The following is a 56,162-nucleotide window of genomic DNA, read 5'->3' on the forward strand; positions in this document are numbered from 1 at the left end:
ACATAGATGATCTCCTTGGAGAGCGAGGCGCCGTCCATGCGCGCGGCCTCCAGGATCTCGCCGGGGATCTCCTTGAAGTAGGTGTAGAGCATCCAGATGATGATCGGCAGGTTGATCAGCGTCAGCACAATCACGAGGCCGGTGCGCGTATCGAGCAGGCCGGTGTTGCGGAACATCAGGTACATCGGCACCAGCACGCCGACCGACGGCATCATCTTGGTGGAGAGCATCCACATCAGCACGTCCTTGGTGCGCTTGGTCGGGGAGAACGCCATCGCCCAGGCGGACGGAATGGCAATGATGAGACCAATCAGCGTCGAGCCGAAGGAGATGACGACCGAGTTCATGAAGTGCAGGAAGTAATTCGAGCGGCTTTGCACCTCGTGATAGTTCTCCGTCGTCCAGTCGAAGAAGAACAGCGACGGCGGCGAAGCGATCGCTTCTGCCTCGGTCTTGAAGCTCGTCAGGAACGTCCAGAGGATCGGGAAGAAGATCAGGATGCCGATCGTCCAGGCGACGACGGTGACGACGATCTTTCTTTGGGTGGAGACGTTGCGTGCCATGGTTCTCAAGCCTCCAGCGTCTTGCCGATCATGCGCATCAGGAAGAATGCGACGATGTTGGCGAGGATGACCGCGATGATGCCGCCGGCCGAAGCACCGCCCACGTCGAACTGCAGCAGGGCCTGCGCGTAGACGAGGAAGGTCAGGTTGGTGCTCTGCGTGCCCGGGCCGCCATTGGTGGTGACCAGGATCTCGGCGAAGACCGAGAGCAGAAAGATCGTCTGGATCAGGATGACGACGGTGATCGCGCGTGAAAGATGCGGCAGCACCAGGTAGATGAAGCGGCTCCAGGCGCCGGCGCCGTCCATCTGCGCTGCTTCCTTCTGCTCCTCGTCGAGCGACTGCAGCGCCGTCAAGAGGATCAGCGTCGCAAAGGGCAACCATTGCCAGGCGACGATCAGGATCACCGACATCAACGGCGCATTGGCGAGGAAGTCGAAGGGCTGCAGCCCGAAAAGCTTGGCGATCCAGGCAAAGAGCCCGTTGACCGGGTTCATGAACATGTTCTTCCAGACGAGTGCCGCCACCGTCGGCATGATCAGGAAGGGTGCGATCACGAGGATGCGCACGATCCCCTGCCCGAACATCGGCTGGTCGAGCAAGAGCGCAAGCGCGATGCCGCCGACGACGGTGATGAACAACACGCCGAGCACGATTGCCAGCGTGTTGAAGATAGCCTGGAAGAAGGCGGGATCGGTCAGGAAGTACTTGTAGTTCGTGAAGCCGGCGAACTCTTCCATTCCCGGCATCAGGAGATTGTAGCGCAGGAACGAGAAGTAGATCGTCATGGCCAGGGGAACGATCATCCAGGCCAGAAGCAGAAGCACCGAAGGCGCGATCATCAGCCGCGCGGCGGAGCGTGTGTGCAAGGTCGCCATGGCGTCCCCCAAATGATGGAATTCAACGCTTGTTCGAGAGCTCGGACCGGGCGCGCGTGGGCTCGCCGCGCGCGCCGCGGAAATTCCTCCAGGAGAGCCGCCCGAAGGAGAATTACCGGGGCGCCGGCCATTTGCGGCCAGCACCCCGGGCCCTTGGGAGCCTCACTTGATGTAGCCGGCCTTGGTCATCTCACGCTCGGTGAGCTGCTGGGCGCTGGCAAGTGCCTGGTCGACGCTCATCTGGCCTGCAAGCGCTGCCGAGAACTGCTGGCCCACCGCCGTGCCGAGACCCTGGAATTCCGGGATCGCCACGAACTGCACACCGACATAGGGAACCGGCTTCACCGCCGGGTTCTTCGGGTCGGCCGCGTTGATCGAGTCGAGCGTCATCTTCGCGAACGGCGCCGCCTTCTGGTACTCGGGGTTGGCGTAGAGCGAGGTGCGCGTGCCCGGAGGTACGTTGGCCCAGCCTTCCTTGTCGGCGACGAGCTTCAGATAGTCCTTGCCGGTTGCCCAGGAGATGAACTTCTCGGCCGCGGCCACCTTCTGCGAACCCGCGGGGATCGCGAGGTTCCAGGCCCAGAGCCAGTTGCCGCGCTTGCCAAGCCCGGTGTCGGGAGCAAGCGCAAAACCGACCTTGTCGGCAACCGTCGATTCCTTCGGGTTGGTGACAAAGGACGCAGCCACGGTCGCATCGATCCACATGCCGCACTTGCCGGTCTGGAACAGCGACAGGTTCTCGTTGAAGCCGTTGGAGGAGGCGCCGGGCGGTCCGGCGTCGTTCATCAGCTTGACGTAGAAGTCGAGCGCGTTCTTCCACTCCGGCTGGTCGAACTGCGGCTTCCAGTTCTCGTCGAACCAGCGGGCGCCAAAGGCGTTCGCGGTCGCCGTCAGGAAGGCCATGTTCTCGCCCCAGCCGGCCTTGCCGCGCAGGCAGATGCCGTAGATTTCGGCGTTCTTGTCGGTGATCTTGCGCGCCGCGTCGGCAATGAAGTCCCAGGTCGGTGCGTCGGGCATCGTCAGCCCCGCCTTCTCGAACAGGTCCTTGCGGTACATCACCATCGAGCTTTCGCCGTAGAAGGGTGCTGCATAGAGCTTGCCGTCGATAGTGAGGCCCGAGCGGATCGCCGGCAGCAGGTCGTCGACATCGTAGTCGGCGCCAAGATTGTCGAGCGGCAGCAGCCAGCCCTGCTTCGCCCAGATCGGCACTTCATAGGTGCCGATCGTCATGATGTCGTACTGGCCGCCCTTGGTGGCGATATCGGTCGTCACGCGCTGGCGCAGCACGTTTTCCTCAAGCGTTACCCACTCGAGCTGAATGTCCGGATTCTTGGACGTGAAATCTTCCGTCAGCTTCTGCATCCGGATCATGTCGCCGTTGTTCACGGTCGCGATCGTCAGGGTTTCTGCTTGGGCCAGACCCGACAGTGCGACTGCCGAGCACGTGCCCAGCAGGAAAGTTCTCAAGTTCATCGACTTCCTCCCAGAAGAAATGAGCATTTGCTTCGCTCATGGGCAATTACTCACTTCCCGTGACAAAATGTCAATGTGCAATCGTTGCTGCGCTGCACACAGCAACATTAGAAGACTGTTTTGATTGCCGATTTTTTCGTTGCGCAAACGCGAAGGGCCGGCACGTCGGCCGGCCCTTTCAATCGTTTCGTATTGCGATCATGCGTTGAGCAGATAGCTCGCCGTCGCCTCATCGGTGATGAGACCGTTGATGATTCCGCCCTTCACGGCCGCCCTCAGGGCTTCATATTTGCGCCGGCCCTTGGCAAGGCCGATCACCGACGCCTTGTCCCGCGAGGGAAGCGGCACCGACGCGACGCGTTCGTTGAAGCTGCCGGATAACAGCGCGCCATCATGGTCGAACATCCAGCCGCAGATCTCGCCCGCCGCTCCGGCCCTGGTGAGGTCGGCCATCTCCTCCTGCGCCAGAAACCCGTCCTGGCAGAGTGGCGCATCGGGCCCGAGTTCGCCGACGCCAACGAAGGCGACATTGGCTTCGGCCCCGAGCTTCAGTGCCACCTGCACTAGGCTCTGGCTGTGCAGCACCTCCCGCTCCTCGGCCGAAGCGGCAAGCACCGGCAGCGGCATCGGAAAATGCCGGGCCTTGACCGCATCGGCCATGCTGAAGATGACGTTGTAGTAGGCCGCCGAGCCGTCGAGGCCGATATTGCCGGTGAGCGACACGATGCGGTGCTGCGGACATTCCATCGGCGGCAACTGGTCGACGGCTGCCTTCAATGTGCGGCCCGTGCCGATTGCCAGCACCTGCGGCTCCGGCGACTTCAGCCAGCGTTCGATCTCTGCCGCCCCTGCCTCGGCGATGCCGACGGTCGTCGAAGTCGAACCGGGATCGCTCGGCACCACCTCTACATGTTTCAGCCCGTATCTGTCGCGAAGACCGGCGGCCGCCTCCAGGCATGCGGCAATCGGATGGTCGAGCCGGACCTTGATCAGCCGCTCGGACATGGCGAGCGAAACCAGCCGCTGCGCCGACTGGCGCGAGATTCCCATGACCGTGGCAATTTCGTCCTGGGTGCGGCCGGCGACATAGTATAGCCAGCCAGCCCGGGCAGCATCGTCAAGCCTGTTGTTCGCCTCGCCCCTGCGCACCATCGCGGTTCTCCGTTCCCCCCGATCACGATACTTTTGGATCCTGTCGATCCAAAAGTATCGTGATCGATCCTCATAAGCAGAGCGGAGTGCGGGCGGAAAACCGCGCACACTTTTCCTCACCCCGCTCTGATTTGCTGCCACTATTTGCCCCACCCTGTCAAACAGCGACCAAGAACAAGGGCTTGGCATGTCTGGCGCAAAACCCCGGATCGCAAGGCTTTCCGGTCAATTCCACCTCAAACTTTTACCGTTTGATAAAAAAATAAAGCGTGTTACCGTTCCATCATCCTGAGAAAACATTGGGAGCCAAAAATGGGAACGACACAATCTGGGATCCTCGGCGGCCGCCTGCCGCTCGGGGAGTACGAGAGCAATTTTTCCGACCTCCATCCGCCGCTCGACAAGCACGAGGCCCTCGTCGCTTCCGATCGCTGTTATTTCTGTCATGACGCGCCGTGCATGACGGCCTGTCCCACCTCCATCGATATCCCGCTGTTCATTCGGCAGATATCGACGGGCAACCCGATCGGATCGGCCAAGACGATCTTCGATCAGAACATTCTCGGCGGCATGTGCGCCCGCGTCTGTCCCACCGAAACGCTCTGCGAACAGGCCTGCGTTCGCAACACCGCCGAGGAGCGCCCGGTCGAAATCGGCCGCCTGCAGCGCTATGCGACGGACGTGGCGATGAAGGAGAACAAGCAGTTCTACACCCGCGCCGCTTCCTCCGGCCGCAAGGTCGCCGTCGTCGGCGCCGGCCCGGCGGGACTCGCTGCGGCCCATCGGCTGGCCGTCAAGGGCCACGACGTCGTGATCTACGACGCCCGTCCGAAGTCGGGCGGCCTCAACGAATACGGCATCGCCGCCTACAAGTCGGTCGATGACTTCGCGCAGAAAGAAGTCGACTACGTGCTGGCGATCGGCGGCATCGAGGTGCGCAACGGCCAGGCACTCGGCCGCGATTTCAGCCTCTCCGACCTCTCGGAACAGTATGACGCCGTCTTCCTCGGCCTCGGCCTTGCCGGCGTCAACGCACTGCGCCTCGAAGGTGAAAATGCCGAAGGCGTTGACGACGCCGTCGACTTCATCGCTGCACTCCGCCAGTCCAAGACCAAGGCCGACATCCCGGTTGGTCGCCGCGTCGTCGTTCTCGGCGGCGGCATGACCGCCATCGACGCGGCCGTACAGGCGAAGCTCCTCGGCGCCGAAGAGGTAACGATCTGCTACCGCCGCGGCAAGGAGAACATGAACGCCTCCGAGTTCGAGCAGGATCTGGCAGCGTCCAAGGGCGTCACCATCCGCCACTGGCTGCAGCCGAAGCGCATTGCCGAGAAGGATGGCAAGGTCGCCGGCATCGAGCTGGAATACACGACGCTCGAAGACGGAAAGCTGACGGCGACGGGCGAAACGGGTATCATTGCCGCTGACCAGATCTTCAAGGCAATCGGCCAGAGCTTCCTCGGAAGCGGCCTCGGTGCCCTGAAACTCGAAGGCGGCCGTATCGTCGCCGACGCCGAAGGGCGAACCTCGATCGACAGCGTCTGGGCTGGCGGCGACTGCGTGCTTGGCGGCGAAGACCTCACGGTCTCGGCTGTCGCCATGGGTCGCGATGCGGCTGAATCGATCAACCGGGCCTTCGCTGCGGCAGCACCGCACGCGAGCGCAGTCGCCTAAAGGATCGGGAGGAGGAACCAATGGCTGATCTTCGCAATGACTTCGTCGGCATCAAATCCCCGAACCCGTTCTGGCTGGCATCCGCCCCGCCGACGGACAAGGCCTATAACGTCGAGCGCGCCTTCAAGGCGGGCTGGGGCGGCGTCGTCTGGAAGACGCTCGGTGAGGAAGGACCGCCGATCGTCAACGTCAACGGACCGCGCTATGGCGCGATCTGGGGCGCCGATCGCCGCCTGCTCGGGCTCAACAACATCGAGCTCATCACCGACCGCGACCTCTATGTGAACCTGCGCGAAATGAAGCAGGTGAAGATGAACTGGCCGGATCGCGCCCTGATCGCATCGATCATGGTGCCCTGCGAGGAAGAGGCATGGAAAGCGATCCTGCCGCTGGTAGAGGAAACCGGCGCCGACGGCATCGAGCTCAACTTCGGCTGTCCGCATGGCATGTCCGAGCGTGGCATGGGTGCTGCGGTCGGCCAGGTGCCGGAATACATCGAGATGGTCGTACGCTGGTGCAAGCAGTACACGCGCATGCCCGTCATCACCAAGCTGACGCCGAATATCACCGACATCCGCAAGCCAGCCCGCGCCGCCAAGGCCGGCGGCACCGACGCCGTGTCGCTGATCAACACGATCAACTCGATCGTTTCCGTCGATCTCGACAACTTCGCGCCGAACCCGACGGTCGGCGGCAAGGGCACACACGGCGGCTATTGCGGCCCGGCGGTCAAGCCGATCGCGCTCAACATGGTCGCCGAGATCGCTCGCGATCCGGAAACCTACGGCCTGCCGATCTCCGGCATCGGCGGCATCACCACCTGGCGCGATGCGGCCGAATTCCTGGCGCTCGGCGCCGGCAACGTTCAGGTCTGCACCGCGGCCATGACCTACGGCTTCAAGATCGTCCAGGAAATGATCACGGGCCTTTCCGACTGGATGGACGCCAAGGGCCACCGCAACCTCGACGACATCACCGGACGCGCGGTTCCGAACGTCACCGACTGGCAGTATCTGAACCTCAACTACATCGCCAAGGCGAAGATCGACCAGGATGCCTGCATCAAGTGCGGCCGCTGCCATATCGCCTGCGAGGACACCTCGCACCAGGCGATCACACAGTTCGTCAATGGCGTACGCCATTTCGAGGTGATGGAAGACGAATGCGTCGGCTGCAATCTCTGCGTCAACGTCTGTCCCGTCGAGAACTGCATCACCATGGAAGAACTGCCGGCCGGTACCATCGACCAGCGCACCGGCAAGCCGGTTGATCCGAACTATGCCAACTGGACGACGCATCCGAACAACCCGATGGCTCGCCAGGCCGCCGAATAAGGGCATCGAGCGGGTTCGCCCGCAACGCATCGAACGAAGCCGCCGGACCTCCAGCCGGCGGCTTCGTCGTTCATCTCAGAACTCGACGACCACCTTGCCGAACGGACCGCGGTCGAGATGCGCGAGCGCTTCCGGCAATTCGGAGAACCGGTAGCGGGCGTCGATCACCGGCTTGATCCCGGTCCTATCGATGGCGCCGACAAGATCTTCCAGCGCCCGGCGATGGGCGACACCGATGCCCTGGATGACAGGCGATTTTAGAAGAACCGGTGTCACCGGCGCAGAGATCTCGGCGCCCTCGAATACCCCGATGACCGAAATCCTCCCTTGCACGGCCACTGCCTGCAGCGACTTGCCGAGATTGGCGCCGCCGGCGAGTTCCAGGATGTGGTCGGCGCCGTGATCGCCGGTAATCTCGAGGACACGCTCCGCCCAATCTTCCGACACGCGGTTGATGCCGTGATCGGCGCCGAGCGCCCGCGCGCGCTCGAGCTTGTCCTGGCTGCTTGATGTCACGATGACTTCGGCGCCATGCGCCTTGGCGATCTGCAGGCCGAACAGCGAAACGCCGCCGGTGCCCTGCACCACGACACGGTCGCCGGCCTTCGGGTGCCCCCTCTCGACCAGCGCGAACCAGGCCGTTACCCCGGCACAGGGCAAGGTGCTCGCCTCGCCGTCGTCGAGGCTTTCAGGCGCCTTCACGAACCAGCCTTCGGGAAAGGCGACATATTGCGAAGCGACACCCGGATTGAGACCGCCGAGCGCCAATGAGGTGAGGTGCCGGGCCGTTCCAGGCTTCTGGCCGTCGATCCAGGTGGGATCGAAGACGGAAATCACCCGATCGCCCGGCTGAAAGCGGGTCACGCCGCGGCCGACCGCTTCGACCACGCCGGCCATGTCGGAGCCCGGCACGAACGGAAAGGAGAGCGGCATGCCCATGCCGTTTTCCAAGACCAGCTTGTCGCGGAAATTCAGCGACAGGGCGGTCGTGCGAACGAGCACCTCCCCCGGACCGGCCTCGGGAACGCGCCGCTCGGTGAGCTTCAGGTTGGAGGCACCGAACCTGTCGATGGTCCATTCCTTCATCAGTCTTGCCATGGTCATTCCTTTCATCGGTTTGATCTGATGAAGAAACCATAGCGTTGAAATTATCTCTCCAGTTGCGATATGATTTCGCCATATTGGTTCTCTGAAGGATACAAAATGAGCTACCTCAACGGTGTCTCTGTGTTCGTGGAAGCGGCCGATGCCGGCGGCTTTTCCGCCGCCGCCGAAAGGCTCAACCTGTCGCGCTCTGCGGTCGGCAAGACGGTTGCAAAGCTCGAACAGCGGCTGGGCGTTCGCCTTTTCCATCGCACCACCCGCACCCAGAGCCTGACTGACGAGGGCCAGCTCTTCTACGAAAACTGCCTGCGGGCGCTCGGCGAAATCCGGGCCGGCGAGGCCCTGCTGGAATCCGGCAAGCAGGAGATCCAGGGCCGCCTGCGCCTGTCGATGCCGGTGCATTTCGGTCGCAAGTGCATCATGCCGCTGCTGTCGGAACTGCTACGCACACACCCGCGCCTGGAGTTCGACCTCAATTTCAGTGACCGCAACGTCGATCTCGTCGAGGACGGCTTTGACCTTGCCATCCGCACCGGTCCGCTGCGCAGCGATCCGGAGCTGATGACGCGAAAGATCATCGATCAGCGCATGACCGTCTGCGCCTCCCCGGCCTATCTCGAAGAGAACGGCACGCCGGAAACGATCGATGACCTGATGTTCCATAGGGCGATCCTCTATCGGCGCAGCGGTCAGCCGCATGCGTGGTCCTTCCCGGGAAAGGGGGCACAGGTGCGAACCGTCACGCCTCCGTCGCGGCTGCGGCTCGACGACCTGACGTCGATCGCGGATGCCGCAGCCGACGGCTTCGGCATCGCCTGGCTGCCCTGCTGGCTCGTCCGCAACTGCATCGCCTCTGGCTCGTTGGTTCGGATTCTCGTCGATACGCCGGCGCTCTCCTACGGCACCTATGTCGTCTGGCCGAAAACCCAGTACATGCCGTCAAAGCTGCGTCTGCTCATCGACACACTTGCCGCACGCCTGCCACCGATGATGGAATGACACGGCCTTGCGTTGGATCGGCGGGCAAGAAGGCCGAAGCTGGTGGCCGAATCCCGCTGAATAACCTTCCCGGTCGATAACGAACAGGACACGAAAACGAAACAGATTGTGTAAAAATGGTAAGTTGTCGGCCCGCGCGATCTGGATGATAAGGGAGAACTCACACGGAGGTGCGTGACGTTCGATCAACGATCAGCGACGCATCTTCCGACGGTTTTGACACTGCGGCCGGACGAAGCTCCGGCAGAGCCGGACTTGTTGCTTGACGATCATTTCGGCCAACCGACGCAAGCGAATACACCTCGTCTCCGGGGCCATCCTCGGTTCGTTCGTGGTGGCCCATTTCTTCAACCATTCGCTCGGCCTCATCTCCATCGACGCGATGGAGACCGCCCGCAAGGGTTTCAATCTGATCTGGCACAGCGTCCCCGGCACGGTGCTGCTCTATGGCGCCCTGCTCCTGCATTTCACCATGGCGCTCGAAAGCATCTATCGTCGGCAGACGCTCAGAATGCCCGCGCGCGAAGCTCTAAAGATCATCTTCGGTCTCAGCCTGCCTTTCCTGCTGATCGGCCACGTCACCGCTGCCCGCGTCGAACCGCTGTTCACAGGCATCGATACCAATTATCCGGACATGCTGCGAATACTCTGGTCGAATTCGTTCAATGCGACCAGGCAATCGCTTGCCCTCTTGCTCGTCTGGGGTCACGGCTGCCTGGGCGCCTGGTTCTGGATGCGCGGCCGCCCCTGGTTCCCCCGCTACGAGATCCTGCTTTACACGGTTGCGATCCTCGTCCCGATTTTCGCACTGCTCGGCTTTGTTAACGGTGCCCGCTCGATGGAGGACGGCTACGCCGAACATGGCGGCTACGGCGACACGGCCTATCGGAAGCCGGCGGTCGATCTGACGCTCCTCGAAGATATCCGTCTCGGTCTCTATTTTGGTTTCGGCGGCCTGATCGCCGGCACCTTCCTGTTGCGAGCCATGCCGAAGGGCGGTCGCATTCGCGTCCGCTATCCCGATGGCCGCGTCGCGACCGTCAATCTCGGCTTCAGCGTGCTGGAAGCAAGCCGTGCGGCCGGTATCCCGCATGTCTCGGTCTGCGGCGGCCGTGGACGTTGCTCGACCTGTCGCGTGCGCGTCATCCAGGGACTGGAGGACCAACCTGCCCCCGAGGATGCGGAGCTTGCGACGCTTACCCGTATCGGAGCGCCCGACAATGTCCGCCTTGCCTGCCAGTTCCGTCCGGTCCACAACGTCACGGTCGTGCCGATCCTCGACAGCGACAGCCTCGGCATCAAGAAGCAGCTCGGGCGCGAGGGCGGCGAAGGCCGCGAACGGCGGATCGCCGTGCTCTTCTGCGATCTGCGCGGTTTCACCAGCATTGCCGAACACAAGCTGCCTTTCGACACCGTGTTCCTGCTCAACCGCTACTTCGAGATGGTCGGCGAAGCGGTCGAGGATTCCGGCGGCGTCATCGACAAGTTTATCGGCGATGGCGCACTTGCGATCTTCGGGCTCAAGAGCTCCTATACCGAGGCCTGCCGGCAGTCGCTGGCAGCCTCTGTGCGGATATCCAAGGGCATCGAGACGCTCAACCAGACCTTTCGCGGCGAGCTTGACGAGCCGTTGCGCATCGCCATGGGGCTGCACGCCGGCCCGGCCATCATCGGCGAGATCGGCTATGGTCAGGCGACGTCGCTGACGGCGGTCGGTGATACCATCAATACCGCAAGCCGCTTGGAAGGCCTCGCCAAGGAGCACGACGTGCAGCTCGCCGTTTCTACCGAACTCGTCAACCGGGCAGGCCTGGTGATCGAGGGGCACGAGCGGCTGGACATCAGCCTGCGCGGCCGGCAGGCGACGCTTGAAACCTGGATCGTCGAGGATGCCGCGCGCATCTCCGAGGCCTTGCAACCAATGCCGTCAAGCGCTTAGTTGTAGTTCCCTTCGCCCTCATACTTCCCGGAATCGTGAATGAAGCAGGACGTATCCCCGAAAACGGCCCATCAGGTTCACGCGAAAGGCATCGAGAAGCTGAGGGCGCATCTGGCGATGATGAGCTTTGCCGTCCTGATCGCTGGCTCCTTCTCCTTCGGCGGGCTTGCGACTCAGCACATGGGCGCAGGGCCTTTGACGCTTTGGCGCTACCTGCTGACCGTCGTCGTGCTCGGTCTCATGACCTTCGGCTATGCGCGGGTGCCCTTCCATTTTCCCAGGCAATGGTGGCGTTTCCTCATCCTTGGCGGCCTGATCGCAGTCTACATGCTGACGATGTTCAAGGCGCTGGAGTTCACCAATCCGGTCTCGACCGGCGCCGTTTTCACGCTGATGCCGCTGCTGAGCGCCGGCTTCGCCTATCTGCTGCTCGGCCAGCGCACACGCCCGGGCGTTCTTGCGGGTCTCATCATCGCCGCACTCGGCGCCGTCTGGGTGATCTTCCGCGCAAATATCCAGGCGATTCTTGCCTTCGATGTCGGTCAGGGCGAGCTGATCTTTTTCGTCGGCGTCATCTGTCACGCCGTCTATGTGCCGCTGATCCGCAAGTTCGGCCGCGACGAAAGCCCGTTCGCCTTCGGCTTCTGGGTTGCGGTCTTCACCGTGCCCTGGCTGCTGGTGCCCGGTGGCGTCGGCCTCGTCACCACCAACTTTGCAGCATTGCCGGCAATCGTGTGGATCGCCGTTCTCTATCTCGCCGTGGTCACCACGGCGATCACCTTCCTGCTGTTGCAATACGCCTCGATGCGCCTGCCGGCTTCGAAAGTGCTCGGCTACGGCTATCTGACGCCGACCTTCATCATCCTGCTGGAAGGCTTGCTCGGCCATGGCTGGACCAGCCTGCCGGTGCTTGCCGGCGCGCTCACCACTGCCTGCGGCCTGCTGTTGATGGCGCTGTTGCCAGATTGAAAATCAGAAGAGCGGCTCAGGCCGCCGGCTGCTCGCTCACCTGCAGCCCGTCGACGAAGAGCCGTTCGAGAAAGCGTGCCGCGTCTTCGAAGCGCCCGTCCCCGGCGTTGCCCTGGCCGAGCACGGCGCGCACCTGCACGTCGAAGTCGGCATAATGCTGGGTGGTCGACCAGATCGCGAAGATCAGGTGATAGGGGTCGCATTTGGCGATCTTGCCGGCCTTGGCCCAGCTGCGGATCACCTCGGCCTTCTCGTCGACCAGCGACTTCAAGGGTCCCTTGAGTTCGTCTTCGATATGCGGCGCGCCCTGCAGCACTTCGTTGGCGAAAAGCCGGCTTTCGCGTGGGTAGTCGCGGGCCATTTCCAGCTTGCGCCGGATATAGCTGCGTATCTCGGCAACCGGATTTCCCTCGGCATTGAATTCACGCAAGGGATCGAGCCAGGTATCGAGCACCCGGTCGATCAGCGCCCGGTGCATCGCTTCCTTGGTGCGGAAGTAATAGAGCAGATTGGGCTTCGACATGCCCGCCACTTCGGCGATCTGGTCGACGGTCGCGCCGCGAAAACCGTTGGCGGAAAAGACTTCGAGCGCGGCTTCCAGGATGCGCTCTTCCTTCTCCTCCTGGATGCGTGTCCGCCTCTGGGTCCTGGCCGCTCTCGGTAATACCATCTGTCCCCCTGGCGATGCCCGCGCGCTCGTCGCGCAGGAACCGGTCTGCCCAATTTCTGGCCTCGCCATCTTCTTGGGCAACAACTTCGTTTTTTTGTTTTTCCGGCTTGAGTGCCGCAACGGAAGTTGTAATGTTTACCAACCGGTCAAATTATCAGCCAGTTCACCGCCAAAGGCAACGGCTGATCGAAGGGCACCAGAAAAAACCAAGCCTGGATTTGACCACGGGAACATAAGGGCGCGCCGATCAAGGCAAAGCCCTGAAAAGATGAGGAGACCGCCGTGGCTGCACCTGGCGAGAACATGCGCGTCAATGCCGACCGCCTGTGGGATTCACTTATGGAGATGGCCAAGATCGGCCCTGGTGTCGCGGGTGGCAACAACCGCCAGACCCTGACCGACGAGGATGCCGAAGGGCGCCGGCTGTTCAAGTCCTGGTGCGATGAGGCCGGGCTTACCATGGGCGTCGACACCATGGGCAATATGTTCTTCACCCGGCCCGGCACCGATCCGGATGCGCTGCCCGTCTATATCGGTTCGCACCTCGATACCCAGCCGACCGGCGGCAAATATGACGGCGTGCTCGGCGTGCTCTCCGGCCTTGAGGTCGTGCGTTCGATGAACGACCTCGGCATCAAGACCAAGCACCCCATTGTCGTGACCAATTGGACCAATGAGGAAGGCGCGCGGTTCGCGCCGGCCATGCTCGCGTCGGGCGTCTTTGCCGGCGTGCACACCCAGGATTTCGCCTATGGCCGCAAGGACCCGGAAGGCAAGACCTTCGGCGACGAGTTGAAGCGCATCGGCTGGGTTGGCGACGAAGAGGTCGGCTCCCGCAAGATGCACGCCTATTTCGAATATCACATTGAGCAGGGCCCGATCCTCGAAGCCGAGGGCAAGGACATCGGCGTCGTTACGCACTGTCAGGGCCTGTGGTGGCTGGAGTTCACGCTGACCGGCCGCGAAGCCCATACGGGTTCGACCCCGATGAACATGCGCGTCAATGCCGGGCTTGCCATGGCCCGCATCCTGGAAATGGTCCAGGGCGTGGCGATGGAAAACCAACCAGGCGCCGTCGGCGGCGTCGGCCAGGTGTTCTTCTCGCCCAATTCCCGCAACGTGCTGCCGGGCAAGGTGGTCTTCACCGTCGACATCCGCTCGCCCGACAAGGCCAAGCTCGACCGCATGCGGGCGAAGATCGAGGCCGAGGCACCGAAGATCACCGAGGCGCTCGGCGTCGGCTGTTCCATCGAGGCGATCGGCCACTTCGAGCCGGTGACCTTCGACCCGAAGCTGGTGAGCTCCGTGCGCAATGCCGCCGAGCATCTCGGCTATAGCCACATGAACATTATTTCCGGCGCCGGCCATGATGCCTGCTGGGCCGCCAAGGTGGCGCCGACGACAATGATCATGTGCCCCTGCGTTGGTGGTCTCAGCCACAACGAGGCGGAGGACATCTCCAGGGAGTGGGCCAGCGCTGGCGCCGACGTCCTCTTCCACGCCGTCGTAGAAACGGCAGAAATCGTCGAATGAGTTTGCGGGCGGGACGAAAGTTCCGCCCTTTTTCGTGGCGGTTGCCTGGCCGCCGGAAGCGCAATCGCGAGGATCAAGAACCATGAGCACTGTCATCAAGGGTGGAACCATTGTCACGGCCGACCTGACCTATAAGGCGGACGTGAAGATCGAGGGCGGCAAGATCGTCGAAATTGGCCCTAATCTTGCGGCCGACGAGACGTTGGATGCGAGCGGCTGTTACATCATGCCGGGCGGCATTGACCCGCATACGCATCTCGAAATGCCCTTCATGGGCACCTATTCCTCCGACGATTTCGAAAGCGGCACGCGAGCGGCCCTTGCCGGCGGCACGACCATGGTGGTCGATTTCGCGCTTCCCTCCCCCAACCAGTCGCTGCTCGAAGCGCTGACCATGTGGGACAACAAGTCGACCCGCGCCAATTGCGACTATTCCTTCCACATGGCGATCACCTGGTGGAGCGAGCAGGTCTTCAACGAGATGGATACCATCGTTCGGGACAAGGGCATCAACACATTCAAGCACTTCATGGCCTATAAGGGCGCGCTGATGGTGGATGACGACGAGATGTTCTCGTCCTTCCAGCGTTGCGCCGCCCTTGGCGCGTTACCGCTGGTGCATGCCGAAAACGGCGACGTCGTCGCCCAGCTGCAGGCAAAGCTGCTCGCCGAAGGCAACAACGGTCCGGAAGCACATGCCTATTCGCGTCCGGCCGAAGTCGAGGGCGAGGCGACCAACCGCGCGATCATGATCGCGGACATGGCGGGCTGCCCGGTCTACATCGTTCACACCTCCTGCGAACAGGCGCATGAAGCGATCCGCCGCGCCCGCTCCAAGGGCATGCGCGTCTTCGGCGAACCGCTGATCCAGCACCTGACGCTCGACGAAACCGAATATTTCAACAAGGACTGGGACCATGCGGCCCGCCGCGTGATGTCGCCCCCCTTCCGCAACAAGCTGCATCAGGATTCACTCTGGGCCGGCCTTGCCTCCGGCTCGCTGCAGGTGGTGGCGACCGACCATTGCGCCTTCACGAGCGAACAGAAACGCTTCGGCGTCGGCGACTTCACCAAGATCCCGAACGGCACAGGCGGCCTCGAAGACCGCATGCCGATGCTGTGGACCCACGGCGTCAACACTGGCCGCATCACCATGAACGAGTTCGTGGCGGTGACCTCGACCAACATCGCCAAGATCCTCAACATCTACCCGAAGAAGGGCGCGATCCTCGTCGGCGCCGATGCCGACCTCGTCGTCTGGGATCCCAAGCGCACGAAGACGATTTCCGCCAAGAGCCAACAGTCGGCGATCGACTACAACGTCTTCGAGGGCAAGGAGGTCAAGGGCCTGCCGCGCTACACGTTGAGCCGCGGCGTTGTCGCGATCGAGGAAAGCACGATCAAGACCCGCGAGGGCCACGGCGAATTCGTCCGCCGCGATCCCTTCCCCGCCGTCAGTTCCGCTCTTTCGACCTGGAAGGAAGTGACAGCACCCCGCGCCGTCCAGCGCACCGGCATTCCGGCCACGGGCGTCTGAGGGCTCATGTTTCGCGGCTTGCATTTCTTCGCGCCGCTCTGTCCCACCGGACATGTCCCGCCACATTGGCGGGACGCTTCGGCCTGGGATCCGTCAGGCGGGCACGAGTGCGTCGAGCTCGGGCAGGAGCACGAGGCTTTCGCGTTGGTTCGGATCGGTCCGCGCGATGACCGCCGAACAGGGCTCGCTCGACCGGTTCTCCGGAAGGTGCGGCATGCCCGCGGGGATGTAGACCATCTCGCCGGCCTTAGCGATGACGTGATCCTCAAGTCGCGCGCCGAACCAGGTCCAGGCCTCGCCCGAAAGCACGTAGATCGCCGTCTCGTGGCTCTCGTGCAGGTGCGCCTTGGCACGTGCGCCCGGCGGGATCGTGACGATATGCATGCAGAGCCCCGTCGCCCCGACGGTCTCCGCCGCGATGCCTTCGAAATAGTTGAGCCCCTGCTGGCCGGCCGTCACGCCATCAGGACGAACCACGCGACAGCCCGGATTGGATGATCGAGACATGAGCGTTCTCCAGAATTCCCTGAAAAACCAGCAACAAACGGCTCCGCACCCAAATCCGCGATTGCATGTTGCCGGTCCGGATAGCAGTCTGACACAGACCAGCCAGAATGAGTATTCGCCGATGACGTCCAATACCGCATCCGTGGTTTCGGCCCGGGACCTCTGCCTGACCTTCGAAACTGCCGATGGACCGGTTCACGCGTTGACCGGCGTCAATCTCGACGTCGCCAAGGGCGATTTCGTTTCCTTCATCGGTCCGTCCGGCTGCGGCAAGACGACCTTCTTGCGCGTGATCGCCGATCTCGAAAGGGCGACCTCCGGCAAGATCAACGTCAACGGCATGACGCCTGAGGAAGCACGCAAGCAACGGGCGTACGGCTACGTGTTCCAGGCGGCCGCGCTCTATCCCTGGCGCACCATTGAAAACAACATCGCCCTGCCGCTGGAGATCATGGGCTATTCGAAGGAAGAGAAGAAGGCGCGGATCGAGCGCACGCTCGACCTCGTCAACCTCACCGGCTTCGGCAAGAAGTACCCCTGGCAGCTCTCAGGCGGCATGCAGCAGCGCGCCTCGATCGCCCGTGCACTCGCCTTCGACGCCGATCTGCTTTTGATGGACGAGCCCTTCGGTGCGCTTGACGAGATCGTCCGCGACCACCTGAACGAACAGCTCCTGAAGCTCTGGGCCCGCACCAACAAAACGATCTGTTTCGTCACCCATTCGATCCCCGAGGCGGTCTATCTCTCCACCAAGATCGTGGTGATGAGTCCGCGCCCCGGCCGCGTCACCGACGTGATCGAATCGCCGCTGCCGCGCGAACGCCCGCTTGGCATTCGCGAAACGCCGGAGTTCCTGGAAATCGCCCATCGCGTCCGCGAAGGCCTGCGTGCAGGACACAGCTATGACGAATAGCATCGGCATCCGCCGGGCCGAACGGGACGACATGGCCGCCTGCGCCGGCATCCTCAATCGCTGGATCGACGCGACGCCCTGGATGCCACGCGTCCACGACCATGCCGATGTGGAGCGCCACTACGCCGAAACCGTCTTTGCCGAACGCACCGTATTCTTGGCGGAGGAGGATGGCGAGATCGCCGGCTTCCTGTCCCTCTCCGACGACCACCACGTCACTGCGCTCTATATCGACAAGCGGCACCGCGGCGCCGGCATTGGCGCCCGTCTGATCGCCACCGCCAAGGCGATATCACCGAACGAATTGAGCCTGTGGACCTTCGAACACAACCGTGATGCCCAGCGCTTTTACGAGCATCAGGGCTTCGAAGCGGTACGACGGACCGACGGCGACAACGAGGAGCAACTGCCGGATATCCTCTATCGCTGGCGCGGCGAGGAGGTCCGGGTATGAACCTTGCCTTTGGCCTCTGGATGCTTTTGGCGACGACGATTTTCCTTGGCGGCGCCACTGCCTCGCGCGCCTATGTCTCCAACAATCACCTCGGCATGCTCTTCCTGGCACTCGGGCTCTACGTGATCGGCAACATCATCATGGTGAAGCTCATGCGCGAAGGCGGCCTCGGCCTTGCCATCTCGCTTTCGGCGATCGTGCAGCTCGTGATGGTCAATGTCATTGCCTTCACGGTGTTCGGCGAACGATTGAGCCTCACACAGGCCGCCGGCGTGCTTCTCGGCATCGTCGCCATGGGCCTGATGTTGTTCCCCGCAAGCGGAAAGGCGTGACGATGCAGGAACCAAGTTTCATCAGGGACAAATTGGTGCCGGTCGGCACCGTCGTCCTGCTGCTGATCGCCATCTGGTATGTCGCGGTCGTCTTCCTCAACGCGCCCTTCGAGCGCGATACGGCGGCGCGCGCCGGCACCGAGATCAGCTTCTCCGACATAATGCGGAACACCATGGCGCAGGAGCGCCCGGTGCTGCCGGCGCCGCATCAGGTGATCGCCGAGATCTGGGATACTACCTTCAACAAGGCGATCACCTCAAAACGCAGCCTTGTCTATCACGCCTGGGTCACGCTTTCGGCGACCTTGCTCGGCTTCGGCATCGGCGCGGCACTCGGTATCCTGCTTGCGGTCGGCATCGTGCACAACCGCGCCATGGACCGCTCGCTGATGCCCTGGGTGATCGCCAGCCAGACGATCCCGATCCTCGCGGTCGCACCGATGATCATCGTCGTCCTCAATGCAGTAGGCATCTCCGGTCTGCTGCCGAAGGCGCTGATCTCCACCTACCTGTCGTTCTTCCCCGTGGTCGTCGGCATGGTAAAGGGGCTGCGCAGTCCCGAGACGATCCAGCTCGATCTGATGCACACCTATAACGCTTCGTCGGCACAGACCTTTTGGAAACTCCGCTGGCCTTCGTCGATGCCCTATCTCTTCACCTCGCTGAAGGTCGCCGTCGCCATCTCGCTGGTCGGCGCAATCGTTGGCGAACTGCCGACCGGCGCCGTCGCGGGCCTCGGTGCCCGCCTGCTCGCCGGCTCCTACTACGGTCAGACGGTGCAGATCTGGGCGGCACTGTTCATGGCGGCGGCCCTCGCTGCAATCCTCGTCATGATCGTCGGCTTCGCCCACACGGCCGTCCTGAAGCGCATGGGAGCCAAGCCATGAACCTTCCCATCCTCGCGGCCGCGATCGTCTTCTGGCTCGCCGCCTGGGCCCTCAACGAATGGCTGGTGCGCCAGAACTTTGAGAGCCCCGCCGCCCGAAGCGCCGCGCATTTTGTCGTGCCGCTGATCTTCGGCATCACCATCCTGGTCCTCTGGGAAGGCATCGTGCGGGGTTTCTCCGTGCCATCCGTGCTGCTGCCGGCCCCCTCGATGATCTGGCACAAGCTGATCAACTCTCTGCCGACGCTCGGCGCCGATTTCCGCCAGACCTTCCTGAAGGCGGTCCTGATCGGTTATGCCCTCGGTTGCGGTCTCGGCTTCGCCGTCGCGATCCTCATCGACCGGTCGCCCTTCCTGCAGAAAGGCCTGCTGCCGCTCGGCAACTTCGTCTCCGCCCTCCCCGTCATCGGCGTCGCTCCGATCATGGTGATGTGGTTCGGCTTCGACTGGCAGTCGAAGGTCGCCGTCGTCGTCATCATGACCTTCTTCCCGATGCTGGTGAATACGGTCGCCGGCCTTGCTGCCGCCAGCCACATGGAGCGCGACCTAATGCGCACCTATGCCGCATCCTGGTGGCAGACCCTCGTCAAGCTGCGCCTACCGGCCGCCTGGCCGTTCATCTTCAACGCACTCAAGATCAATTCGACGCTGGCGTTGATCGGTGCCATCGTCGCCGAGTTCTTCGGGACCCCCATCGTCGGCATGGGGTTCCGGATTTCCACGGAAGTGGGACGCATGAATGTCGACATGGTCTGGGCCGAGATCGCCGTTGCGGCGGTCGCCGGTTCTGCCTTCTACGGGGTGGTCGCACTCGTCGAGCGTGCTGTCACCTTCTGGCATCCTTCCATCCGCGGAGGGCGCGCCTGAGCCTGCTTAAAGAACTTAAATAAAATGAAGTAAAAACAAGAGGGAACTGACATGAACAAAAGACTCGCATCGCTTCTCGCCGCAGGCGTCTTTTCGCTCGCAGCGTTCCAGGCCGAGGCCGCCGACAAGGTGACGCTGCAGCTGAAATGGGTAACCCAGGCACAGTTCGCAGGCTATTACGTCGCCAAGGACAAGGGCTTCTACGAAGAGGAAGGCCTTGACGTCGACATCAAGCCCGGCGGTCCGGATATCGCCCCCGCACAGGTGATCGCCGGCGGCGGCGCAGATGTGATCGTCGACTGGATGCCTTCAGCGCTTGCCACCCGCGAGAAGGGCGTACCGCTCGTCAACATCGCCCAGCCCTTCAAGAAATCCGGCATGATGCTGACCTGCCTCAAGGAAACCGGCGTTACCAGCCCCGACAAGTTCAAGGGCCAGACCCTCGGCGTCTGGTTCTTCGGCAACGAGTATCCGTTCCTCTCCTGGATGTCGCACCTGAAAATCCCGACCGATGGCGGCCCGAACGGTGTCACCGTCCTGAAGCAGGGCTTCAACGTCGACCCGCTGATCCAGAAGCAGGCCGCCTGCATCTCGACCATGACCTATAACGAGTACTGGCAGGTGATCGACGCCGGCATCAAGCCGGACGACCTCGTCACCTTCAAGTATGAAGATCAAGGCGTCGCGACCCTCGAAGACGGCCTCTACGTGCTCCAAGACAAGCTCAAGGACGCCGCCTTCAAGGAGAAGATGGTCAAGTTCGTGCGCGCCTCGATGAAGGGCTGGAAGTACGCCGAGCAGAACCCGGATGAAGCCGCGGATATCGTTCTTGAAAACGACTCCACCGGTGCACAGACGGAAAAGCACCAGAAGCGCATGATGGGCGAAGTGGCGAAGTTGACCTCCGGCTCGAATGGCGCGCTGGACGAAGCCGACTACAAGCGCACGGTACAGTCCCTGCTTGCAGGCGGTTCCGATCCCGTGATCTCCAAGGAGCCGGAAGGCGCCTGGACCCACGAAATCACGGACGCCGCGCTGAAGTAGACGGTAGCCAAAACGTCAAAAGAGGGCCGCATGATCGTGCGGCCCTCTTCCGTTTTCTTAGCGGCCGTTCGCATCCGCCAAGTTGCCGCCGGGTACCGGGCGTGGGGGTGGTAACGCAGCTGGCAACGGCGCTACCTTTGCTCGCCATTGTCAAGATCGTGTCAAGATCGCAACCATAACCGCAGAACAGGCTGAATATTGAGGCACCATTGCTTCGTGCACTCTTGTAAGCGTCCAAAGCCGAGATTACATAGGCCCGGATGTTTGTTGGAGGCAGGCATGGCGGAGGACACCCTTTTCCCGATGCATTGCCTGCGGTAACCGGTCCCAGTTCCGCCCGCGTCTACGGTCTGATACCGTGCACGCGGAGCGCGAAATGCGGAGAAGCGCAGTCTCCTGTCCCTGTGCAATCCGCCGGGGCGCGATGTCGGCGTGATAAAATCGCCTGATTGCCCGTGGATCCTGCCTCGAGCGGTGATCCGCTCGATATTGTTTCCATTGCCGGGACTGTAAAGCCGATGGCTCAAAAAGTATTGCCTGTTCTCAGCGTGTGCGCTGCGATGACCTTTGGTTCGCTTTCACCGGCCAGGGCCGAGGACGCGGCGCAACCGAAGCCGGCGCTCCCCTCCATCGTCGTGACCACGGCGGTCGACCAATCGATCAGCGACCGCGTTGTTGCGACCGGAACCATACAGGCGGTGGAACAGGTCTATGTCGCCCCGATGGTCGACGGTCTTTCGATCCGCACACTCAATGTCGATGTCGGCGACAGGGTCGAAGCCGGCAGCGTGCTCGTGGTCCTCAACGACGACGCGCTTCGCCTGCAGAAGAGCGAACTCGAAGCGTCGCTTGCCAAGGCAGAAGCCGGGCTTGCGCAGTTGAACGCACAGCTCAGCGAAACCAAGGCCAACAACGATGAAGCCAAGCGCGTCAGCGAACGTGCCGCCGAACTCTCCAAGAACGGCACCGTTTCGACGGCCGAAGCCGACCGGGTCCGCGCGCTCGCCATCGCGACGCAGGCGCGCGTCCTGTCTGCCGAGCAGGCCGTCGCCGTTGCCAATGCCGACATCAAGGTAGCCGAAGCGCAGATCGACGACATCGATCTTCGCCTCGCCCGCACCTCGGTCAAGGCCCCTGTCAGCGGTGTCATCTCGGCCAAGAACGCCAAGGTCGGCGCAATCGCCACCGGCAATAGCGAGCCGCTCTTCGCCATGATCCGCGATGGCGCGATCGAGATGAAGGCAGACGTCGCGGAAGCCGATATCATCAAGCTCGCGGTCGGCCAGCCGGCTATCGTGACGCTCGCTGGCGGCAACACCAAGGTCGAGGGCACGATCCGTCTGATCGCCCCGACGGTCGATCCCATCAGCCGCCTCGGCACCGTCTTCATCAGCCTGGCGGATACCGAGAAGGCACGCGCCGGCATGTATGCAAGCGCGCTGATCACCGCCGAACAGAAGCAGACGGTGGTTCTGCCGCAAACGGCCGTTACCAATGAGAACGGCCGCACCATTGTTCGCAAGGTCGAAAACGGCGTCATCCGCATCCTGCCGGTCAAGACAGGGATTTCCGACGGCAAGTTCATCGAGGTTCTCGATGGCTTGAAGGCCGGAGAGGAGGTCGTGGCCCGGGCCGGCGCCTATGTACGCGACGGCGACCACATCAACCCCGTCAAATCAGCGCAACCCGCGACCAACTGACAGGAAGCGTGACCATGAACTTCTCAGCCTGGTCCATCCGAAATCCGATCGCTCCGATCCTCGCCTTCGTTGTGCTGCTCGTACTCGGCTATCAGTCGTTCGTGCGTCTGCCGATCACACGCTTCCCCAACATCGACGTGCCGATCGTATCGATCAGCGTGGCGCAGAGCGGCGCATCGCCGGCCGAACTCGAAACCCAGGTCACCAAGGAAATCGAGGACGCGGTCGCCAGCGTCACCGGCGTCGACCATATCCAGTCGACCATCAACGACGGAACGTCGACCACGGCCGTCATCTTCCGCATGGAAGTACCGACGACGCAGGCAGTGCAGGACGTCAAGGACGCCATCGACCGTATCCGCGGCGACCTGCCCACCTCGATCGAAGAACCGATCGTCTCGAAGGTCGACGTCGAGGGTCAAGCGATCCAGACCTTCTCGGTTTCCGCACCCGGCATGTCGCTGGAAGAACTCTCCTGGTTCGTCGATGACGTCATCAAGCGCGAAATCCAGGGTAAAAGCGGCATCGGGCGCGTCGACCGCTACGGCGGCGCCGACCGCGAAGTTCGCGTCGAGCTCAATGAAGACAAGCTGAATTCGCTCGGCATCACCGCCGCCGACGTCAACGGCCAGCTCCGCCGCATGAACATGGACCTGGGGTCCGGACGCGGTCAGGTGGGCGGCAGCGAACAGGCGATCCGCACACTCGGTGACGCCCGCAACGTCGACCAGCTCGCCAACACGATGATCTCGGTGCCGAGCGGCCGCTTCGTTCGGCTCTCCGAACTCGGCACCGTTACCGATACCTATGAGGAGCCCCGCTCCTTCTCGCGCTTTAACGGCAATCCCGGCGTGACCTTTGCGGTCTTCCGCGCCAAGGGCGCCAGCGAGGTGAGCGTCGCCGAAACCGTTGCCAAGTCGCTCGAAAAGATCCGTGCGGCGAACCCTGACGTCACCATCGAGATGGTCGACGATTCCGTCTACTTCACCTACGGCAACTATGAAGCGGCGCTGGACACGCTGATGGAGGGCGCGCTGCTCGCCGTCATCGTCGTCATGCTCTTCCTGCGCAACTGGCGGGCCACGCTGATTTGCGCCATCGCCTTGCCGTTGTCTGCCGTCCCGACCTTCTGGGTCATGGAACTGCTCGGCTTCTCGCTCAATCTCGTCAGCTTCCTCGCACTGACACTTGCAACCGGCATCCTTGTGGACGACGCCATCGTCGAGATCGAGAATATCGAGCGGCATATCCATATGGGCAAGTCGCCCTACCGGGCTGCGATCGAAGCGGCGGATGAAATCGGCCTCGCGGTGATCGCAACCACGTTCACGATCATCGCGGTTTTCATCCCGGTGTCGTTCATGCCGGGGATTGTTGGCCAGTACTTCATCCAGTTTGGCCTGACCGTGGCCGTTTCGGTCTTCTTCTCGCTGCTCGTCGCACGCCTGATAACGCCCGTCATGGCCGCCTATATGATGCGTCCTTCCAAACTTGACGGGCATCATGCCGAAGACGGCACTCTGATGCGCAACTACACGCGTCTGGTTCATGCGACGACGAAGCGCTGGTACATGCGCTACCTGACGGTGCTCATCGCGATCGGCGTGACCGTGGCCTCCATGGTCGCTCTGTTCATGTTCGTGCCCGGCGGGTTCCTGCCTCCGGACGACACGTCGCGTGTCAGCCTGTCCGTCGAACTGGCGCCTGACGCCATGCTGGAAGACACCGACCGCACGACCGCGCAGATCTACGAAAGGGTCAAGGACCTGGACGGCGTCGAAAGCGTGTTCGTGCTTGGCGGTGCCTCGCCTAAGGGCGACCTGGAACTGCGCCGGGCCACCGTGACGGTGCTGCTCGAAAAGCGCGACCACTCGCTCTTGAATAAGGTCGTCAACGACGTCTTCGGCAAGCTGCCGGTCGTCGGCCCGTATTTGCCGAAGTTGCCGCCGTCGGGGCGCATCATACCGCAGTCGCAGATCGAGAAGGAGATCTTTGCCCGCGTGCGCGATTTGCCGGATGTCCGGGTGATCAAGCTCAACGACCGCGGCGAGCGGGAACTGTCGTTCAATCTGCTTTCCAACAACGAAGCCGATCTCGACAAGGCCGTCGGCATTCTGGAAGGGAAGCTGCGCAGCGATCCGTTGCTCGCCAATGTCAGCCCGGACGGCGCACTCCCCCGTCCCGAGTTGCAGATCCGTCCGCGTGACGAGCAGATGTCGCGCCTCGGCATCACCACCGCGCAGATCTCGGAAGTCATCCGTGTCGCCACCATTGGCGACATCGACGCCGCCCTGACGAAAATTGCGCTCGATGGTCGGCTGATCCCGATCCGCGTTCAGGTCAACCGGGATTTCCGCACGGACATCGCCGCGATCCGCAACCTGAAGATCCAGACCGCCTCGGGCTTGACGGTGCCGCTGTCGAGCGTCGCCGACATCAACTATTCCGAGGGGCCGAGCTCGATCAAGCGCTACGACCGCAACCGCGTCGTCGCGCTCGGCGCGGATCTACCGATCGGCGTGGCACTCAACACCGCCTCCGCACGCTTCCTGCAGATTGCGGACGAAGCCAAGATGCCGTCCACTGTTCAACTTCTGAAAAGCGGCGACGCAGAGGTCGAGGAGGAAATGCAGCAAAGCTTCGTCAACGCCATGCTGCTTGGTCTGATGCTGGTGCTGGTGGTGCTGATCCTCCTGTTCAAGGATGTGATCCAGCCGTTCACCATCCTGTTCTCGCTGCCGCTTGCGATGGGCGGTGTCGCAGCCGGACTGATCCTGACGCAGAACTCACTGTCGATGCCGGTCTTGATCGGCATCTTGATGCTGATGGGCATCGTCACCAAGAACGCCATCCTGCTCGTCGACTTCGGTATCGAGATGATGCATCACGGCATGGACCGGACGCAGGCGATGATCGAAGCGGGCCGCAAGCGCGCCCGCCCGATCATCATGACGTCGATCGCCATGTCGGCGGGCATGCTGCCCTCCGCGCTCGGCGTCGGCGAAGGCGGCTCGTTCCGTGCGCCAATGGCAATCGCGGTAATCGGCGGCATCATCGTCTCGACGATCCTAAGCCTCGTCGTCGTGCCGTCCTTCTTCCTGATCATGGATGACCTGTCGCGCCTGCTCGCCTGGATCTTCGGTCGCTTCGTCGGCAAGAAGGACGACGAGAGCCTGCCTCTCGATCGCGAGGCCCTGACGGGTCTCGTGCAAGAACAGAGCAAGACGATCGAAGGCCTGGAAGATCGGCTGAAAACACTGGAATCGGAACAGACCAAGGGACGATCCGGCGGCAAGGTCATCAATCATCCTGCACTCGCCGCCGAATAGATCGTTGGCCTTAGGGCTCGTCGTTCGCAGCCGTCACAATTCAAGAACAAGCCCGCGCCCTGCTAGCGCGGGCTTTTTGTTATTTTTATTTGATCGAGGTCAAACCACGTTCCGCCGGGCTTCATTACCTTGCACCTGGATCTTACTCAGGACGGACGTGATGAAGACGTTGCGATTGAACTCGAACGATAGGTCGGTGCTGCTCGGCTCTGGTTTCTTCGAGAAGCTGCCGATGGCGGCCACGAACGCAATTCTCGATGATGTGGTGGTATCCACTCACGAGGAGCACGATATCCTCTTTGGCTATGGCGAGCCGCTCGATCACGTCTTCTTCGTCCTCTCCGGATTGGTGCGCCTCTACCGGCTGGGCAAGGACGGGCGCGAAGCCGATATCGCCGTTTTTCCGAGAGGCGAGCTTTTCGGTGAAAGCGCCATGTTCCTTGGCAACCGCGCAACGGTCAACGCGCAGGCGATCGAAACGACGATGCTTGCCCGGATCGACAGCCGCAAGCTGCGCAAGCTTGCCGAGCAGACACCTGAAATCGCTGACGCGCTGATGCAGCTCCTGTGCCGGCACGCGCAGATGGCCGAGGATTGCCTGGCGGAAGACCGGCTGCTCACGGCGCCGCAGCGGGTTGCCAGCTACATCCTCGGAAACTGCCCCGATGGGATTACGAACTTCTCCTTCCGCCTGCCCTTCCAGAAGAATGTACTGGCCGGAAAACTGGGCCTGGCGCCGGAAGCACTCTCGCGCGCCTTCTCGGCACTCCGCCGCTCAGGCGTCACGGTCAAGGGTCGCGTCATCGAGATCCATGACCGGCAGGCATTGGAGCGCTTCTGACAGCCGACAGAGGTTCAGCTGTCATGCGTTGGCAGCGTCAAAGGCCGCCGTGTAGCGTCAGGAAATCGACGATCCGGTTGATGCCGTCGCCGCGCTTCATGTCGGTGAAAACGAAGGGCTTTTCTTCCCGCATCCGCGTCGCATCCCGCTGCATCACGTCGAGATCGGCCCCGACATAGGGAGCTAGGTCCTTCTTGTTGATGACAAGCAGATCCGACTTGGTGATGCCCGGCCCGCCCTTGCGCGGGATCTCCTCACCCTGGCAGACCGAGATGACATAGATAGTCAGGTCAGCAAGATCAGGCGAAAAGGTTGCCGCGAGATTGTCGCCGCCGGATTCGATGAAGACGACGTCGAGATCGGGAATGCGCCGGTTGAGATCGGCGATGGCCTGCAGATTGATCGTGGCGTCCTCGCGGATCGCCGTATGCGGGCAGCCGCCGGTCTCGACGCCGACGATGCGATCGGACGGCAGCGCCTGCATGCGCACCAGGGCTTCTGCGTCTTCCTTGGTGTAGATGTCGTTGGTGACGACGGCGACGGAGTATTTCTCCCGCATTGCCTTGCAGAGCTTGTCGGTGAGCGCCGTCTTGCCTGAGCCCACCGGCCCGCCGATACCGACGCGAAGGGGACCGTTCTTCGATGCCATCTGGATGTCCTTTCAGGTGAAGCATTCCGGAGAAAGTGGGATGGGCTTTCCGTCCGGAATTGCGCAGTTCTACGGTGTCACGAGCGGAAGAGCCGCGAATGCAGGGTTTCGTGTCTCAAGGCCGAAATATCCGCGATGATCGTGGCCGAGCCGAGATCTTCGAGCGAAGCGCCGGCGGCCTTGCTCGCCGTCGCCGCGATAACCGGCTCAAGCGCCGCGATGACGCCGACTCCATCGCGCTGGCCCGTGACGCCGCAGCGGATCGCCACCGAAACGGCGTTCGAAACGGCGGCGTTCAGATAGGCGGCAAGCGCAGGCTCAAGACCCGTTTCATGGGCCCCGGCCACGGCACCGACCGCCACCGGATAGGCGATAGTCTCCGGGAGCGCATCAAGAAGCGGGTGCGGCCATGAGCGTGCGGCGGCCAGAAACGCCTGACCCTGCAGCATGATTTCCGTATGTCGCTCACGGCTCCCAGCCAGGGCTTCGGCAAGCTCTGCCGCCGCAGCCAACCGGACATGATCGTTCACGGCGCGATAGCTCTCGGCAAGAAGCAGCGCATCGTTCCAGCCGGAGCCGAGGCAGATGACCGTCTCAAGCCAGTTGCGAAGCTCGGCCGCGTCCGTGACCTGGCAGTCATGAACCGCCTGTTCAAGCCCGCTGGAATAGGAGAAGGCTCCGACCGGAAAGGCCGGCGACATCCATGTGACGAGGCGAAGCAGTGCCTGCGTATCGACCCGTTCAGCCATGGTGGTGATTGCCGTGGCCATGGTTGTGACCGCCGGCATGGTATGCGCCGCGCAGCGGCTGGAAGGGTTCAGAAACCTCGGTCACCGCCGCACCCAGTCCTTCGAGCATCTGACGGATCACCGGATCGCGGGTAATCAGAATGCGGTTCTGCTCGATCTGCGCCGTCAGGTGGCGATTGCCGAGATGCCAGGCGAGTTCGATGAGATGCAGCGGGTCACGCGGGCGAATCTCGTAGAGTGCCTCAGGTGCCGCAACGATCCGGATGTAGCCGCCACCGTCGAGTACCAGGAGATCGCCATCGGCGAGCATGACCGGTTCCCTCAGATCCAGCATCACCACATCGTCGTTTTCGAGATGCAGCAGCTTGCGGCGCAGATGTCGCGCGTCGTGCGTCAGCGTCACGCTATGGAGCGGCGACTTGTCGGCAGGCCCAGGCGAAAGCACCTCTGTCGAACGATACGGCATTTCAGAGCACCTCGACCTTTTCCGGCGTCACGAGCTCGATACGTGCCTCAATGAGCAGGTCCGCCATTGCCGCCTGGAAGGCTTTGAGGTGCGGCTCTTCGAAATGCGCGTCGACCGCCGCCTTGTTCTGCCAGGTCTCGACAAACACCAGCGCATCGGGATCAGCGGGCTTCCGATAAAGGTCATAGGTGATGCAGCCGGCTTCGCGCCGCGTGGCCTCGATCAGCGGTGCGGCCAGCGACACCACTTCATCCCCTTTACCCGGATGTGCGGTCAGGTAGGCGATAATGTAAACCATTGAACCCTCGATATCTTTTCTATCCGCCAGTCTAGCAAGAAAAAGCTCCTGCGCCAGTCACAGAGCCGTTTTCCAAGGGGACCGCATTGTACACGCCGAACAAGAAAAAGCCCGAAGATCGGAACCGATCTTCGGGCTTTCTCAAATCAGGAACGATATGTCCTTGCCATCACGCAGCAAGCTTCTGAGACTTCAGCGTCTCCAGAATGTTCTGCGGCGAGGAAACGCCATAGGGGTCGCTGTCGCAGTTGTCGGAATAGCCTTCTTCTTCGAACCACTGCTCGACGACACCGTTGTTGACGACGGCAGCATAGCGCCAGGAGCGCATGCCGAAGCCGAGATTGTCCTTGGCGACCAGCATGCCCATCTTGCGGGTGAATTCGCCCGAACCGTCCGGGATCAGCTTGACGTTTTCAAGGCTCTGGGACTTGCCCCAGGCGTTCATGACAAACGCATCGTTGACCGAGATGCAGTAGATCTCGTCGATGCCTTCGGCGCGGAAATCGGCCGTCAGCTTTTCGAAGTCCGGCAGCTGAAAGGTCGAGCAGGTCGGCGTGAACGCGCCCGGCAGCGAAAACAGCACGACGCGCTTACCGGCGAAGTAATCGTCGGAGGACACGTCCTCCCAGCGGAACGGGTTCGAGCCGCCAATGGCCTCGTCGCGAACGCGGGTGCGGAACGTTACAGCGGGTACTTTTCTGCCAAGCATCGTCATCTCCTTGAGATCACCATGATTTTGGTCGGCTCGACCAAGATCATAAACGTGATCGTCTCTCATAAGTTAGAGCGAGTACCAGCGGATGACCGCATCCCGCTCTCGTGCGATTCCCGGTCGGCAGGTCCTGGGAGGAGCGCCTGGCGGACCGAGAAAGATCAGCCGCTTTCCTACCGGAAATTCCGCTACGGCGCAGCATGAAAGGCCCCGATTCACATGCGGGCATGGCAGCCATGCGATGACCGCATGGCTCTTTTTTCACGGTGAGCGCCTCAGTTATGGATGCGCAACGACAACCCAAGACTTGGGGGCAACGGGTTCCACAGACCCGTGCGCAAACCTGCTTCACGCAACGCCCTCGCCGTCCAGGTGTTGCAGCCGAAGAGCGCGTTGAAACTGCCCTCGGCCTCGAAGAAGCGGTCGTTGCCATTGTAGGAAAAACCGTCGATCGGAACGACGGTCCCGGCGTCTCGCGTAAAACTCTCGGCGATAAAGTCGAGCAGCCGATCGTATCCCGCTTCGTCGAGCTCGAAGCCGGCGACGGAGGCCTGCGGCTCGACGATCCGGCCAGCGATATCGACATGCATTACCGACCGGTCGAGTGTCAGCGCCCTGAAGACCGGCACCGCCTTCAGCTCCGACCAGGTCGGCGTTTCCAGATAGAAGGAACGCCCGCCCCAACCGAAGATCAGCCATTGTGCCTGCGGATGCGCAAGTGGCACGCCTGCCGGCTCGATGAAGCCGAACCGCTCTCTCGTTTCGTCCGTCAAGGGCACGGCGATATCGGTGTGGATCGGCCCCGAAAGCACCAGGATGCGCGTGGCCCCGGCTCCCGCCGCAGAGGCGGAAATGGGCAAAAGCGGCCGCGGCAGGAGCGTTCCGAGAACGACCGCAAGCACCGCCGCCAGTAGGCCGAGAGAGGCCCATTTCAGGCTACGCTTCATGCTCCGTCCCTGCGGGCTCAGAACAGGAAGTAGCGCTGTGCCATCGGGACGATCGTCGCCGGTTCGCAGGTCAGCAACTCGCCGTCGGCGCGCACCTCATAGGTCTCCGGGTCCACCTCGATGTGCGGCAGCAGGCTGTTGTGGATCATCGACCCTTTGCCGATGCCGCCGCGGGTGTTCCTGACGGCCACGAGCTGCTTGGCAACGCCGAGCTTGCCGGCAAGGCCGGCATCCAGCGAAGCCTGCGAGACGAAGGTGACGGAGGAACTCGTGCGGCTTTTGCCAAGGGTGGCGAACATCGGGCGGTAGTGCACCGGCTGCGGCGTCGGGATCGAGGCGTTCGGATCCCCCATCGGGGCCATCGCAATCGAGCCGCCGAGGAGCACGAAATCGGGCTTCACGCCGAAGAAAGCCGGGTTCCAGATGACGAGATCGGCGCGCTTTCCGACTTCGATCGAGCCGATCTCATGGCTGAGGCCGTGGGCGATCGCCGGGTTGATCGTGTATTTGGCGATGTAGCGCTTCACCCGGAAATTGTCGTTGTCGCCGGTTTCCTGCGGCAGTGGCCCACGCTGGCGTTTCATCTTGTCGGCGGTCTGCCAGGTACGGATCGCCACCTCGCCGACGCGGCCCATGGCCTGGCTGTCGGAAGAGATGATCGAGAAGGCGCCGATATCATGCAGGATGTCTTCGGCCGCGATCGTTTCCTTGCGGATGCGGCTTTCGGCAAAAGCGATGTCTTCAGGGATCGATGGCGACAGGTGATGGCAGACCATCAGCATGTCCAGATGCTCGGCGAGCGTATTCTTGGTGTAGGGCCGCGTCGGGTTGGTCGAGGACGGAATGACGTTCGGCTGGCCGCAGATTTTGATGATGTCGGGCGCGTGGCCACCGCCGGCACCTTCCGTGTGGAAGGCATGTATGGTGCGGCCCTTGATCGCCGCGATCGTATCCTCGACGAAGCCGCTCTCGTTCAGCGTGTCCGTGTGGATCATCACCTGCACGTCGTATTCGTCGGCGACGCTGAGGCAGCAGTCGATCGCCGCCGGCGTCGAGCCCCAATCCTCATGCAGTTTCAACGAGGTGGCGCCGGCGAGCACCATTTCCACCAGGGCGCCCGGCTGCGAGGCATTGCCCTTGCCGGCAAAAGCGATGTTCATCGGCAGGCCGTCGGCCGCCTCGATCATGCGGGCGAGATGCCAGGGTCCGGACGTGCAGGTGGTTGCGAGCGTACCATGCCCAGGCCCGGCGCCGCCGCCGAGCATGCAGGTGAGCCCGCTCACCAGCGCTTCCTCAATCTGCTGCGGGCAGATGTAGTGGATGTGGCTGTCCATGCCGCCCGCAGTGATGATCTTGCCTTCGCCGGCGATCACCTCGGTGCCGGGGCCGACGATGACGGTCACGCCCGGCTGCGTATCCGGGTTACCGGCCTTGCCGATGCCTGCGATCCGCCCGTCCTTGAGGCCGATATCCGCCTTGACGATGCCCCAGTGGTCGACGATCAGCGCATTGGTAATGACGGTATCGACTGCGCCCTCGGCGCGCGTCAGCTGGCTCTGCCCCATGCCATCGCGAATAACCTTGCCGCCGCCGAACTTCACCTCCTCCCCATAGGTGGTGAAATCCTTCTCCACCTCGATGAAAAGCTCGGTATCGGCGAGCCGCACCTTGTCGCCAACCGTCGGGCCGAACATGTTGGCATAGGCCGCAGGCGACATCTTGTAGGGCATGGTTCAGGCTCCTTGGGACGAAGAAGAAATGGAATGGAGGCGGCGAAGACGACCACCCGCGGCCAGCGCATCGACATAACGGCGCTCGGCGGGAAAGGGATGCCACTGCCAGCCTATGTGGCCGAAGCCTGCAAGGACGACATCGTCATCTCCAGTCGCGATGTTGGACAGGATGTCGGCAATGACGATCAGGCCGCTGGACGGAACGACATAGGGATCCGGTGAAAAGCCGGCGAGGTGATGATCTACTTGATCATGCACCGCCGCGGGGACGACGCGGAAGCCGCGCTTGGTCGAGCGGCTGAAGCTCTCGAAGCCGACTGTATAGTCGTCGCAGAAATCGTCGAGGTCCGGATGTGTTTCGGCGAGCCCGGCACGCATGGCGGCAAACTTCGCTCCCGATCGAACGCACCAGAATTCACGCGCCTGGCGCACCGGCGCGCTCGTCTTCCAACGGCCGCCGCCGAGCATGGCGAGACCGGGGCGGCCGGTGTTGCAGACGGCGACGATATCGGTCCTGTGGCCGCCGGAGCCGACGGAGCGGCAATCGTTGAAGCGCACGACGAGATCGGCGGCGTCGATCACAGTGGAAGCGCCGTCAGGCACGTCGCCATTGCCCACGATCATGATGGTGCGGCCGCGGCTCACGTTCTAGTTTCCCTCAGGCTCGGCAATGGCCTGGAGTTCCTTCGTCCGGGCCCTCGTCAGTTCGGTCAGGCAACCGGAGACGAGCATTGGCTCCATCGAGCCACCGCGGGCTTCGAAACCCGAAAGTTCGCATTGGCCGTCACGGTAACCGATCCAGGCACGCTGAGCCTTCTTCAGTGCCTCCTCCGCACCAACGTAGTTCGCGTCGATCTCGGCAAGCTCCTTGTCCTGCGCCTGCGTCGCAGCCAAGGCCTGCTTGTAGACCTTGTTCAATTCCACATCGGCCGCCTCGTAGTCCTTGTTGGCACAGATGTTCATGTCCATCTGCGTCACCGCGTTCTGGCAGTCGACCTCGTCTTCCTGCGCCAGAGCGGATGCCAGCGGCAGAACGAGAGCAATGGCAAATATCGCGAGGCATCTCATAGCTTGCCCATCACCTGCTGGCGGAAGCCATAGACCTCGCGCTTGCCGGACAGCGGGATCAGCGTCACCTGGCGCGTCTGGCCCGGCTCGAAACGCACAGCTGTGCCGGCCGGAATATCCAGCCGCTGGCCGTAGGCCGCCTTCCGATCGAACTGCAGTCCGGCATTGGTTTCGGCAAAATGGTAGTGGCTGCCGACCTGGATCGGCCGGTCACCGGTATTGGCAACCTCGATGGTTGTCGTGTCGAGGCCGGCATTCAGCTCGATCTCTCCGGCAGCCGCGATGATTTCTCCTGGGATCATGGTTCTCTCCTCAAGCTGCCTTCACACCGGCGCAGCCCTGTGGCTTCAGCACGCGCTCGGTCGAGGCCGGATACTTTTCAAGCAGGGCCACCGGGCGCACCGGGCGGCGCGTGAATTCGCCGCCGCAATTCGGGCAAGCGCCAGCAAGCATTCCCTCGGCGCAATCGATGCAGAAAGTACATCCGAACGTGCATATCATCGCCACCCGGCTATCGGGCGGCAAATCCTTGTCGCAGCACTCGCAGTTGGGCCGCAAAGCCAGCATGCCTGCCTCCTGGTATCCTGGGTTGGACGGGTACGGTCGAAAAACCGCCTGTACTGCCCTCGTTCAGCGGATCGGTTCGTGAACCGTGACGAGCTTGGTACCGTCGGGGAACGTCGCCTCGACCTGGATGTCGTGGATCATCTCGGGGATGCCCTCCATCACCTGATCGCGCGTCAGCACCTGGGCGCCCGCCTCCATCAACTCGGCAACCGAACGCCCGTCGCGGGCACCCTCGACGACGAAGTCCGTGATCAACGCGATCGCCTCGGGATGGTTGAGTTTCACGCCGCGCTCCAGGCGCCGGCGTGCGACCATGGCCGCCATGGAAATCAGCAATTTGTCCTTTTCGCGCGGGGTAAGATTCATGCGTCGCCACCGGTTGTTCGTGAAGCAATTCCCAGCAAGGCTGCGAAGCGGTTTTCCGCCAGGAATTACAGAGTTTCAACGAGTTAGATCATTTCACTGTTTCAATAAAAATACGAAATGACCCTAGAGAACCCAGACTTTCGGCACTGTCTTCTGCTTGCGCAAGTGCGAAATAATGGGGATGAGGATTTTTCGGAGCGCGAACCCATCCGGCGCCGCAAAGCGGGCCACCAGCTTGTCGCGGCCATCGACTTGAAAATGGCTGATACCGATGCCGGCCTCTCCGTCAACGAGCGATCGAAGACGTGGCAGCAAGGGTTCGCAATCGGGCCCGACATAGAGGAGCGTCGCAAAGGCGGCCGCGCCATCGAGCACCGCCCGACGCTGACCGAGACCAGCGATCTCTCCGGCAAGCGCAAGATTGTCCGCATGCAGCAACTTGCCCGCTGTACGGACACGCCAGCGATCACGAAAGAGCCCGGTTTGCACCACCTCGCCCATCGCCTTGCGGCCGAGCAGAACCGCCTCCACCGCAAGGAACTCCGCGTCCTCGGCAAGTTCCACGTCCAGCGAACGCGACAACGAGGCGCGGTCAAAGAGGATCGTCTCCTGCGGCAGCCAGTCGACGCGTGCGCCGGCGGCAACCGCGATACGCGTGGTCACGTCGACCGTATCGGCGCTCGCCTTGTAGATCTTCTCGCAGGCCTGCGTCGTGACCGTGACTTCGGTTCCGGCCCCGGCCGCAACCTCCCAGATCATGCGATCGCCGCCGGTGAGGCCGCCGGATGAATTGATGAGCACCGCCTCCATGGAGGCATCGAAGGTCTTCGGCAGGCGGATCTTGGCGCAGCCTTCCTGATAGAGTTCGGCAATGCGGCTGTGGCCGAGCGCCATCTTGGCGACCAGCCGCCCCCTACCCCAGGCCCGTTGCGGGGCGATGCTTGCTGCCTTGTTCATGTTCGACCGCCGAGCGGTGTCCTTCAATCACTGGCGCGCCACCCGTCGGGCCGATCGCCTTGCTTTTGCGCTATCGTCCGCATCGCGGCACGACAAGTCAAGTTATTGTTTTGCAAAGAAAATCGTCAAAATGACGCATTTCCTTGCAGGTGCTGCGCAGAAAACAGGCAACCCCATCACGCCACGCGATCCGGAGGTTCACGCCCGGCAAAGAATGCGGTTATATTATCGACCACCTTCATGCCCATGGCGACACGCGTTTCCTCCGTGGCGCTACCGAGATGCGGGAGCAGCACGACGCTCTCGAGTTTGCGCAGACGCTCGGGCACATTCGGCTCCGCCTCGAAGACATCGAGACCCGCGCCGCGAATGACGCCGGTCTCGAGAGCGGCAACCAAGGCCGGTTCATCGATGACGTCACCCCGCGCCGTGTTGACGAGATAGGCGCCTTTTTTCATCAGCGCCAGCCGCTCGGCATTGATCAGATGCCGGTTTTCGCCGCCCCCCGGGCAGTGCAGCGACACGAAGTCCGCAACCTTCAAAACGTCCTCGACGGTATCCAGCTGATGGGCGCCGTAGCGGCTTGCCTCGTCAGGGTCGATGCGCGAGCGGTTGTAGAAGACGACGTCCATGTCGAAACCGAAGTGGCAGCGTTTGGCCATGGCCTTGCCGATACGGCCGAAGCCAATGATGCCGAGCGTCTTGCCGGTAACCTTGCTGCCGATCATGTGGGTTGGACGCCACCCGGTCCATTCGCCGGCACGCACCTGGCGCTCGCCCTCACCTGCCCGGCGCGCGACCGCAAGCAGCAGCGTCATGGCAATGTCTGCGGTGCAGTCCGTCAGAACACCTGGCGTATTGGTAACGGCGATGGCGGCAGCCTTGGCGGCCGCAACATCGATGTGATTGTAGCCGACGCCGTAGTTTCCGAGAATCTTCGCCCTGAGGCCACCGCCGGCAAAGAGTTCGGCCGGAAGCCGATCGGAAACCGTAGGGAGAACGGCATCGTAGGTCCTGAGCGCACCGGCCAGCTCTGCGGCCGTCATCGGCACGTCCCGCTCGTTCACGGTCGTGTCGAAGCGGTCGGCGAGCACCTGTTCCACCGCCGCCGGCCAGCGACGGGTGACGAGAATGCGGGGTTTCGAGCTCATGCCTGCCTCCGGATCAGAATCATCAGGGGATAGTGCACGAAACGGTGCGGCGCGACAGCCATCACGACAAGCGAAACACCTATCACGAAAAGCAAAAAAGAGGCGCCGAACGGGCGCCTCTTCTCATCGCTTTGTAACCATCAGGCCTTGGCGAAGGCGAGCAGGTCGGCGTTGAGCCGGTCCTTGTGCGTGTCGGTGATGCCGTGCGGTGCGCCGGCATAGACCTTGAGCTCCGCATGCGGCACCAGCGTCTTCGAGGCCCGTGCCGCCGCATCGATCGGCACGATCTGGTCGTCGTCGCCGTGGATGATCAAGGTCGGCACGTCGAACTTCTTCAGATCCTCGGTGAAGTCGGTCTGCGAGAAGGCGACGATCGAGTCATAGGTGTTCTTGTGACCGGCCGTCATGCCCTGCAGCCAGAAGCTGTCGATCATGCCTTGCGAGGCGACCGCACCCGGGCGGTTGAAGCCGAAGAACGGACCGGACGCGATATCGCGGTAGAGCTTGGAGCGATCCTTGAGGCTTGCCGCCTGCAGGCCGTCGAATACCTCCTTCGGCAATCCGCCGGGGTTCTTGTCGGTCTTGACCATCAGCGGCGGCACCGCCGAGATCAACCCGGCCTTGGCGATGCGGCCGGTGCCATGGCGGCCGATGTAGCGGCTGATCTCGCCGCCGCCGGTGGAAAAGCCGGCGAGGAAGATGTCCTTCAGGTCGAGCGCATTGATCAGATCCGCGAGATCATCGGCATAGTGATCCATGTCGTTGCCGTCCCAGGGCTGCGACGAGCGGCCGTGGCCGCGGCGGTCATGGGTGACGACGCGGAAGCCGTTGGCGGCGAGATGGAAGGCCTGCGCTTCCCAGCTGTCCGACGACAGCGGCCAGCCATGGCTGAGCACGACGACCGGGCCATCCTTCGGCCCCCAGTCCTTGTAGTAGATCTCGACGCCATCGCGGGTGATGATGCGGCTGCCCGAGACTTCACCACCTTGCGAACCGGCACCCACCTGCTTGCCGCTTGCCGCCGTCGCATCCGCCGCCTTGGCGGGGCTATTGACCGCCGACACGGCGGCCGCGGTCGCCGCCGCGACAAAGGCGACCGAAAGGACATCACGACGGGAGATGCTGGTGGCTTCTGCCTTGCTGACTGCCTTGCTCATGGAGACGCTCCTTCTTCCTTGCGGTCTTGCCGCGTTGGCGATAATTCCTGAGCGATTAAATCGTGCGCGATTTATTTAGATTTAAATCGTCATCGATTAGATCGTGTACAAATATTTATATCGCGATCGCACGCCGGTCAATGCCTTGCGATTATATCGCGAACGATTTATTTTAAGGTATGACAGGAGAAAGTGATGACTGGCACCGAACCTAAAGATGACAATGCAATGCTGACACTGGACAGTTTCCTGTGCTTCGCGGTCTATTCCGCAAACCACGCCTTCACGCGCATCTATAAGCCGCTGCTGGAAGAACTCGACCTCACCTACCCGCAATATCTGGTGATGGTGCTTTTGTGGGAGAAGAACGACCAGACAGTCGGCAGCCTCGGCGAACGGCTCTTTCTGGAATCGAGCACGCTTACCCCAATGCTGAAACGTCTGGAGGCGGCCGGCTATATCGACCGCGTGCGCGACAAGGCGGACGAACGGCAGGTCCGGGTGCAATTGACCGACATGGGCAAGGCACTGCGGCAGAAGGCAGTCGATGTGCCGCATGGCCTCACTGAGGCAACAAAGCTCGGCGCCGACGATCTCGAGCGGCTGCGCGCAGAGGTCTCGTCGCTCAGGGACACCCTGCTGAAATAGAAAATCACTGCGCCAGGGACTCACCTGAACGCGGAAGGATGCTCCTGGCCCTTTGAGTAAGGAGCATCCTTCCGCATCCAGCGATTCCGTTTGAAGGCGGGACGCTCTCGCAATCTTCAAAAAAGAAAAGCCCGGCGATCGCTCGCCGGGCCAAACCAGTCGGACACGCAGTCCGAAGTCAGAACTACTCGTTCTGGAAGTAGCTGTACTTGCCGTCTTCACCCTTCTTCCAGGTGTACATGACGTAGTCCGGACGCGTGATGTCGCCCTTTTCGTCATAGCCGAGGTCGCCGATTGCGGTCTTGAACGGACCCTTTGCCTTGATGGCTTCAGCAACGGCCTGCGGGTCGTTGCCGCCGGACGCCTTTGCGGCTTCAGCGATGACCTGGAGGGCGGCGTAAGCGTAGAGCGTGTAGGCTTCCGGTTCGAAGCCGGCAGTGCGGAACTTCTCGACGAGTTCCTTGGCAGCCGGGTTCTTGCGCGGATCCGGAGCGAACGTCATCAGCGTGCCATCGACGGCGTCGCCGGCGATCGAGGCCAGTTCGTTCGAAACGATACCGTCGCCCGACATCAGGGTTGCCTTGAGGCCCTGATCCTTCATCTGACGCATGATCAGGCCAGCTTCGGTGTGCAGACCGCCGTAGTAGACGATCGAAACGCCGGCTTCCTTCATCTTGGCGATCAGCGCCGAGAAGTCCTTGTCACCGGTGTTGATGCCTTCATAGAGGGCTTCGGTGAGGCCGGCTTCGTTCATCGACTTCTTGGTTTCGTCGGCAAGACCCTGACCATAGGGGGTCTTGTCGTGAATGACGGCGATCTTCGCGTCCTTGAAGTTGGCGGCGAGGTAGGCACCGGCAACTGCACCCTGCTGGTCGTCACGGCCGCAGGTACGGAACGTGTTCCAGAGACCGCGCTCGGTGAACTGCGGGTTGGTGGAGGCCGGCGTTACCTGCAGGATGCCGTTCTCAGCGTAGACTTCCGAAGCCGGGATGGACACGCCCGAGTTGAAGTGACCGACAACGAACTTCACACCGTCAGCAACGAACTTGTTGGCGACCGAAACGCCCTGCTTGGCGTCGGAAACGTCGTCGCCGAGCACAACCTTGATCTGTTCGCCATTGATACCGCCAGCAGCGTTGATATCTGCAGCAGCCTGTTCAGCACCTTTCTGGAGCTGTGCGCCGAAAGCGGCATTCGGGCCAGTCAGCGGGCCTGCGACACCAACGAGAACATCAGCCCAGGCGCTGCCGCTGAAGGCAACCATAGCCGTCAGCGCGACCGCCGACAGAAGAGACTTTTTCATCTTGTTACTCCCAATTATTCGAGCGGGTCTCGTTACCAACCTGCGCAATGCCCACCATAGTTGCGCCGGTGTTTCTTTCGCACCGGCCGCGGCGGCCGGCGCGCGCTGTTCCCTTTATTTGGCTTTCCAGGAGAAAGGCGAAGCCTTCTCATAGAGCCAATAGTAGTTATTGGTCATTTGCTTGGTCCGGTAGTACCGGAAACCTGCGGTAGCAAACAACAAAAGCACGACCGTGTCCACGATATAGTATTGCAGGCTGAACATCGTGCCCGCGAAGAGCGCGTGGTGCACGAAACGGATACCCAGCCCCAGCAACGCCACGTAGAGCAGCAGGCGTCGCATGTCTTCCCAGCTTTCGGCCACGCTCTTGCCCGTGCGCCAGGCGGTCCAGCCGCCAAGCACGCAGCTTATGAAAAGAAACTGCCAGATCGACGCTTCTTCGTAGAGAATTCCCTGCATGTCACTTGCTCCAGATGCAGCCGATCAATGACGGCCGCCTTCGAGATAGGCCGCGCGCACTTCCGGATTGGCGAGCAGTTCCTTGCCGGAACCGCTCATCGTCACCCGGCCGTTGACCATGACGTAGCCGCGGTCCGAAAGCTTGAGCGCACCGAAGGCGTTCTGCTCGACGAGGAAGACGGTCAGGCCCTCCTCCTTGTTGAGTTTCTTGATCGCTTCGAAGATGCCCTTGACGATCAGCGGCGCGAGACCGAGCGACGGTTCGTCGAGAAGCAGGAGCTTCGGACGGGCCATCAGCGCGCGGCCGATCGACAGCATCTGCTGCTCACCGCCCGAAAGCGTGCCGCCGCGCTGCGCCTGGCGCTCCTTGAGGCGCGGGAAGAGTGCGAACACCTTTTCCACGTCCTGGTCGAAGTGCTTCAGGTTGTCGAGGCTCGCGCCCATCTGCAGGTTCTCGAACACCGTCATGCGCGGGAAAATACGCCGCCCCTCGGGGGACTGGGCGATGCGCAACCGGGCGATTTCGTGCGTCGGCATGCGGGTGATGTCCTGGCCCTCGAAGTGGACCGAACCGGTGCGCGCCTGCGGACTACCGCAGATGGTCATCATCAAGGTCGACTTGCCGGCTCCGTTCGCGCCGATCAGGCAGACGATCTCACCACGGTGAACTTCGACATCCACCCCGCTCAAGGCGCGGATGTTGCCGTAGTAGGTCTCGACGGCTTTGACTTGGAGAAGAGGCGCCGTCATCAGTTGGTGCCCCCCTGTCCGCCTTCGATTTCCTCGATTTGTTCGATCACCTCTTCAACCTCTTCATCCTCGACACCCAGATAGGCCGCGATGACCTTCGGATCGGTCTTCACGAAATCCGGTGTGCCGTCGGAAATCTTCTGTCCGTATTCCAGGACCACCACGTGGTCGGAGATCTCCATGACCACGGACATGTCGTGTTCGATCAGCAGGATCGACGTGCCGGTATCGGCACGAATGCCCTGCAGCAATTCGTTGAGCGCCAGCGATTCACGCGGATTGAGGCCGGCGGCCGGCTCGTCCAGGCAGAGCAGTTCGGGCCCCGTGCACATGGCACGTGCGATCTCGAGACGACGTTGAGCGCCGTAGGAAAGATCGCCGGCCGGATCATCCGCACGGTCGATCAGCGATGCCTTTTCGAGCCAATGCTTGGCAAGGTCGATCGCCTCTCTCGACGCCTGGCGGTAGGCCGGGAAGCCGAGTAGACCGAGGAAGGTGTAGCCTGATGCCTGCATCAGCTTGTTGTGCTGCGCGACGAGCAGGTTTTCGAGCACCGTCAGACCGGAGAACATCCGGATGTTCTGGAAGGTGCGCGCCACCTTGGCGTGCTTGGTGATCTCGAAATCGGGCAGCCGCTCCAGCAGGTATTCCTTGCCGGCCTTCTGCTTCATCGTGATCATGCCCATCGTCGGCTTGTAGAAGCCGGTGATGCAGTTGAACACCGTCGTCTTGCCTGCGCCGTTCGGACCGATCAGCGCGGTGATGTCACCGCGATAGGCTTCGAAGGAGAAGTCGTTGATGGCCATCAGACCGCCGAAGCGCATCGACAGGTGCTCAACCTTGAGAATGGGGTCTTTTGTCATTGTCGTTGTCTCGCGGGCCATCAGCCGTGCCCTTCCTTGGTGAAGCTGCCGGAGACTGCCTTGCGTTCGTGCAGGAAGGCTGTCGGTTCGCGCGATCCGACGAAGCCGCGCGGCTTCCAGACCATGACGACCACCATGGCCAGGCCAAAGATCAGCATGCGGTAGAGTTCAGGCGTGAAGTCCTGCCCGAAGATGGCCTTCAGGAAGGAAAGCTCACGCAGGATTTCCGTGCCGCCGATCATCACCACCGCGGCAACTGCGATGCCGGTGAGCGAGCCCATGCCGCCGAGAACCACAATCGCCAGGATAACGGCGGACTCCAGGAACACGAAGGATTCGGGCGAAACGAAGCCCTGGCGCACTGCAAAGAACGACCCGGCAATGCCGCCGAACATCGCGCCCGTGGCAAACGCGGTGAGCTTGGTCGTCACCGTGTTGATGCCGAGGGAGCGGCAGGCGATCTCGTCCTCGCGCAGCGCTTCCCAGGCGCGACCGATCGGCATGCGGCGCAGCCGCATCGTCACGTAGGCCGTCAACAGCGCAAGCGCCAAGATCAGGTAAAACAGGAAGATCTTGTAGTAGGCCGAAGACATCGGCAGGCCCATCATCGCGGCAAAGCCGTCCTTCGAGGCATCGAACTTGATGCCGAACAGCGTTGCCTTGGCGATACCGGAAACGCCGAACGTACCCTTCGTCACCTCTGTCCAGTTGATCAGGACGAGGCGGATGATTTCACCGAACGCAAGCGTCACGATCGCCAGATAGTCGCCCCGCAGACGCAGGACCGGAAAGCCGAGGATCATGCCCCAGAAGCCGGCAAGGATGCCGGCAACCGGCAGAAGAACCCAGAACGACAGGCCGAAATAGGTCGACAGCAGCGCGTAGGAGTAGGCGCCGACAGCGTAGAAGGCGACATAACCCAGATCCAGAAGGCCGGCCAGACCGACGACGATATTCAGACCCCAGGCCAGCATCACGTAGATGAGGATCTGGATGCCGAAATTGTCGACCCATTTGAGCGAGCCCTGGACGCCGAAGAGCGCGACGATGATCGGCGGGTAGACGAGCAGGAACGCGATGGCGATCTTCGAGAAGTTGCGGCTGAAGAAGGTCTCCTCCTTCGCCACGTCCTCGGCTGCAGCCTTCGCCGCCTTGCGGCGGGCGAGTGCCGGCTGGACATAGGCAACCATCGCGAAACGGCCGACGGCAGCCACGATCACGAAGATCGCAAGCAGGCCCCACCGTTGATTGAGGATCAGCTCGTTGCGAATGTTCTGATCGGACTTGAGACCGACGAACAGCACGAAAAGGCCGAGGGAAATCAGGCCCGCGAAGACAGCCTCGCGCAGGGCCCGCGCCGTCACGTCAGTGCCGGCGCTTGCAGTCGTAGAAGCAATGTTTGCCATGGAATTATACCTTCTCGACTTCCGGTCGTCCGAGAATACCAGACGGCTTGAAGATCAGGACGATTGCGAGAATGGAGAAGGTCGCGACGTCCTTGTAGTCGATGGTGAAATAGGCCGACCAGAGAGACTCGATGAGCCCGATCAACAGTCCGCCGAGAACGGCGCCCGGCAGCGAACCGATGCCGCCAAGAACGGCCGCAGTGAACGCCTTGACGCCAGGGACGAAACCGTCGGTGAAGACGACGACGCCGTAATACATCAGGTACATCGTACCGGCGACGGCCGCGAGTGCTGCACCCATGATGAAGGTAACAGAGATCGTGCGATCGACGTCGACGCCAAGCAGGGCCGCCATCTTGCGGTCCTGTTCGGTCGCACGCTGTGCACGACCAAGCGGCGTCTTGTTGACGATGTACCAGAAGATGGAGAGCAGGATCGCCGTAATGATGATGATGATGATCTGCTTCAGCGAGATGGTAATACCGAAGACGTTGTAGACCGAGGAAACGAGCGGCGGGATCGGTTTGTTGCGCGGCCCCTGCGTTACCTGGATGAAGTTCGACAGCGCAATCGACATGCCGATTGCCGTGATCAGCGGCGCAAGACGGAACGAACCGCGCAGCGGCCGGTAAGCCACCTTCTCGATCGTCCAGTTCCAGAGCCCTGCGGTCAACATGCCGACGATCATCATCAGCAGCAGCGCAAGTACAACCGGGACGCCCCCGATGAATGTTGTGAGAATAAGAAAGACAATCAAAGCGGCAAAACCGCCGAGCATGAAGATATCGCCGTGGGCGAAGTTGATCATGCCAATGATGCCGTAGACCATGGTATAACCGATTGCGATCATACCATAAATAGACCCAAGAGTCAGCCCGTTGACGAGCTGCTGGACGAAATACTCCATCAATCTTCCCCTGGACCAGATCCTTGTAGGTCCGGTCTCTTGTTTTTTGAGCTCATTTTGAGCGCTGTATTTGCTCGATTCCATACCTTTTTCAAACGAAAAGGAAAGCTAAAAAACGCGACTTCGATAAAATCTTCCTCGATAAAATCGATTTGACGCTTTTAGAGCCAGAAAAATCAAAATTTCCGCAGCTTTCGCCCGCGAAATCATCAACTTTAGTCGTAAATGCCTTGGGGCTTGGTCAGCGGTCCGGCCGCCGAACGGCCAGACCAGTGCTGCTTCGCGGCTCAGCCGCGCATCCTTTGCCCGCTTGCATCGAACAGGGGATTCGGCTGGAGGCGCGCCGGCAGTATCTCGCCCAGGAGTTCGATCGCCCAGCCATCGCTGCGGTCGGCGATCTCCTTCGGCACGTAACCCATGGCCACCGAAACGTCGCTCGTGTGCGCATAACCGCCGGATGTCACCCAGCCGCGCACGACGCCATCGAGATAGATCGGCTCATCACCGATGACATCGGCATCCCCGGCTTCGAGGAGGAAGGTTCTAAGACGCAGCGCGCCGCCTTCGACCTTCTCCTGCACGACTGCCGCCTTGCCGATGAAATCCGCGTCCTTTCCGGCCGCCACGAAGCGACCAAGGCCGGCTTCGACTGGGCCATAAAGCGGACGATACTCGCGCGCCCAGCTGCCGAAGGATTTTTCGACGCGCAGGGCATTCAGCGCCCTCAAGCCGAACAGACGGATCCCGGACGCCTGTCCCTTGTCCATTAGAAGTTCGAAGAGATAGCGCTGATATTCCGGCTTCATCCAGATCTCGTATCCGAGATCGCCGGTGTAGCTCACGCGGCCGACGATCGCGGGCGCCATGCCAAGATCCATCCGGCGAACATCCATGAACGGAAAGGCCGTATCGGAGACGTCGAGATGGGTGAGGCCGGCGAGCACGTCACGCGCCTTCGGCCCGGCGATCGATAGGCCGACCAGTTCCAGCTTCAGCGCCTTCAGCGAAACCGAACCATCCCCGGGCAGATGCGCCTCGAACCAGCGCATGTGGTAGTCCTCGGCGATGCCGGATCCGACAAGTAGGAAATCCCCCTCCCCGAGCTTGGCAAGCGTGAAGTCGCCGATCAGCTTGCCATCGTCCTTCAGCATCGGCGCCAGCGTCATGCGCCCCACCTCAGGGATGCGGCAGGCAAGCAGCCGGTCGAGCCAAGCCTCAGCACCCTTGCCGGTGATCGCATATTTGGCAAAGCCCGATGTCTCCATCAGGCCGACGCCCTCGCGCACGGCGCGCGCTTCCGCGCCCACGGTCTCGAAATCGGTCGAGCGCCGCCAGGAAAAGGCATCCTTTACGCCTTCGGGTGCGAACCACAGCGGCGTTTCGAGCCCGTAGGACGCGCCGAAGACGGCGCCCGCAGCCTTCAGCCGGTCGTAGATCGGCGTCGTCAGGAGCGGCCGTGCACCCGGCAGTTCCTCATTCGGATAGCGGATCGAGAAGCGGCGCGAATAGTTTTCGCGCACCTTGGCATTGGTATAGGCAAGGGTCGCGAAATCGCCATAGCGGGAAACGTCCATGGCGAAGACGTCGAAGCCGGGATCGCCATGGATCATCCAGTTGGCGAGTGCCAGGCCGACACCACCGCCCTGGCTGAAACCGGCCATGACCGCGCAGGCCGACCAGAAATTCCTCAAGCCCCGCACCGGGCCGACGAGCGGGTTACCATCCGGCGAGAAGGTGAAGGGCCCGTTGATGATCTTCTTGATACCGGCCCTGTTGAAGGCGGGAAAGTGCCGGAAGCCCACTTCGAGCTCCGGCGAAATGCGGTCGATATCCTCCGCCAGCAGCTCATGGCCGAAATCCCAGGGCGTGGAGATCGGCGACCACGGGCGGCACGCCTTCTCATAGGTGCCCATCAGCATGCCGTTGCGCTCCTGGCGGAGATAAATCTCGCCGTCGAAATCGACACAGTGCATCAGCTCCTTGCCGCGCGTCTGGTTGAACTCGATGACCTCGGGCATGTCCTCGGTGATGAGATACATATGCTCCATGGCGAGCACCGGCAGTTCGAGACCGACCATGCGGCCCACCTCGCGCGCCCAGAGCCCGGCAGCGTTGACGACGTGTTCGGCGACGATCTCGCCCTGGTTGGTGATCACCCGCCAGGAACCATCCTCGCATTGCACCAGATCTTCGACCTTCGTGTGCAGGTAGATCTCGGCGCCGTTCTTCTTCGCCGACTTGGCATAGGCGTGCGTCGTGCCATAGGGATCAAGGTGCCCCTCGACCGGATCGAAGACCGCGCCGACGAACTGGTCGGGATCAAGCAGCGGCATCAGGTCATGCGCTTCCTTGGGCGTCAGCAGTTCGGCTTCGAGCCCCATGTAGCGCCCCTTGGCGAGGATCGATTTCATCCAGTCGAAACGCTCCTTGGTGGCCGCGAGCATCATGCCGGAGGTCATGTGCAGGCCGACATCCTGGCCGGAATATTCTTCGATCTCCTTGTAGAGCTCGACCGTATATTTCTGCAGCTTGGCGACGTTCGGGTCGCCGTTGATCGTGTGCATGCCGCCGGCCGCATGCCAGGTGGAGCCGGAGGTCAGTTCCGATCGTTCGAGCAGCACGGCATCGGTCCAGCCGAACTTCGTCAGGTGATAGAGCACCGAACAACCGACGACACCGCCTCCGATAACGACGACCTTGGCATGGCTTTTCATGCGTACACTCCGTCTTCCCACGCTCCTGCCGGAGGCGCGGCCAAATTGTCAGGGAAAATCAAGCACGGCGACCGCTTGCCTTCCGCCACGGAAGCGCAGGCGACTGATGATCAAAGCCTAGTCAGAAAGACGGCGCCGATAAAGACACGGCTGCGAAGGACGCTTGTCCATTTCCGTCGTTTGCTGGCGGATGGGCGACCCGTTTGCGGCATTTCATGCCGCATTTGTTTTCAGCCTTTAGATAGGGCTGGTTCAGTCTGAAAAAGCAGCGGTGAGATCGAACGCCCGCCCCATCCGCACGAGGTCGTCGAAGAGCGATTCGGCGTAACTCCGCGGCACGATCAGTTCAAACGTGTCTTCGTCAGTCCGGGCGAGATTGACCGGGATGTGACCGCAAAGAACGTTGGCGCTGCCCCCAAGCGTAAAGGTCGCGGGATGAAGGTCGAGGCCGATGCCTTTGGCAAGGATGCTGCGTGCGTTCGGTCCGGCAAGACGGAAGACGACACGTCCGTCGCTCTGGTCGACGACGTAAGCAGCACCGGCGCAGAGCTCCTCGAGGCGGCGCACGAGTCCGCTCGGCGCCTCCGTCTCTGAGACCACCAGCCATTCCCCGGGGCCTGAAAAGCGGAGCGAGAACTCGGGCGCCGAAGCGATCGCCTGCCGCACCGCGTCTTCCTGACCGGCACGAGCAAGAACCGTCGCGACCGTGCGCCAATGGCCGACCATCAAGTGATCGTCCGCTGCAGGCGCCGGTGCCGCGCGCAGTTTCTGTTCCAGCGCATGGCGGTTGTTGTAGTCGCGAACCATCACCGCCTCCTCAGGCCTTCAGTTTCATGTTTTGCGGATCGACGAAGACCGGGTCGCAGACCTCGGCGACAATCTCCTGATCACGCAGCTTGTCGAAAACGATGACCTTCTCGCCATATCGCTCACGCCCGGATTTCAGGAAGGCAAGCGCGATAGCGTGCCCCAGCACCGGCGAGAAGCCGGCCGAACTCACCCAACCCTGATCGTTCAATGTCGAGGGCTTCGTGCCTTCCTTCAGGAGATGAGCGCCGGCGCGCATGTCCTTGTCGGCATCGACAGGCTTCAGGCCAACAAGTTGCATGCGGTCGGCCGCCGTCAGGCCATAGCGCGTCGACAGGCGCTTGCCGATGAAATCGGCCTTCTGCATCGAGAGCATGCGACCGAGACCGGCATCGTCGGGCGTCACGCGACCGTCGAATTCGGCATGCGTCAGCAAACCCTTTTCGAGCCGCAGCACATTCAACGCCTCGACCCCATAGGCGCAAATTTCATGCGGCCGGCCGGCCTCCATGATCTGATCCGCCACCGCCTCACCGTAGCCTGCAGGCACCGCCAGCTCGAAGGCCAGTTCGCCAGAGAAGGAAATGCGGAAGAGCCGCGCCGACACGCCGCTTTTCAGGACAATCTTGCGGGCGGACAGGAACGGAAATGCGCCGTCGGAAATGTCGCCGTCGACGATCTGCTGCAGCACTGCGCGCGCCTTCGGACCGGCAATCGCCATCTGCGCCCATTGGTCGGTCGACGACGTGAAACGGACTTCGAGCTCCGGCCAGAGCGCCTGGGCACAATATTCCATGTGCGCCATGACCGGGCCGGCCATCGCCGTCGTCGTGGTCACGAAGAAATGCTCGTCATCGAACCGGCTGACCGTGCCGTCGTCGAAGACAAAGCCATCTTCGCGCAGCATCAGGCCATAGCGCGCCTTTCCAACCGGCAGCTTCAGGACCGGGTTGCAATAAAGCCGGTTCAGGAACTCCGCGGCATCGGGGCCGAACACTTCGATCTTGCCAAGGGTCGAGACGTCGCAGAGGCCGACATTGGCCCGCACATTCAGCACTTCGCGATCGACGCTGTCACGCCAGGTCTTCTCGCCGGCGCGCGGGAACCAGGCGGAGCGATGCCAGAGCCCCGCCTCGACAAAGGTCGCGCCGTTTTTCTTCGCCCAGCCATGCAGCGGCGACTTGCGCGCGGGTGCTGCATGTTCGTCGCGGGCCGCACCGGCAAGCGCGCCGAAGGAGACCGGCGTGTAGAACGGCCGGAAGGTGGTGGTGCCGACCTCCGCCGGGCTGACGCCGCGCATGCCCGCGAGAATGCCGACGGCATTGATATTGGAAAGCTTGCCCTGATCGGTCGCCATACCGTTGGTCGTGTAGCGCTTGGCGTGCTCCACGTGACCGAAGCCTTCGCGCAACGCCAGACCGAGATCCTTCGCATGCACGTCGTTCTGGAAATCGACAAAGGCCTTCGACTTGGCGCCCGGCACATACCAGAGCGCCGAGAAGAAGGAGGCCTCCTCGCCATCGACGACAGGTGCTGCGGCCGGGCTGGCGCTGAAGCCGAGATCGGTCGCAATCGCTGCGGCTTTCTCCGCACCATCGGAAAGGCAACCCGAGAGCGTATAGACGCCGTTGGCCGCACCCACGGGACGCAGGCCGCCACCGACATCGGGCGCAGCGAATGCCTTCAGCTCCTCCGACCAGACCGGCTTCGCACCGCGCTGGCAGGCAAGATGCACGATGGGGCTCCAGCCGCTGGACATGCCGAGCGCATCGCAGGCGATAAGTTCCTCGAAGCCGGAGCGTTCGACGACGATGCCCTTGAGGCGTTGCCTGCCCTTGGTGTCGACGATCGAAGCGGAACGAATGACCCTGATGCCATCGGGTGCCTGATCGGCGGCATCAGCCCTGGCATCGACGATCGCCGCGATGGCGACGCCCTTGGCCGCAAGCGCCCGTGCGGTGCGGTACCCGCCGCTTCCGCTCGTGAAGATAGCAACTTGCTTGCCGGCGGCCACGCCGTAACGCTCGGCATAGGTGGTCATGGCACCGGCCATCATCACGCCCGGGCGATCGTTGCCGCCGAACACCAGTGGCCGTTCCTCCGCACCGGTTGCGAGCAAGGCCCGCTTGGCAGCGATGCGCCAGACGCGTTCGCTTACAAGCTTCGAAGACGGTTCGGCGACGTGCTTCTGCACGCGTTCGACCGCACCGAAGACGTTATCGTCATACCAGCCGAAAACGGTGGTGCGCGAAAGCAGCGTGACGTTGGGCAGCGATTGCAGTTCCGCGACCGTACGGTCGGCAAAGACGGAGGCCGGGGCGCCGTCGATCGTCTCACCGCTCGAAAGCAGGGAACCGCCAAGGCGGAAATCCTCATCGGCCACGATAACCCTGAGACCAGCACGGCCGGCGATCAACGCCGCCATCAGGCCAGCTGGACCGGCGCCGACGACGAGCAGGTCACAGAAGGCCCAGGATTTCTCGTAGGCCTCAGGATCGCGCTCGAGCACCGCTCGGCCGAGGCCGGCGGCACGGCGAATGAACGGCTCGTAGACCCGTTCCCAGGCCTGCTTTGGCCACATGAAGGTCTTGTAGTAGAAGCCGGCGCCGAGGAACGGCGAGAGGACACCGTTGACGGCCCCGACATCGAAGCCGAGCGACGGCCAGCGGTTCTGGCTTTTGGCGGTCAGCCCCCCATAGAGCTCGGCGACGGTCGCCTTGGTGTTGGCGTCGGTGCGCGCACCGGAACCGAGGGTGACGAGCGCGTTCGGCTCGGAAGGCCCGGCGCTGACGATGCCGCGCGGCCGATGATACTTGAAGCTGCGCCCGACGAGCAGCTGGTCGTTGGCAAGTAGCGCAGAAGCAAGCGTGTCGCCGACAAAGCCGCGCAACGGTCGCCCATCGAAGGTGAAGCTCAGCGACTGGCTGCGATCGACGAGACCGCCGGAGGAAAAACGGTATCCGGTCATCGCGCCGGCCTCCGCGCAAACTCGGCGGCATCGACGACGGAATAGACCTCGTGGGTCGCCGTATCGCGCTCGACCACGAGGAAGCGGCGACAGCCGGCGATGTGATGCCAATGCTCCAACGTGCGGCCGCGGGGGTTGGTGCGCACGTAAACATAGTCGTGCCAGGCTTCGTCCGAATCCATCGGCTCCGGCCGACCACGCGAGGCATCGCCGCGGATCGCGAATTCTTCCTTCGGTCGGACCCCGCAATGCGGGCAGGTAATCAGGCTTGCCATCGTCTTCCGTGTCCTGAAGCCGCGCTCCGGCTTCCTGTTCATATCAAGCAGGCCGGTTGCCGGCCGCGTGCTTTCAGTGAAGGTTGGGCTGTGGCCCGGCCCCGGCCTCGTCGACGGCATAGCCGCGGGCGAAGCGATCGAGCCTGAGGGCGCGCGCCACCGGATGGGTGTCGTTCTTGGCGATCAGGTGGGCGAAGCAGTAGCCGGAAGCCGGCGTCGCCTTGAAGCCGCCGTAGCACCAGCCGCAATTGAGGTAGAGATTGTCGATAGACGTGCGATCGATGATCGGCGAGCCGTCCATGCTCATGTCCATGACACCACCCCAGGCGCGCAGCACCCGCACCCGCGACAGGCCGGGGATCATCGTCACCCCCTCCTCCATCACGTGTTCCGCCGTCGCAAGGTTGCCGCGCTGAGCATAGGAGGAATAGCCGTCAATCTCGGCGCCGAAAACGAGCCCGCCCTTGTCCGACTGCGAGATGTAGAAATGCCCGCCGCCGTAGACGATCACGTGGTCGATGCAGGGCTTCAGCCCCTCGGTCACGAAGGCCTGCAGCACATGGCTTTCCAGCGGCAGCTTCAGATCCGCCATCTCGCCGACGCGCGAGGAATTGCCGGCCGCGGCCAGCGCCAGCTTGCCGCAGCCGATGAAGCCCTTGGTCGTTTCGACGCCGGTGACGACACCGTTTTCGCGGCGGATGCCGGTCACTTCGCAATGTTCGATGATGTCGACGCCGTGCCGGTCGGCACCGCGGGCATAGCCCCAGGCAACGGCATCATGCCGCGCCGTACCGGCGCGGCGTTGCAACAGACCACCGAGGATCGGATAGCGGGCGTGATCGTAATTGAGGAAAGGGATCATCTTCTTCAACTGCTCGCGCTCGATGAGTTCGGCGGCAACGCCCTCCATCCACATCGCGTTGCCGCGGCGGACATAGGCGTCACGCTGGGCGTCGCTGTGGTAGAGCATGATGACGCCACGCTGCGAAAGCATCACATTGTAGTTGAGATCCTGCTCGAGCCCTTCCCAGAGCTTCATCGAAAATTCGTAGAAGGGTTCGTTGCCGGGCAGCATGTAGTTGGAACGTACGATCGTGGTGTTGCGGCCGACATTGCCGGAACCGAGATAGCCCTTCTCCAGCACCGCGACGTTCTTCACGCCGAATTCCTTGGCGAGATAATAGGCGGTCGAGAGGCCGTGCCCGCCGCCACCGATGATGATCACGTCATAGTGCGGTTTCGGCTGCGGCTGGCGCCATTGCGGCTTCCAATTCAGGTTTCCGGAAAGGGCGTTCCTGACGAGCGAGAAGGCGGAATAACGCATGAAGGCATCCAGTTCAGTTGCGTCGGCACATTTGCACAGCCGGGCCGCGGAAGCAAAGACACAAGCTTCTCGCAGTTGCAAAAAACCCTTCGCCGGCTCATCGAGCCTCGGCTGCCAGGAAGAACGAATCGAGGTCAGTCTTCAGTGGAATACGCCTACCGCCGAAAGCATTAGGTACCTTCCTGTTCTCAATGTGCTATGTGCTTGATGACAGAGGGAAGTAGGGGCGAATGCTGGAGATACTGCAACAATCGGCGATATCAGCGGGTCGGGCCATTCTCGACATCTACAATGCTGGCCCTGAAGTCACCTACAAGCCGGACTGTTCGCCGGTCACAGACGCCGACGCCTGTGCCGAACGCATCATCCTCGCGGATCTCGCCCGCGCCTTCCCTGGGGTTCCTGTGGTCGCCGAGGAAGCGGTCGCCGCCGGCTTCGTGCCTGACATCGCCGGCAAGTCCTTCTTCCTCGTCGATCCACTCGACGGCACGAAGGAATTCATCGGCCGCCACGACGACTTCACCGTCAATATCGCATTGATCGAGAACGGCGCGCCTGTGGCCGGGGTCGTCTATGCGCCGGCGCTGCGCATTCTCTATGCCGCCTACCAGGGCAAGGCAGTAAAGACGGTCATCGACGCGACCTTCCGTCTCGATGATGAAACGGTCATTGGCTGCCGCAGTTGCGGCGATCGCATGGTGGGGCTTGCCAGCCGTTCGCACAACAGCGCCGAGACGATCGCCTACCTCGCCGAGCACGGCATAGCCGACTACAGGGCGGTCGGCTCGTCGCTGAAGTTCTGCCTCCTCGCCGAGGGGCTCGCCGACGTCTATCCACGTTTCAGCCGCACGATGGAATGGGACACGGCTGCGGGCGATGCCATTCTTCGGGCAGCCGGCGGCGAAACGCTGACGATGGACGGTGCTCCACTCACCTACGGTAAGCGCAACCAGAAGGACGACAGCGACTTCGCAAACCCCTGGTTCGTTTCGCGCGGCAAGCCGTAGGGATCCCTCCGGGATCCCGTCATTCGTACCGCATTCCGGCGGCGATCAGCTGGCCGAGCGACCACTCGTTGAACGGCTTGTCTATCCGCGGGATACCCCGCAGGTGGCTTGGGAAAAGCTCTATGTCTCCGTAGCCGCTGGTGAACCCAAACGGCATGCCGCGCGCGAGCATCGCATCGGCAACGCCGAAGCTCGTATGGTTGTCGAGGCTGACGTCGAGAATTGCAAAGTCGAAGCCCTGTCGAGACAGGATCTCCATCGCCTGGTCCGCGTTCCCCGCGATCGTCACCTCGGCAATCCCGAGCGAGGTCAGGATCTCTTCTGCATCCGATGCGATCAGGAAATTGTCTTCGAGAATAAGAACGGCCCGGACATGCGGCGGAACTTCATCCATCCAGCTCACTCCACCTTTTGCGCATACCGACAGGGCATTTGCGCCGATAAGAGCAAGCTATAGGCGCCTCAAGCCGACCCGGCATTTAAATAAGACATGTGGCCCCGATTGGGGCGAAGTGCGGAACAACGAACCGCTACCGACGTTCAACACCGGTACGCGGATTACGATCGCGCACGATCGTCGTTTCGCGGCTTCCTCAAGATAGAACGGGAGCAGGAGAATGAAGCAGACAGCCTCCGTGCTTAAACCGAAGGTCAAGGACGAAGAATTCGACATCGGCCTGACCAGAGCCTATCGCCAGCAGATGGCGGCAGCACTGTCCGACATCCTCGCGGATACCTACAAGCTGGTGATCAAGAGCCACATCTACCATTGGAATGTGGTCGGCCCATTGTTCAAGCCGCTGCACGAGTTGACGGAAGAGCACTACAATACGCTCTTCCAGGCAACCGATGTCATCGCCGAGCGTATCCGCGCACTGGGCCACCTCGCCCCAGCCAAACTCACCGAAGTGGCGGCATTTGCCCCGGGCGGCGGCTCCGTCAACCACACGAGCGCGGCCGACATGGTTGCCGACCTGATCGCCGATCATGAAGCGGCCGTGCGCCGCATGCGCGATGCCGGCACAAAGGCAGACGAGAACGACGACCTCGTCACCACGGATATGCTGACCGATCGCCTCAACTTCCACGAAAAGGCGCTCTGGATGCTGAGGGCGATCGTCGCGAGCTGAACGCCCCCCAAGGGAACCGACCGATGCGGCGGCGGGCGCCGCATCCTCCGATGAACGTCTTCCCGCTCTCAGATGAAAGGCCGCCTGATTTCCCGATAGCCGTCCCATCCGGCGATCGCCAGCAAGCCCTTGATATCGCCGACATTGCAGCCTTTTTCCGCCCAACGGATGACACCGCGCGCCGCAAGCTTCTTCAAGGTCTTGTTGGTATGCACGATCGAAAGCCCAAGCGTGTCCGCCACGTGCTGCTGGGTAATTGGAATGGCGACACGGTTGCCGTCGAACAGGTTGAGCGCCTCCGCTCTCTGGTAGAGGAAGGCAAGCAGGTAGGCGGCTCGCTCGAGCGCCGAACGGCGGCCGATGCTCAACAGGTTCTCGTCGAGGATGCGCTCCTCGCGCGCCGCGATCCAGGTGAGGTCGTAGGCAAGTTCGGGGTAGCTCTTGTAGAGCTCGTTGAGCTTGGTCCGCTCGAAGACGCAAAGGGTGACGGGGGACAAGGCCTCGATGGAGTGCTGCATTTCGCCCAGCAGTGACCCCTGCAGGCCGACGAGGTCACCGGGCATGACGTAGTTCAGGATCTGGCGGCGGCCATCATCGAGCGTCTTGTAGCGAAAGCCCCAGCCGGAGAGCACGGTGAAGAGATGCGCGCTCTGGGCGCCCTCCATGAGGATGGTCGCGCCCGCGTCGACCGCGAATTCACCGACCTTGAAGCGCGAGACATAGGCGAGTTCGTCGCTCGTGAAGGCGCGAAAGTGAGCGAGCCTGCGCAAGGGACAGTTTTCGCAATCGGTGCGTTTCTCGCTCCGGCCGTTCATTCCTTCGGCTCCTCCACTCGCTTGCCCTTCAATACAAAGCTGCAGGTAGCGCCAGTGTTCCCGGCGGCAAGACTGCTTTGAAAATAAACGGTTTTCGACGCCTCATCTGTGGAGGGGGTTATCACGCGGCAATAGACAGGCGGCGGCGAGCGCCCTATCTCTTGCATTCAATCCCACCGCTGGAGCCTCCGCCATGCAGCATCCTGCCTTTGCACCCAACAATGTTGCCGTCATCACCGGCGCCGCCTCCGGCATCGGACTGGCAGCGGCCCTTCGCTTTGCCTCGCTCGGTCTGCGGGTCGTGCTCGCCGATCTCGCAGGTGACAGATTGGACAAGGCGGCGGCCGAGGTCGCTGCCGTGTCCCCGGCTGGTGCGCAAAACGTCGTTGCGATCCCGACCGATGTCTCGCGCATTGGAGATCTCGAAGCCCTCGAACGCGGCGCACATCAACGGTTCGGCGAAGTGCACGTGCTGATGAACAATGCCGGCGTCCAGCCGGGTAGCGCCATACTCGGTGCGCTCGCAGCCTGGGAGGCGACGATCGCCGTCAATCTCTGGGGTGTCGTCAATGGTGCCCGCACCTTCGCACCGGGCATGATCGCCCATGGCAAGGCGGCGGTTATCATCAACACCGGCTCGAAACAGGGCATCACCACGCCGCCGGGCGACCCCGCCTACAATGTCTCGAAGGCCGGCGTTAAGGTCTTTACCGAGGCGCTGGAACACGAGCTACGCAACACAGCCGACAGCCAGGTTCACGCTCACCTCCTGATCCCCGGTTTCGTCTATACCGGGCTGACGGCCCATGGCCGCACGGAGAAGCCCGCCGGCGCCTGGACGGCCGAGCAGACCGTCGAGTTCATGATGGAAAGTCTCGGCCGGGGCGATTTCTATATCCTCTGCCCTGACAACGATGTCCCGCGCGCAACCGACGAGCGGCGCATTCTGTGGGCCGCCGGCGACATCGTCGAGAACCGGCCGCCGCTCTCACGCTGGCATCCGAAATACGGGGAAGCATTCAAGGCGTTTCTCGAGAAGGATCGCGACTGATCCTCCTGCATAATTCCTTAGATCGGCATCGATTTTAGGATGAACTTGTAGCGCGTCTCGAAAGACGCGCGGCGCGTAAACACAGCGTTCGCGGCAGCGCTTCTGGCGCCGGCGCTGCGCTTCGTGTTTTGTGAGCTAAGACCAATGAGGAAATGAGAATGACGAGCGGCATCCATCACATCACCCTGATCGCCCGGAAGGTCCAGGCAAACGTCGA

56 protein-coding genes (2 of these 56 only partly in view) are annotated in these 56,162 nt (G+C 62.1%); 21 read left to right on the plus strand and 35 right to left on the minus strand.

Features of this window, described 5'->3' with window-relative positions:
• The 4 genes from LAC81_RS13845 to LAC81_RS13860 form a co-directional block, all read right to left on the minus strand.
• A protein-coding gene (locus tag LAC81_RS13845; protein WP_223725263.1) for a carbohydrate ABC transporter permease crosses the window boundary here: on the minus strand, window positions 1-563 show its 5' portion. The gene continues 268 nt to the left of window position 1, outside the view; only the first 563 of its 831 coding nucleotides appear in the window; the start codon lies at window positions 561-563; its stop codon lies off the left edge, out of view.
• 5 nt (window positions 564-568) lie between these two features.
• Window positions 569-1,441 (minus strand): carbohydrate ABC transporter permease, encoded by an 873-nt coding sequence (locus LAC81_RS13850; RefSeq protein WP_104668038.1) that lies wholly within the window; start codon window positions 1,439-1,441, stop codon window positions 569-571.
• A 162-nt stretch (window positions 1,442-1,603) separates the two neighbouring features.
• Entirely contained in the window at window positions 1,604-2,914 is a 1,311-nt protein-coding gene (locus LAC81_RS13855; protein ID WP_113535633.1) for an ABC transporter substrate-binding protein, read from the minus strand.
• A gap of 198 nt (window positions 2,915-3,112) precedes the next feature.
• Complete coding sequence (locus LAC81_RS13860; RefSeq protein WP_223725264.1) at window positions 3,113-4,066, minus strand: sugar-binding transcriptional regulator; 954 nt, start codon at window positions 4,064-4,066, stop codon at window positions 3,113-3,115.
• A 312-nt stretch (window positions 4,067-4,378) separates the two neighbouring features.
• On the opposite strand from LAC81_RS13860, the gene LAC81_RS13865 reads away from it, so the two are divergent.
• Both LAC81_RS13865 and preA read left to right on the plus strand, forming a co-directional pair.
• Window positions 4,379-5,740 (plus strand): NAD(P)-dependent oxidoreductase, encoded by a 1,362-nt coding sequence (locus LAC81_RS13865; RefSeq protein WP_223725265.1) that lies wholly within the window; start codon window positions 4,379-4,381, stop codon window positions 5,738-5,740.
• 20 nt (window positions 5,741-5,760) lie between these two features.
• Window positions 5,761-7,074, plus strand: a complete 1,314-nt coding sequence (gene preA, locus LAC81_RS13870) for an NAD-dependent dihydropyrimidine dehydrogenase subunit PreA (protein ID WP_223725266.1) — start codon at window positions 5,761-5,763, stop codon at window positions 7,072-7,074.
• 75 nt (window positions 7,075-7,149) lie between these two features.
• Here the strand turns inward: preA and LAC81_RS13875 are convergent, their stop codons facing one another.
• Window positions 7,150-8,172, minus strand: coding sequence for a zinc-dependent alcohol dehydrogenase family protein (locus LAC81_RS13875; RefSeq protein ID WP_223725267.1), 1,023 nt, complete (start codon window positions 8,170-8,172; stop codon window positions 7,150-7,152).
• Between the two features lie 105 nt (window positions 8,173-8,277).
• Between LAC81_RS13875 and LAC81_RS13880 the strand changes: the two genes are divergently transcribed.
• From LAC81_RS13880 to LAC81_RS13890, 3 genes are all read left to right on the plus strand, one after another.
• On the plus strand, window positions 8,278-9,177 hold the full coding sequence (locus LAC81_RS13880) for a LysR family transcriptional regulator (protein ID WP_223725268.1): 900 nt from the start codon (window positions 8,278-8,280) through the stop codon (window positions 9,175-9,177).
• A gap of 262 nt (window positions 9,178-9,439) precedes the next feature.
• Window positions 9,440-11,116 carry an adenylate/guanylate cyclase domain-containing protein gene (locus tag LAC81_RS13885; protein ID WP_223725269.1) on the plus strand — a complete coding sequence of 559 codons (1,677 nt, stop codon included), beginning with the start codon at window positions 9,440-9,442 and terminating at the stop codon, window positions 11,114-11,116.
• A 39-nt stretch (window positions 11,117-11,155) separates the two neighbouring features.
• Window positions 11,156-12,085, plus strand: a complete 930-nt coding sequence (locus LAC81_RS13890; RefSeq protein WP_223725270.1) for a DMT family transporter — start codon at window positions 11,156-11,158, stop codon at window positions 12,083-12,085.
• Window positions 12,086-12,101: 16 nt separating this feature from the next.
• Here the strand turns inward: LAC81_RS13890 and LAC81_RS13895 are convergent, their stop codons facing one another.
• The gene (locus tag LAC81_RS13895; RefSeq protein ID WP_113535638.1) at window positions 12,102-12,755 is read right to left on the minus strand and encodes a TetR family transcriptional regulator C-terminal domain-containing protein; all 654 of its coding nucleotides are present in this window, start codon (window positions 12,753-12,755) and stop codon (window positions 12,102-12,104) included.
• A gap of 282 nt (window positions 12,756-13,037) precedes the next feature.
• Between LAC81_RS13895 and LAC81_RS13900 the strand changes: the two genes are divergently transcribed.
• Entirely contained in the window at window positions 13,038-14,288 is a 1,251-nt protein-coding gene (locus tag LAC81_RS13900) for a Zn-dependent hydrolase (protein ID WP_223725271.1), read from the plus strand.
• Window positions 14,289-14,370: 82 nt separating this feature from the next.
• The gene (hydA, locus tag LAC81_RS13905; protein ID WP_223725272.1) at window positions 14,371-15,825 is read left to right on the plus strand and encodes a dihydropyrimidinase; all 1,455 of its coding nucleotides are present in this window, start codon (window positions 14,371-14,373) and stop codon (window positions 15,823-15,825) included.
• Between the two features lie 93 nt (window positions 15,826-15,918).
• Here the strand turns inward: hydA and LAC81_RS13910 are convergent, their stop codons facing one another.
• Window positions 15,919-16,332 (minus strand): cupin domain-containing protein, encoded by a 414-nt coding sequence (locus LAC81_RS13910; protein WP_113535641.1) that lies wholly within the window; start codon window positions 16,330-16,332, stop codon window positions 15,919-15,921.
• 121 nt (window positions 16,333-16,453) lie between these two features.
• Here LAC81_RS13910 and LAC81_RS13915 point away from each other — a divergent pair, with 121 nt between their 5' ends.
• The 9 genes from LAC81_RS13915 to LAC81_RS13955 all read left to right on the plus strand — a co-directional run bounded on the left by LAC81_RS13915 (window position 16,454) and on the right by LAC81_RS13955 (window position 26,698).
• Entirely contained in the window at window positions 16,454-17,245 is a 792-nt protein-coding gene (locus tag LAC81_RS13915) for an ABC transporter ATP-binding protein (RefSeq protein WP_113535691.1), read from the plus strand.
• Window positions 17,235-17,699, plus strand: coding sequence for a GNAT family N-acetyltransferase (locus LAC81_RS13920; RefSeq protein WP_223725273.1), 465 nt, complete (start codon window positions 17,235-17,237; stop codon window positions 17,697-17,699). Before LAC81_RS13915 ends, LAC81_RS13920 begins: the two co-directional genes overlap by 11 nt.
• Window positions 17,696-18,031, plus strand: coding sequence for a hypothetical protein (locus LAC81_RS13925; protein WP_223725274.1), 336 nt, complete (start codon window positions 17,696-17,698; stop codon window positions 18,029-18,031). Before LAC81_RS13920 ends, LAC81_RS13925 begins: the two co-directional genes overlap by 4 nt.
• A gap of 2 nt (window positions 18,032-18,033) precedes the next feature.
• Complete coding sequence (locus tag LAC81_RS13930; protein ID WP_223725275.1) at window positions 18,034-18,918, plus strand: ABC transporter permease; 885 nt, start codon at window positions 18,034-18,036, stop codon at window positions 18,916-18,918.
• Window positions 18,915-19,784 (plus strand): ABC transporter permease, encoded by an 870-nt coding sequence (locus LAC81_RS13935; RefSeq protein ID WP_223725276.1) that lies wholly within the window; start codon window positions 18,915-18,917, stop codon window positions 19,782-19,784. The genes LAC81_RS13930 and LAC81_RS13935 overlap by 4 nt, the downstream gene beginning before the upstream one ends.
• A 51-nt stretch (window positions 19,785-19,835) precedes the next feature.
• Entirely contained in the window at window positions 19,836-20,828 is a 993-nt protein-coding gene (locus LAC81_RS13940; RefSeq protein ID WP_113535646.1) for an ABC transporter substrate-binding protein, read from the plus strand.
• 518 nt (window positions 20,829-21,346) lie between these two features.
• Entirely contained in the window at window positions 21,347-22,528 is a 1,182-nt protein-coding gene (locus tag LAC81_RS13945; protein ID WP_223725277.1) for an efflux RND transporter periplasmic adaptor subunit, read from the plus strand.
• Between the two features lie 14 nt (window positions 22,529-22,542).
• Entirely contained in the window at window positions 22,543-25,857 is a 3,315-nt protein-coding gene (locus LAC81_RS13950) for an efflux RND transporter permease subunit (RefSeq protein ID WP_223725278.1), read from the plus strand.
• 160 nt (window positions 25,858-26,017) lie between these two features.
• Complete coding sequence (locus LAC81_RS13955) at window positions 26,018-26,698, plus strand: Crp/Fnr family transcriptional regulator (RefSeq protein ID WP_223725279.1); 681 nt, start codon at window positions 26,018-26,020, stop codon at window positions 26,696-26,698.
• Between the two features lie 37 nt (window positions 26,699-26,735).
• Here the strand turns inward: LAC81_RS13955 and ureG are convergent, their stop codons facing one another.
• From ureG to LAC81_RS14030, 15 genes are all read right to left on the minus strand, one after another.
• Window positions 26,736-27,347 carry an urease accessory protein UreG gene (gene ureG / locus LAC81_RS13960; RefSeq protein WP_223725280.1) on the minus strand — a complete coding sequence of 204 codons (612 nt, stop codon included), beginning with the start codon at window positions 27,345-27,347 and terminating at the stop codon, window positions 26,736-26,738.
• Window positions 27,348-27,424: 77 nt separating this feature from the next.
• Window positions 27,425-28,096, minus strand: a complete 672-nt coding sequence (locus LAC81_RS13965; protein WP_223727825.1) for an urease accessory protein UreF — start codon at window positions 28,094-28,096, stop codon at window positions 27,425-27,427.
• On the minus strand, window positions 28,089-28,562 hold the full coding sequence (gene ureE, locus LAC81_RS13970) for an urease accessory protein UreE (protein WP_223725281.1): 474 nt from the start codon (window positions 28,560-28,562) through the stop codon (window positions 28,089-28,091). Before ureE ends, LAC81_RS13965 begins: the two co-directional genes overlap by 8 nt.
• Window position 28,563: 1 nt before the next feature.
• The gene (locus LAC81_RS13975; RefSeq protein WP_223725282.1) at window positions 28,564-28,860 is read right to left on the minus strand and encodes a putative quinol monooxygenase; all 297 of its coding nucleotides are present in this window, start codon (window positions 28,858-28,860) and stop codon (window positions 28,564-28,566) included.
• Window positions 28,861-29,029: 169 nt separating this feature from the next.
• Window positions 29,030-29,569 (minus strand): peroxiredoxin, encoded by a 540-nt coding sequence (locus tag LAC81_RS13980; protein WP_223725283.1) that lies wholly within the window; start codon window positions 29,567-29,569, stop codon window positions 29,030-29,032.
• A 278-nt stretch (window positions 29,570-29,847) separates the two neighbouring features.
• Window positions 29,848-30,519, minus strand: coding sequence for a TIGR02117 family protein (locus LAC81_RS13985; RefSeq protein WP_223725284.1), 672 nt, complete (start codon window positions 30,517-30,519; stop codon window positions 29,848-29,850).
• Between the two features lie 17 nt (window positions 30,520-30,536).
• Window positions 30,537-32,249 carry an urease subunit alpha gene (ureC, locus tag LAC81_RS13990; protein WP_223725285.1) on the minus strand — a complete coding sequence of 571 codons (1,713 nt, stop codon included), beginning with the start codon at window positions 32,247-32,249 and terminating at the stop codon, window positions 30,537-30,539.
• A gap of 3 nt (window positions 32,250-32,252) precedes the next feature.
• Window positions 32,253-32,897, minus strand: coding sequence for a Urease operon accessory protein (locus LAC81_RS13995; protein WP_223725286.1), 645 nt, complete (start codon window positions 32,895-32,897; stop codon window positions 32,253-32,255).
• Between the two features lie 3 nt (window positions 32,898-32,900).
• A complete protein-coding gene (locus LAC81_RS14000) occupies window positions 32,901-33,320 on the minus strand; it encodes a lysozyme inhibitor LprI family protein (RefSeq protein ID WP_223725287.1) in 420 nt (139 codons plus the stop codon).
• Window positions 33,317-33,622, minus strand: coding sequence for an urease subunit beta (locus LAC81_RS14005; protein WP_113535658.1), 306 nt, complete (start codon window positions 33,620-33,622; stop codon window positions 33,317-33,319). The genes LAC81_RS14000 and LAC81_RS14005 overlap by 4 nt, the downstream gene beginning before the upstream one ends.
• Window positions 33,623-33,632: 10 nt before the next feature.
• On the minus strand, window positions 33,633-33,887 hold the full coding sequence (locus tag LAC81_RS14010; RefSeq protein ID WP_223725288.1) for a DUF1272 domain-containing protein: 255 nt from the start codon (window positions 33,885-33,887) through the stop codon (window positions 33,633-33,635).
• 63 nt (window positions 33,888-33,950) lie between these two features.
• Window positions 33,951-34,253, minus strand: coding sequence for an urease subunit gamma (locus LAC81_RS14015; RefSeq protein WP_057249031.1), 303 nt, complete (start codon window positions 34,251-34,253; stop codon window positions 33,951-33,953).
• Between the two features lie 123 nt (window positions 34,254-34,376).
• Window positions 34,377-35,210, minus strand: coding sequence for an urease accessory protein UreD (locus LAC81_RS14020; protein WP_223725289.1), 834 nt, complete (start codon window positions 35,208-35,210; stop codon window positions 34,377-34,379).
• Window positions 35,211-35,386: 176 nt separating this feature from the next.
• Window positions 35,387-36,361, minus strand: a complete 975-nt coding sequence (locus LAC81_RS14025) for a 2-hydroxyacid dehydrogenase (RefSeq protein ID WP_223725290.1) — start codon at window positions 36,359-36,361, stop codon at window positions 35,387-35,389.
• Window positions 36,362-36,501: 140 nt separating this feature from the next.
• Entirely contained in the window at window positions 36,502-37,518 is a 1,017-nt protein-coding gene (locus LAC81_RS14030; RefSeq protein ID WP_223725291.1) for an alpha/beta fold hydrolase, read from the minus strand.
• Window positions 37,519-37,713: 195 nt separating this feature from the next.
• Here LAC81_RS14030 and LAC81_RS14035 point away from each other — a divergent pair, with 195 nt between their 5' ends.
• Entirely contained in the window at window positions 37,714-38,166 is a 453-nt protein-coding gene (locus tag LAC81_RS14035) for a MarR family winged helix-turn-helix transcriptional regulator (protein ID WP_223725292.1), read from the plus strand.
• Window positions 38,167-38,350: 184 nt separating this feature from the next.
• On the opposite strand, the gene LAC81_RS14040 is transcribed toward LAC81_RS14035, so the two are convergent.
• From LAC81_RS14040 to LAC81_RS14090, 11 genes are all read right to left on the minus strand, one after another.
• Entirely contained in the window at window positions 38,351-39,469 is a 1,119-nt protein-coding gene (locus tag LAC81_RS14040; RefSeq protein WP_113539230.1) for a branched-chain amino acid ABC transporter substrate-binding protein, read from the minus strand.
• Window positions 39,470-39,583: 114 nt separating this feature from the next.
• Window positions 39,584-39,928 (minus strand): DUF6867 family protein, encoded by a 345-nt coding sequence (locus tag LAC81_RS14045; protein WP_113539229.1) that lies wholly within the window; start codon window positions 39,926-39,928, stop codon window positions 39,584-39,586.
• 24 nt (window positions 39,929-39,952) lie between these two features.
• On the minus strand, window positions 39,953-40,678 hold the full coding sequence (locus tag LAC81_RS14050) for an ABC transporter ATP-binding protein (protein ID WP_113539228.1): 726 nt from the start codon (window positions 40,676-40,678) through the stop codon (window positions 39,953-39,955).
• Window positions 40,678-41,562: an ABC transporter ATP-binding protein gene (locus LAC81_RS14055; RefSeq protein WP_223725293.1), complete on the minus strand. Its 885-nt coding sequence runs from the start codon at window positions 41,560-41,562 to the stop codon at window positions 40,678-40,680. Before LAC81_RS14055 ends, LAC81_RS14050 begins: the two co-directional genes overlap by 1 nt.
• Complete coding sequence (gene livM, locus LAC81_RS14060) at window positions 41,562-42,947, minus strand: high-affinity branched-chain amino acid ABC transporter permease LivM (protein ID WP_223725294.1); 1,386 nt, start codon at window positions 42,945-42,947, stop codon at window positions 41,562-41,564. Before livM ends, LAC81_RS14055 begins: the two co-directional genes overlap by 1 nt.
• Window positions 42,948-42,951: 4 nt before the next feature.
• Window positions 42,952-43,854 carry a branched-chain amino acid ABC transporter permease gene (locus LAC81_RS14065; RefSeq protein WP_113539225.1) on the minus strand — a complete coding sequence of 301 codons (903 nt, stop codon included), beginning with the start codon at window positions 43,852-43,854 and terminating at the stop codon, window positions 42,952-42,954.
• A gap of 287 nt (window positions 43,855-44,141) precedes the next feature.
• Window positions 44,142-46,568: a GcvT family protein gene (locus LAC81_RS14070; RefSeq protein WP_223725295.1), complete on the minus strand. Its 2,427-nt coding sequence runs from the start codon at window positions 46,566-46,568 to the stop codon at window positions 44,142-44,144.
• 252 nt (window positions 46,569-46,820) lie between these two features.
• Window positions 46,821-47,375 carry a sarcosine oxidase subunit gamma gene (locus LAC81_RS14075; RefSeq protein WP_223725296.1) on the minus strand — a complete coding sequence of 185 codons (555 nt, stop codon included), beginning with the start codon at window positions 47,373-47,375 and terminating at the stop codon, window positions 46,821-46,823.
• 10 nt (window positions 47,376-47,385) lie between these two features.
• Window positions 47,386-50,343 carry a sarcosine oxidase subunit alpha family protein gene (locus LAC81_RS14080; RefSeq protein WP_223725297.1) on the minus strand — a complete coding sequence of 986 codons (2,958 nt, stop codon included), beginning with the start codon at window positions 50,341-50,343 and terminating at the stop codon, window positions 47,386-47,388.
• Window positions 50,340-50,618, minus strand: coding sequence for a sarcosine oxidase subunit delta (locus tag LAC81_RS14085; protein WP_223725298.1), 279 nt, complete (start codon window positions 50,616-50,618; stop codon window positions 50,340-50,342). Before LAC81_RS14085 ends, LAC81_RS14080 begins: the two co-directional genes overlap by 4 nt.
• A 73-nt stretch (window positions 50,619-50,691) precedes the next feature.
• Window positions 50,692-51,942 (minus strand): sarcosine oxidase subunit beta family protein, encoded by a 1,251-nt coding sequence (locus tag LAC81_RS14090; protein WP_223725299.1) that lies wholly within the window; start codon window positions 51,940-51,942, stop codon window positions 50,692-50,694.
• Window positions 51,943-52,172: 230 nt separating this feature from the next.
• Here LAC81_RS14090 and cysQ point away from each other — a divergent pair, with 230 nt between their 5' ends.
• Window positions 52,173-52,949 carry a 3'(2'),5'-bisphosphate nucleotidase CysQ gene (gene cysQ, locus LAC81_RS14095; protein ID WP_223725300.1) on the plus strand — a complete coding sequence of 259 codons (777 nt, stop codon included), beginning with the start codon at window positions 52,173-52,175 and terminating at the stop codon, window positions 52,947-52,949.
• Between the two features lie 19 nt (window positions 52,950-52,968).
• Here cysQ and LAC81_RS14100 read toward each other — a convergent pair whose 3' ends face one another.
• A complete protein-coding gene (locus tag LAC81_RS14100) occupies window positions 52,969-53,343 on the minus strand; it encodes a response regulator (RefSeq protein WP_223725301.1) in 375 nt (124 codons plus the stop codon).
• 223 nt (window positions 53,344-53,566) lie between these two features.
• On the opposite strand from LAC81_RS14100, the gene LAC81_RS14105 reads away from it, so the two are divergent.
• Window positions 53,567-54,079: a Dps family protein gene (locus tag LAC81_RS14105; RefSeq protein ID WP_223725302.1), complete on the plus strand. Its 513-nt coding sequence runs from the start codon at window positions 53,567-53,569 to the stop codon at window positions 54,077-54,079.
• A gap of 68 nt (window positions 54,080-54,147) precedes the next feature.
• On the opposite strand, the gene LAC81_RS14110 is transcribed toward LAC81_RS14105, so the two are convergent.
• Window positions 54,148-54,894 (minus strand): Crp/Fnr family transcriptional regulator, encoded by a 747-nt coding sequence (locus LAC81_RS14110; protein ID WP_223725303.1) that lies wholly within the window; start codon window positions 54,892-54,894, stop codon window positions 54,148-54,150.
• A gap of 193 nt (window positions 54,895-55,087) precedes the next feature.
• On the opposite strand from LAC81_RS14110, the gene LAC81_RS14115 reads away from it, so the two are divergent.
• A complete protein-coding gene (locus LAC81_RS14115; protein ID WP_223725304.1) occupies window positions 55,088-55,945 on the plus strand; it encodes an SDR family NAD(P)-dependent oxidoreductase in 858 nt (285 codons plus the stop codon).
• Window positions 55,946-56,103: 158 nt separating this feature from the next.
• Window positions 56,104-56,162, plus strand: partial view of a VOC family protein gene (locus tag LAC81_RS14120; RefSeq protein ID WP_223725305.1) — the 5' portion only. 1,498 nt of this gene lie beyond the right edge of the window; the window shows 59 of its 1,557 coding nt (coding positions 1-59); its start codon is at window positions 56,104-56,106; its stop codon lies off the right edge, out of view.

The organism is Ensifer adhaerens, assembly GCF_020035535.1.
Taxonomy (GTDB): Bacteria; Pseudomonadota; Alphaproteobacteria; order Rhizobiales; family Rhizobiaceae; genus Ensifer.

Excerpts from the sequence above, each read along its gene's own strand:
- LAC81_RS13850 (WP_104668038.1), bottom strand. The coding sequence starts at position 1,441 with ATGGCGACCTTGCACACACGCTCCGCCGCGCGGCTGATGATCGCGCCT.
- LAC81_RS13855 (WP_113535633.1), bottom strand. The coding sequence starts at position 2,914 with ATGAACTTGAGAACTTTCCTGCTGGGCACGTGCTCGGCAGTCGCACTG.
- LAC81_RS13860 (WP_223725264.1), bottom strand. The coding sequence starts at position 4,066 with ATGGTGCGCAGGGGCGAGGCGAACAACAGGCTTGACGATGCTGCCCGG.
- LAC81_RS13865 (WP_223725265.1), top strand. The coding sequence starts at position 4,379 with ATGGGAACGACACAATCTGGGATCCTCGGCGGCCGCCTGCCGCTCGGG.
- preA (WP_223725266.1), top strand. The coding sequence starts at position 5,761 with ATGGCTGATCTTCGCAATGACTTCGTCGGCATCAAATCCCCGAACCCG.
- LAC81_RS13875 (WP_223725267.1), bottom strand. The coding sequence starts at position 8,172 with ATGGCAAGACTGATGAAGGAATGGACCATCGACAGGTTCGGTGCCTCC.
- LAC81_RS13880 (WP_223725268.1), top strand. The coding sequence starts at position 8,278 with ATGAGCTACCTCAACGGTGTCTCTGTGTTCGTGGAAGCGGCCGATGCC.
- LAC81_RS13890 (WP_223725270.1), top strand. The coding sequence starts at position 11,156 with ATGAAGCAGGACGTATCCCCGAAAACGGCCCATCAGGTTCACGCGAAA.
- LAC81_RS13895 (WP_113535638.1), bottom strand. The coding sequence starts at position 12,755 with ATGGTATTACCGAGAGCGGCCAGGACCCAGAGGCGGACACGCATCCAG.
- hydA (WP_223725272.1), top strand. The coding sequence starts at position 14,371 with ATGAGCACTGTCATCAAGGGTGGAACCATTGTCACGGCCGACCTGACC.
- LAC81_RS13910 (WP_113535641.1), bottom strand. The coding sequence starts at position 16,332 with ATGTCTCGATCATCCAATCCGGGCTGTCGCGTGGTTCGTCCTGATGGC.
- LAC81_RS13915 (WP_113535691.1), top strand. The coding sequence starts at position 16,454 with ATGACGTCCAATACCGCATCCGTGGTTTCGGCCCGGGACCTCTGCCTG.
- LAC81_RS13920 (WP_223725273.1), top strand. The coding sequence starts at position 17,235 with ATGACGAATAGCATCGGCATCCGCCGGGCCGAACGGGACGACATGGCC.
- LAC81_RS13925 (WP_223725274.1), top strand. The coding sequence starts at position 17,696 with ATGAACCTTGCCTTTGGCCTCTGGATGCTTTTGGCGACGACGATTTTC.
- LAC81_RS13930 (WP_223725275.1), top strand. The coding sequence starts at position 18,034 with ATGCAGGAACCAAGTTTCATCAGGGACAAATTGGTGCCGGTCGGCACC.
- LAC81_RS13935 (WP_223725276.1), top strand. The coding sequence starts at position 18,915 with ATGAACCTTCCCATCCTCGCGGCCGCGATCGTCTTCTGGCTCGCCGCC.
- LAC81_RS13940 (WP_113535646.1), top strand. The coding sequence starts at position 19,836 with ATGAACAAAAGACTCGCATCGCTTCTCGCCGCAGGCGTCTTTTCGCTC.
- LAC81_RS13945 (WP_223725277.1), top strand. The coding sequence starts at position 21,347 with ATGGCTCAAAAAGTATTGCCTGTTCTCAGCGTGTGCGCTGCGATGACC.
- LAC81_RS13950 (WP_223725278.1), top strand. The coding sequence starts at position 22,543 with ATGAACTTCTCAGCCTGGTCCATCCGAAATCCGATCGCTCCGATCCTC.
- LAC81_RS13955 (WP_223725279.1), top strand. The coding sequence starts at position 26,018 with ATGAAGACGTTGCGATTGAACTCGAACGATAGGTCGGTGCTGCTCGGC.
- ureG (WP_223725280.1), bottom strand. The coding sequence starts at position 27,347 with ATGGCATCGAAGAACGGTCCCCTTCGCGTCGGTATCGGCGGGCCGGTG.
- LAC81_RS13965 (WP_223727825.1), bottom strand. The coding sequence starts at position 28,096 with ATGGCTGAACGGGTCGATACGCAGGCACTGCTTCGCCTCGTCACATGG.
- ureE (WP_223725281.1), bottom strand. The coding sequence starts at position 28,562 with ATGCCGTATCGTTCGACAGAGGTGCTTTCGCCTGGGCCTGCCGACAAG.
- LAC81_RS13975 (WP_223725282.1), bottom strand. The coding sequence starts at position 28,860 with ATGGTTTACATTATCGCCTACCTGACCGCACATCCGGGTAAAGGGGAT.
- LAC81_RS13980 (WP_223725283.1), bottom strand. The coding sequence starts at position 29,569 with ATGCTTGGCAGAAAAGTACCCGCTGTAACGTTCCGCACCCGCGTTCGC.
- LAC81_RS13985 (WP_223725284.1), bottom strand. The coding sequence starts at position 30,519 with ATGAAGCGTAGCCTGAAATGGGCCTCTCTCGGCCTACTGGCGGCGGTG.
- ureC (WP_223725285.1), bottom strand. The coding sequence starts at position 32,249 with ATGCCCTACAAGATGTCGCCTGCGGCCTATGCCAACATGTTCGGCCCG.
- LAC81_RS14000 (WP_223725287.1), bottom strand. The coding sequence starts at position 33,320 with ATGAGATGCCTCGCGATATTTGCCATTGCTCTCGTTCTGCCGCTGGCA.
- LAC81_RS14005 (WP_113535658.1), bottom strand. The coding sequence starts at position 33,622 with ATGATCCCAGGAGAAATCATCGCGGCTGCCGGAGAGATCGAGCTGAAT.
- LAC81_RS14010 (WP_223725288.1), bottom strand. The coding sequence starts at position 33,887 with ATGCTGGCTTTGCGGCCCAACTGCGAGTGCTGCGACAAGGATTTGCCG.
- LAC81_RS14015 (WP_057249031.1), bottom strand. The coding sequence starts at position 34,253 with ATGAATCTTACCCCGCGCGAAAAGGACAAATTGCTGATTTCCATGGCG.
- LAC81_RS14020 (WP_223725289.1), bottom strand. The coding sequence starts at position 35,210 with ATGAACAAGGCAGCAAGCATCGCCCCGCAACGGGCCTGGGGTAGGGGG.
- LAC81_RS14025 (WP_223725290.1), bottom strand. The coding sequence starts at position 36,361 with ATGAGCTCGAAACCCCGCATTCTCGTCACCCGTCGCTGGCCGGCGGCG.
- LAC81_RS14030 (WP_223725291.1), bottom strand. The coding sequence starts at position 37,518 with ATGAGCAAGGCAGTCAGCAAGGCAGAAGCCACCAGCATCTCCCGTCGT.
- LAC81_RS14035 (WP_223725292.1), top strand. The coding sequence starts at position 37,714 with ATGACTGGCACCGAACCTAAAGATGACAATGCAATGCTGACACTGGAC.
- LAC81_RS14040 (WP_113539230.1), bottom strand. The coding sequence starts at position 39,469 with ATGAAAAAGTCTCTTCTGTCGGCGGTCGCGCTGACGGCTATGGTTGCC.
- LAC81_RS14045 (WP_113539229.1), bottom strand. The coding sequence starts at position 39,928 with ATGCAGGGAATTCTCTACGAAGAAGCGTCGATCTGGCAGTTTCTTTTC.
- LAC81_RS14050 (WP_113539228.1), bottom strand. The coding sequence starts at position 40,678 with ATGACGGCGCCTCTTCTCCAAGTCAAAGCCGTCGAGACCTACTACGGC.
- LAC81_RS14055 (WP_223725293.1), bottom strand. The coding sequence starts at position 41,562 with ATGGCCCGCGAGACAACGACAATGACAAAAGACCCCATTCTCAAGGTT.
- livM (WP_223725294.1), bottom strand. The coding sequence starts at position 42,947 with ATGGCAAACATTGCTTCTACGACTGCAAGCGCCGGCACTGACGTGACG.
- LAC81_RS14065 (WP_113539225.1), bottom strand. The coding sequence starts at position 43,854 with ATGGAGTATTTCGTCCAGCAGCTCGTCAACGGGCTGACTCTTGGGTCT.
- LAC81_RS14070 (WP_223725295.1), bottom strand. The coding sequence starts at position 46,568 with ATGAAAAGCCATGCCAAGGTCGTCGTTATCGGAGGCGGTGTCGTCGGT.
- LAC81_RS14075 (WP_223725296.1), bottom strand. The coding sequence starts at position 47,375 with ATGGTTCGCGACTACAACAACCGCCATGCGCTGGAACAGAAACTGCGC.
- LAC81_RS14080 (WP_223725297.1), bottom strand. The coding sequence starts at position 50,343 with ATGACCGGATACCGTTTTTCCTCCGGCGGTCTCGTCGATCGCAGCCAG.
- LAC81_RS14085 (WP_223725298.1), bottom strand. The coding sequence starts at position 50,618 with ATGGCAAGCCTGATTACCTGCCCGCATTGCGGGGTCCGACCGAAGGAA.
- LAC81_RS14090 (WP_223725299.1), bottom strand. The coding sequence starts at position 51,942 with ATGCGTTATTCCGCCTTCTCGCTCGTCAGGAACGCCCTTTCCGGAAAC.
- cysQ (WP_223725300.1), top strand. The coding sequence starts at position 52,173 with ATGCTGGAGATACTGCAACAATCGGCGATATCAGCGGGTCGGGCCATT.
- LAC81_RS14100 (WP_223725301.1), bottom strand. The coding sequence starts at position 53,343 with ATGGATGAAGTTCCGCCGCATGTCCGGGCCGTTCTTATTCTCGAAGAC.
- LAC81_RS14105 (WP_223725302.1), top strand. The coding sequence starts at position 53,567 with ATGAAGCAGACAGCCTCCGTGCTTAAACCGAAGGTCAAGGACGAAGAA.
- LAC81_RS14110 (WP_223725303.1), bottom strand. The coding sequence starts at position 54,894 with ATGAACGGCCGGAGCGAGAAACGCACCGATTGCGAAAACTGTCCCTTG.
- LAC81_RS14115 (WP_223725304.1), top strand. The coding sequence starts at position 55,088 with ATGCAGCATCCTGCCTTTGCACCCAACAATGTTGCCGTCATCACCGGC.